Source organism: Bradyrhizobium sp. HKCCYLRH3059 (genome assembly GCF_051168035.1).
Classification (GTDB): Bacteria; Pseudomonadota; Alphaproteobacteria; order Rhizobiales; family Xanthobacteraceae; genus Bradyrhizobium.
The window spans coordinates 619,603-665,906 of record NZ_JBNPUF010000003.1 but is presented as its reverse complement, the minus strand read 5'-3'; the positions used below and the strand labels follow the sequence as shown (position 1 = coordinate 665,906).

The 46,304-nt window shown below is 66.5% G+C and carries 41 protein-coding genes (1 of these 41 running past the window's edge); 12 read left to right on the top strand and 29 right to left on the bottom strand.

The genetic code is table 11. The features are described from left to right. The first annotated feature begins 538 nt into the window (after nt 1-538). Nucleotides 539-1,018 (top strand): VOC family protein, encoded by a 480-nt coding sequence (locus tag ACQR13_RS13825; RefSeq protein ID WP_315750348.1) that lies wholly within the window; start codon nt 539-541, stop codon nt 1,016-1,018. A gap of 39 nt (nt 1,019-1,057) precedes the next feature. Here the strand turns inward: ACQR13_RS13825 and ACQR13_RS13820 are convergent, their stop codons facing one another. After that, nucleotides 1,058-1,777 (bottom strand): class I SAM-dependent methyltransferase, encoded by a 720-nt coding sequence (locus ACQR13_RS13820; protein WP_315718225.1) that lies wholly within the window; start codon nt 1,775-1,777, stop codon nt 1,058-1,060. A 267-nt stretch (nt 1,778-2,044) separates the two neighbouring features. On the opposite strand from ACQR13_RS13820, the gene ACQR13_RS13815 reads away from it, so the two are divergent. The 4 genes from ACQR13_RS13815 (at nt 2,045) to ACQR13_RS13800 (ending at nt 4,263) form a co-directional block, all read left to right on the top strand. Then, nucleotides 2,045-2,353: a hypothetical protein gene (locus ACQR13_RS13815; RefSeq protein ID WP_315718257.1), complete on the top strand. Its 309-nt coding sequence runs from the start codon at nt 2,045-2,047 to the stop codon at nt 2,351-2,353. Between the two features lie 269 nt (nt 2,354-2,622). Next, nucleotides 2,623-3,021, top strand: coding sequence for a hypothetical protein (locus ACQR13_RS13810; protein WP_315750347.1), 399 nt, complete (start codon nt 2,623-2,625; stop codon nt 3,019-3,021). 73 nt (nt 3,022-3,094) lie between these two features. Beyond that, nucleotides 3,095-3,901: a sensor histidine kinase gene (locus tag ACQR13_RS13805; protein WP_315718223.1), complete on the top strand. Its 807-nt coding sequence runs from the start codon at nt 3,095-3,097 to the stop codon at nt 3,899-3,901. Further along, on the top strand, nt 3,892-4,263 hold the full coding sequence (locus tag ACQR13_RS13800) for a signal transduction histidine kinase (RefSeq protein ID WP_316201139.1): 372 nt from the start codon (nt 3,892-3,894) through the stop codon (nt 4,261-4,263). Before ACQR13_RS13805 ends, ACQR13_RS13800 begins: the two co-directional genes overlap by 10 nt. Before the next feature lie 19 nt (nt 4,264-4,282). Here ACQR13_RS13800 and ACQR13_RS13795 read toward each other — a convergent pair whose 3' ends face one another. Next, the gene (locus tag ACQR13_RS13795; RefSeq protein ID WP_316201140.1) at nt 4,283-5,203 is read right to left on the bottom strand and encodes a LysR family transcriptional regulator; all 921 of its coding nucleotides are present in this window, start codon (nt 5,201-5,203) and stop codon (nt 4,283-4,285) included. A gap of 134 nt (nt 5,204-5,337) precedes the next feature. Between ACQR13_RS13795 and ACQR13_RS13790 the strand changes: the two genes are divergently transcribed. Further along, nucleotides 5,338-6,618, top strand: a complete 1,281-nt coding sequence (locus tag ACQR13_RS13790; RefSeq protein WP_316201141.1) for a gallate dioxygenase — start codon at nt 5,338-5,340, stop codon at nt 6,616-6,618. Between the two features lie 42 nt (nt 6,619-6,660). Here the strand turns inward: ACQR13_RS13790 and ACQR13_RS13785 are convergent, their stop codons facing one another. Beyond that, entirely contained in the window at nt 6,661-7,818 is a 1,158-nt protein-coding gene (locus ACQR13_RS13785; protein ID WP_434841251.1) for a PcfJ domain-containing protein, read from the bottom strand. 582 nt (nt 7,819-8,400) lie between these two features. Between ACQR13_RS13785 and ACQR13_RS13780 the strand changes: the two genes are divergently transcribed. After that, complete coding sequence (locus ACQR13_RS13780; RefSeq protein ID WP_316201143.1) at nt 8,401-10,143, top strand: hypothetical protein; 1,743 nt, start codon at nt 8,401-8,403, stop codon at nt 10,141-10,143. Between the two features lie 223 nt (nt 10,144-10,366). Here ACQR13_RS13780 and ACQR13_RS13775 read toward each other — a convergent pair whose 3' ends face one another. Beyond that, a complete protein-coding gene (locus ACQR13_RS13775) occupies nt 10,367-11,983 on the bottom strand; it encodes a flavin monoamine oxidase family protein (RefSeq protein ID WP_316201144.1) in 1,617 nt (538 codons plus the stop codon). Between the two features lie 136 nt (nt 11,984-12,119). Here ACQR13_RS13775 and ACQR13_RS13770 point away from each other — a divergent pair, with 136 nt between their 5' ends. The 3 genes from ACQR13_RS13770 to ACQR13_RS13760 all read left to right on the top strand — a co-directional run bounded on the left by ACQR13_RS13770 (nt 12,120) and on the right by ACQR13_RS13760 (nt 15,387). Next, nucleotides 12,120-12,524, top strand: coding sequence for a nuclear transport factor 2 family protein (locus ACQR13_RS13770; protein WP_315718215.1), 405 nt, complete (start codon nt 12,120-12,122; stop codon nt 12,522-12,524). Between the two features lie 276 nt (nt 12,525-12,800). Continuing rightward, nucleotides 12,801-13,319, top strand: coding sequence for a hypothetical protein (locus ACQR13_RS13765; RefSeq protein ID WP_316201584.1), 519 nt, complete (start codon nt 12,801-12,803; stop codon nt 13,317-13,319). Between the two features lie 448 nt (nt 13,320-13,767). Next, entirely contained in the window at nt 13,768-15,387 is a 1,620-nt protein-coding gene (locus ACQR13_RS13760) for a rhodanese-like domain-containing protein (RefSeq protein WP_316201145.1), read from the top strand. A 185-nt stretch (nt 15,388-15,572) separates the two neighbouring features. Here ACQR13_RS13760 and mmsB read toward each other — a convergent pair whose 3' ends face one another. The 21 genes from mmsB to ACQR13_RS13655 form a co-directional block, all read right to left on the bottom strand. After that, nucleotides 15,573-16,763: a multiple monosaccharide ABC transporter permease gene (mmsB, locus tag ACQR13_RS13755; protein ID WP_316167685.1), complete on the bottom strand. Its 1,191-nt coding sequence runs from the start codon at nt 16,761-16,763 to the stop codon at nt 15,573-15,575. 21 nt (nt 16,764-16,784) lie between these two features. Continuing rightward, nucleotides 16,785-18,335, bottom strand: a complete 1,551-nt coding sequence (mmsA, locus tag ACQR13_RS13750) for a multiple monosaccharide ABC transporter ATP-binding protein (RefSeq protein WP_315750337.1) — start codon at nt 18,333-18,335, stop codon at nt 16,785-16,787. Between the two features lie 82 nt (nt 18,336-18,417). Further along, nucleotides 18,418-19,488, bottom strand: coding sequence for a multiple monosaccharide ABC transporter substrate-binding protein (gene chvE, locus ACQR13_RS13745; RefSeq protein WP_315750336.1), 1,071 nt, complete (start codon nt 19,486-19,488; stop codon nt 18,418-18,420). Nucleotides 19,489-19,597: 109 nt separating this feature from the next. Next, entirely contained in the window at nt 19,598-20,479 is an 882-nt protein-coding gene (locus tag ACQR13_RS13740) for an SMP-30/gluconolactonase/LRE family protein (protein ID WP_434862910.1), read from the bottom strand. Further along, nucleotides 20,479-21,558 (bottom strand): aldose epimerase family protein, encoded by a 1,080-nt coding sequence (locus ACQR13_RS13735; protein ID WP_316167680.1) that lies wholly within the window; start codon nt 21,556-21,558, stop codon nt 20,479-20,481. The genes ACQR13_RS13740 and ACQR13_RS13735 overlap by 1 nt, the downstream gene beginning before the upstream one ends. Before the next feature lie 4 nt (nt 21,559-21,562). After that, nucleotides 21,563-22,489: a Gfo/Idh/MocA family protein gene (locus ACQR13_RS13730; RefSeq protein ID WP_434862904.1), complete on the bottom strand. Its 927-nt coding sequence runs from the start codon at nt 22,487-22,489 to the stop codon at nt 21,563-21,565. 2 nt (nt 22,490-22,491) lie between these two features. Further along, nucleotides 22,492-23,421 (bottom strand): dihydrodipicolinate synthase family protein, encoded by a 930-nt coding sequence (locus ACQR13_RS13725; protein ID WP_315718204.1) that lies wholly within the window; start codon nt 23,419-23,421, stop codon nt 22,492-22,494. A 9-nt stretch (nt 23,422-23,430) separates the two neighbouring features. Then, nucleotides 23,431-25,167, bottom strand: coding sequence for an IlvD/Edd family dehydratase (locus ACQR13_RS13720; RefSeq protein WP_315718202.1), 1,737 nt, complete (start codon nt 25,165-25,167; stop codon nt 23,431-23,433). After that, nucleotides 25,164-25,907 (bottom strand): FadR/GntR family transcriptional regulator, encoded by a 744-nt coding sequence (locus tag ACQR13_RS13715; protein ID WP_315718201.1) that lies wholly within the window; start codon nt 25,905-25,907, stop codon nt 25,164-25,166. The genes ACQR13_RS13720 and ACQR13_RS13715 overlap by 4 nt, the downstream gene beginning before the upstream one ends. After that, nucleotides 25,904-26,899 (bottom strand): galactofuranose ABC transporter, permease protein YjfF, encoded by a 996-nt coding sequence (gene yjfF, locus ACQR13_RS13710; protein ID WP_315718200.1) that lies wholly within the window; start codon nt 26,897-26,899, stop codon nt 25,904-25,906. Before yjfF ends, ACQR13_RS13715 begins: the two co-directional genes overlap by 4 nt. Beyond that, entirely contained in the window at nt 26,896-27,888 is a 993-nt protein-coding gene (locus ACQR13_RS13705) for an ABC transporter permease (RefSeq protein ID WP_315718199.1), read from the bottom strand. The genes yjfF and ACQR13_RS13705 overlap by 4 nt, the downstream gene beginning before the upstream one ends. Further along, nucleotides 27,885-29,435 carry a sugar ABC transporter ATP-binding protein gene (locus ACQR13_RS13700; protein WP_316175846.1) on the bottom strand — a complete coding sequence of 517 codons (1,551 nt, stop codon included), beginning with the start codon at nt 29,433-29,435 and terminating at the stop codon, nt 27,885-27,887. Before ACQR13_RS13700 ends, ACQR13_RS13705 begins: the two co-directional genes overlap by 4 nt. 109 nt (nt 29,436-29,544) lie before the next feature. Further along, nucleotides 29,545-30,510 (bottom strand): galactofuranose ABC transporter, galactofuranose-binding protein YtfQ, encoded by a 966-nt coding sequence (gene ytfQ / locus ACQR13_RS13695; protein WP_315718196.1) that lies wholly within the window; start codon nt 30,508-30,510, stop codon nt 29,545-29,547. Between the two features lie 240 nt (nt 30,511-30,750). Further along, entirely contained in the window at nt 30,751-31,395 is a 645-nt protein-coding gene (gene eda / locus ACQR13_RS13690) for a bifunctional 4-hydroxy-2-oxoglutarate aldolase/2-dehydro-3-deoxy-phosphogluconate aldolase (RefSeq protein WP_315827044.1), read from the bottom strand. Further along, a complete protein-coding gene (locus tag ACQR13_RS13685; RefSeq protein ID WP_409977992.1) occupies nt 31,392-32,288 on the bottom strand; it encodes a sugar kinase in 897 nt (298 codons plus the stop codon). The genes eda and ACQR13_RS13685 overlap by 4 nt, the downstream gene beginning before the upstream one ends. A 47-nt stretch (nt 32,289-32,335) precedes the next feature. After that, complete coding sequence (locus ACQR13_RS13680; RefSeq protein WP_316226324.1) at nt 32,336-33,367, bottom strand: L-idonate 5-dehydrogenase; 1,032 nt, start codon at nt 33,365-33,367, stop codon at nt 32,336-32,338. A gap of 33 nt (nt 33,368-33,400) precedes the next feature. Further along, nucleotides 33,401-34,168: a glucose 1-dehydrogenase gene (locus tag ACQR13_RS13675; protein ID WP_315750327.1), complete on the bottom strand. Its 768-nt coding sequence runs from the start codon at nt 34,166-34,168 to the stop codon at nt 33,401-33,403. 83 nt (nt 34,169-34,251) lie between these two features. Next, the gene (uxuA, locus tag ACQR13_RS13670; protein WP_434862903.1) at nt 34,252-35,448 is read right to left on the bottom strand and encodes a mannonate dehydratase; all 1,197 of its coding nucleotides are present in this window, start codon (nt 35,446-35,448) and stop codon (nt 34,252-34,254) included. Between the two features lie 33 nt (nt 35,449-35,481). Further along, nucleotides 35,482-36,207 (bottom strand): GntR family transcriptional regulator, encoded by a 726-nt coding sequence (locus ACQR13_RS13665; protein WP_315718189.1) that lies wholly within the window; start codon nt 36,205-36,207, stop codon nt 35,482-35,484. An 18-nt stretch (nt 36,208-36,225) separates the two neighbouring features. Beyond that, nucleotides 36,226-38,088 (bottom strand): TRAP transporter large permease, encoded by a 1,863-nt coding sequence (locus ACQR13_RS13660; RefSeq protein ID WP_434862902.1) that lies wholly within the window; start codon nt 38,086-38,088, stop codon nt 36,226-36,228. A gap of 72 nt (nt 38,089-38,160) precedes the next feature. Next, nucleotides 38,161-39,177, bottom strand: a complete 1,017-nt coding sequence (locus ACQR13_RS13655) for a TRAP transporter substrate-binding protein (RefSeq protein ID WP_434862901.1) — start codon at nt 39,175-39,177, stop codon at nt 38,161-38,163. 174 nt (nt 39,178-39,351) lie between these two features. Between ACQR13_RS13655 and ACQR13_RS13650 the strand changes: the two genes are divergently transcribed. Together ACQR13_RS13650 and ACQR13_RS13645 are read left to right on the top strand one after the other, a co-directional pair. After that, nucleotides 39,352-40,362: a Zn-dependent oxidoreductase gene (locus ACQR13_RS13650; RefSeq protein ID WP_434862900.1), complete on the top strand. Its 1,011-nt coding sequence runs from the start codon at nt 39,352-39,354 to the stop codon at nt 40,360-40,362. 14 nt (nt 40,363-40,376) lie between these two features. Further along, nucleotides 40,377-41,858, top strand: a complete 1,482-nt coding sequence (locus ACQR13_RS13645; protein WP_434862899.1) for a mannitol dehydrogenase family protein — start codon at nt 40,377-40,379, stop codon at nt 41,856-41,858. A gap of 43 nt (nt 41,859-41,901) precedes the next feature. Here the strand turns inward: ACQR13_RS13645 and ACQR13_RS13640 are convergent, their stop codons facing one another. The 4 genes from ACQR13_RS13640 to ACQR13_RS13625 form a co-directional block, all read right to left on the bottom strand. Continuing rightward, nucleotides 41,902-43,317, bottom strand: coding sequence for an FAD-binding oxidoreductase (locus ACQR13_RS13640; protein WP_434862898.1), 1,416 nt, complete (start codon nt 43,315-43,317; stop codon nt 41,902-41,904). A 120-nt stretch (nt 43,318-43,437) separates the two neighbouring features. After that, entirely contained in the window at nt 43,438-45,099 is a 1,662-nt protein-coding gene (nikE, locus tag ACQR13_RS13635) for an ABC transporter ATP-binding protein (RefSeq protein WP_315750320.1), read from the bottom strand. Nucleotides 45,100-45,145: 46 nt separating this feature from the next. After that, on the bottom strand, nt 45,146-46,006 hold the full coding sequence (locus tag ACQR13_RS13630; protein ID WP_315750319.1) for an ABC transporter permease: 861 nt from the start codon (nt 46,004-46,006) through the stop codon (nt 45,146-45,148). A 2-nt stretch (nt 46,007-46,008) separates the two neighbouring features. Further along, a protein-coding gene (locus tag ACQR13_RS13625) for an ABC transporter permease (protein WP_315750318.1) crosses the window boundary here: on the bottom strand, nt 46,009-46,304 show its final stretch. The gene runs 736 nt beyond the window's last position; only the last 296 of its 1,032 coding nucleotides appear in the window; the start codon falls outside the window, past its right edge; it ends in the stop codon at nt 46,009-46,011.

Here is a 46,304-nt window from a genome sequence, read left to right as displayed (position 1 = left end):
TTTTGCGACAACGCGCCTTTGGCGCGTTGCGCAGACCTCAGCGTCGAGAGGCCAGGACCACACGACTTCGCCGTCCGTAACGCCCGCGCTCGTCAGGCGCAGCCGTCACGTCCATCGCAGCCCGCCTCCACGTTCGTGACGACGCGTACGTCCCTCTGCTCGAGGCGGGATGGGTGGAGATAAACATGATTTCTGAAAAACAGCAAGTGAAATCTTTTCGCCTCGGGACCAAGGTGTCCGACAGACGACCTCACCGGCATCCTTGTCGCCGCGTATCGGCACACCGGACCGCGCCGCCGCGCTCAGCAACTACGCCGCATCGACCTCACTGATGCGGCAACGTGAAACTCCCCCCTAAACGGTGATGGACCACCCGCGAAAAAACTTGATGGAATCTCCGATCGAGGTGTCGGATTGCGACGTTCCGGACCGTCCTTGGATCAGCCAGATCGAGATCGGCTGGCTCGAGCATGTCCAAAACGGCCGCCCATCAGGCGATGAAGCGCGGCCTGTACTCTGAACGCAAGGGAGCCCTGCAATGGCACAGCACAAAAACACGATCTGCCTGTGGTTCGACAAGGACGCCGAGGCGGCCGCGCGGTTCTATGCCGAGGTGTTTCCCGACAGTCACGTGGCCTCCGTGCACCGCGCGCCGGGCGACTATCCGTCCGGCAAGGCCGGCGACGTGCTGACGGTGCAATTCACGGTGTGTGGCATCCCCTGTCTCGGCCTCAATGGCGGACCTGCGTTCACCCACAACGAATCCTTCTCGTTCCAGATCGCCACCGACGATCAAGCGGAGACGGACCGCTATTGGAGTGCCATTGTCGGCAATGGCGGCCAGGAAAGCCAATGCGGCTGGTGCAAGGACAAATGGGGCATCTCCTGGCAGATCACGCCGCGCGCGCTCACCGACGCGATGGCAGCCGGCGGAGCCGAGGCCAAGCGCGTGTTTGCCGCGATGATGACGATGAAGAAGATCGACGTCGCCGCCATCGAGGCAGCGCGGCGGGGATGACCCTCGCCAGCCGGAGCGCAGCATCGCCGCGCTCCGGCGTCACGGGCGCAGGCACCGCAGATGCAGGAATAGCGGCACGCGCAGCCAGCGCCGGCTGCTGTCGCGGGTGATAATCGCTTCGGGAATGGACGGCTCGCGCAGCGCCTCGATCAGGAATCCCTCCGCTTCCAGCGCTTCGAAATAGCTCTGCAGCGGGCGATGCGCGCTGTGGAAGGTCATGCTGAGCCCGTCGCGCTCGATTGCGTCGCTGAAGGTGTAGGAGTCCAGATAGCTGCCCTGGATGACGAAGGGCGCATCCGATGCCAGGCTCGCGAACCGCCCGGCCGAGTTGAGCGGGTGGACGATCGCCATGCAGAAGCGGCCGCCGCGCCTGAGAACCCGCGCAAGCTCGCGCACCGCGGCCGGCATCGCGTCAACGTCCTGCAGCGACATGAAGGCGATCGCGAGATCCGCGCATGCATCGGCCAGCGGCAGCGCGGCCGCGTCCGCACGCACGACGCCGATCGTGGGATCGGCCGCCCGGGCCGCGGCGATCAACGACGGCGATGCATCGACGCCGACCACTCTGTGCCCTTCGGAGGCGAGATGTCGCGACAGCCTGCCCTCGCCGCAGCCGATGTCGAGCGTGAGCGCACCGGGCGGCGGCAGCAAGCGGCTGAATTGCTCGCGATGGTGGCGCCAGAAGCTGTCGTGACCCGGCGCTCTCGCCCAGGCGAGCCACCGGCCGGCCTCTGCTTCCCACTGCTCGCGCAAATTCATCGCGGCCTCCTCGCCCGACCCTGCGGATTCAAGAGCCGCGCTTCTTAAACTGCTTCCTCGCCCAAGTCATCAGCGGCGCGGGTCGTTACCTGACGGGCATGCCCGTCCGTGTGCCGCTCGAGACCAACAGCGTCCTGTCCGATGTCGCCACAGCGCCGCACAGGCAGCCGTTCGACGCCAAAACAAATGCCACCGCCGGGGAACCATGGGATGGCCAGCAGATTGGTTCCATGACGCAATCCCCGCACCCGGAGTCATGTCATGACCATGAAGATTCTTACGATCACGCTCGCAGCCGCCGCGAGCACATTGATGGCCGCAGCCGCCTCCGCTGCCCCGCTCACGGCCGGAATATCGATCCTCCCGGAGAGCAGCATCCAGCAGGTTCGCATGGTCTGCAACGAGAACGGCCGCTGCTGGCGCCAAGGCCGCGAACGCCGTGTCATCATCCGCGAAGACCGCGGCGCCTACGGCTATGGCCGGCACGAGCGGCGTGGCTATGAAGGACGTGACTATGAAGATCGTGGCGGCATCGGCATCCACGCGCCCGGCGTGAGCGTCGGAATCGGCCGATAACACGTCCGACGTCTGACTCATGCCAAGGCATCGTGATCAGGACTGCACATGATCTACAAATGAGCCAAGCGTCCGACGTTCGCATGTCGATGCAACGATGCTACGAACGTCGGATGAGCCGCAGGGCCAGACTCGCTCTCGCTTCAGGCGATGGCGGCGACCGGATCCTCACGGCAAATAATTTCGGCTGGACCTCGCTATTGCGCGCGCACACACCATATGTTGATGATCACCGCGCGTCCCCCGGCTGCCATCGGTGACTGAGAGCCATGCGCTCCCGCCGCGACCAGAAGGCGGACAGCATGTCGAAAACTTCGAACACCTCTTCGAACACCACCACGTCCAGTGCGCGCGTGGTTGGTGCGACCGCTCCTGGCGCCGCCATTCTTTGGGCTGCCGATCGTCGCCGCGATTCTGATCCGGTGGCCGCCGTTCGCAGCGGGGCGCTTGCGCCAGGTCACCCCGACAAGCCGTCCGAGCCGGCCAAGCGAGAGCGGTCATCGCTGCACGCGACGCTCGCCACCAGGGCGGAGAATGCGCTGGAGACGGCGGGCCTGATGCAGCAAGGCGGCGAGCGCGCTGCCGCGATCAGGAAGGCGACCATCCTCGCAAACGCCGCCGAGATACTCGGGCATTTCAACGGAAGTGTCCGTTCGCGAACGAAGTGACGCTGGGGCGGCCTGCTCCTGCGTACCATCGTGCCCGCCGAGGGCGGCATCCGGTGCAAGGACATGTCAGCCAATGCTCGAGATCAACCTCACCACAGAGCCTCCTCACGGCACGGTCGTGGATCCCGACTTTCTGCTGACGGAAATCATCGGGCTGAAGCGCCTGCTCGCCGAGGCCGAGAGCAATGCCAAGACCCGGTCCGAGCAGGCCGAAATCGAGGCGAGAGAACGCGAGACGGCGAGCAGGCTGCAAAAGCTCATTCTCGAGGAGCTGCACCATCGCATCAAGAATACGCTCGCGACGGTCACCGCCATCGTCTCCCAGAGCCTCCGCAACGTGCCGGCGACCAAGGATGCACAGCATGCCATCTCCGGGCGGCTCCTGGCCCTCGGACGGGCACACGATCTCCTCCTGCAAGCGAAATTGTCCAGCGGCGATCTCCGCACGGTGATTCGTACGTCCGTCCAGGCCTTCGACACGCCCGACGACTCACGCTTTGCGATCACCGGACCCGACGTGCTGGTGACGCCGGATGCCGTCATCGCCCTCGCGATGACGCTCAACGAGCTATGCACGAACGCCCTGAAGTTCGGCGCGCTGTCCGTGCCGGAAGGACGCGTCGATCTGCTTTGGACCGTCGACCAACGCCGGGTCCGCTTCGCCTGGACCGAAAGACACGGCCCGGTCGTTCAACAGCCCGCCAGCCGAAGCTTCGGAACCCGGCTGATCGAAACGCTCGGCGTGCAGCTCGGCGGCGAGGTTCAGTTGACCTATGCGCCGTCAGGGCTCTCCTACACGTTCGATGCGCCGATCGCCGTTCTCGACTCTCCCGTGAGACCGCCGATGCACGCAACAGAAAGGGATCTCCGATGTCGCTGAGCCAATTTCGCGTCGATGAGCAGCCGCATACGATGGACGGATTGCGCCTGCTCGCCCAAGATGGCGCCGTCGGCGTCGAGGCCTTCGTCAGCCGCAAGGTGATGGACATCTGGGCCGAGTCGATCGAGCACACGGGCAGCCGGCAGAGCCTGTTTCGTGTCCAATACAATGCGCTGGGACAATTGAACCTTGCTGCGATCGAGCGGATCGTGAGCAGGAAATATCGGCGCGGCGCCGCATCCAACCGGCAGCATCCCTTCATCGAGGTGCTGTTCTCGGATATCGCCGACAGCGGTGAAACGCTCAATTTGAGCGAACTGGTGCGAGAGCCATTGCCGCCGTCATTCCATCGGCTTGCGTGAGACAGACGGACGGCGCACCTCAGGTCTGACCGATCAGGGTGTGCGCGGACGCGGCACAGATCTCCTCGAGGAAGTCGAGGAAGACGCGGGCGCGCGAGGAGATCAGCTTGCGGCTCGGAAAGATCGCGGTCAGCTGGGCGGCGCGAGTGTCGAACACGACCCCCCTGCCGATCTCGACCAGCCGGCCCTCGCCGAGCAACTCGACGCAATAGTGCTCCGGCAGAAAGGAAATGCCGGCGCCGTGGGCGACGGCGCGGCGCACCGCCAGCGGATTGTTGATGCGGGCGACATGCGCACCGACGTCGAAGCGGACGAGATGGCCGTGCTGCTTGATCATCAGGGTGCGATCGCCATAGCGCCGCTCGCAGATCATGAGATGGCGCTCCAGCGCGCGGACGTCCTCGCCGATGTCGTGCGCGGCGAGATAGGCGGGGCTGGTCACCCAGATCAGGCGGCCGCCGATCAGCACTTTCTGCGCCAGCTCGGAATTCTCCTGCACGCCGACCACGACCGCGATGTCGAAGCGGTCGGCCAGCATGTCGATCGCGCGCGTGGTCGCCTCGACATCGAGCTCGATGCGCGGATAGCGGCGGTGGAATTCGGCGAGCTGCGGCGCCAGGATCTCCTCGCAGAACGCCGGCGGCAGCGCCACCGACAGCCGGCCGCTGGGCACGCCGACCAGCCCGGTCATGACCGCGTCGGCTTCCGAGACCTGATCCAGGATCTTCTGACATTGCTGGAAGAACAGCTCGCCCTCGCGGGTCACCCGGACGCGCCGCGAGTTGCGGTCGAACAGCCGGATGCCGAGATCCTGCTCGAGCCGGGCGACCGATTTGCTGACCGAGGATTTCGGCATGCCCAGCGACCGCGAGGCGCCGGTTATGCCGCCGGTCGCCACCACCGCATGGAACACAGGAATGTCCTCGATCCGCCATTTCATCCGAGAGCCGCTCGTTCATCGAGAGAAACGATCCGTGCACGTTAGCATGATTGTCTAGCAGGGGAAACTTCGTATGGTCCGTCCCGGCGCGGCCGGGGGTGACAGTCAGCGGCGGCCCATTCGCGGAGGGACACATGGCCCGGATCATCGGCGGCATCGGCGCATCGCACTCGCCCACCATCGGCTTCGCACGCGACACCAACAAGCAGAACGACCCGGCCTGGAAGCCGATCTTCGACGGCTTCGCGGTCGTGCGCGACTGGGTGAAGCAGAAGGACATCGATGTCCTGTTCATGATCTACAATGATCACATCACCTCGTTCTTCTTCGATCACTACTCCGCCTTCGCGCTCGGCATTGACGACCGCTATGTCGCCGCCGACGAAGGCGGCGGACCGCGCGACGTGCCGCCGGCGAAGGGCCACCTCGGCCTGTCGCAGCACATCGCGATGGCGATGATGGCGGACGAGTTCGACATGTCGTTCTTCCAGGGCAAGCCGGTCGATCACGGCCTGCTGTCGCCGCTGTCGATGATGGGCGATGCCAGCGGCCCGTGGCCGGGCATGGTGGTGCCGCTGCAGGTCGGCGTGCTGCAGCTGCCGATTCCCAATGCGAAGCGGATGTGGAAGCTCGGCAAGACCCTGCGCAAGGCGATCGAGAGCTATCCGGAAGACCTGAAAGTGGCGATCTTCGCCACCGGCGGGCTGTCGCACCAGGTTCACGGCGAGCGCGCCGGCTTTCTCAACGAGGACTGGGACAACGAATTCCTCGATCTGCTGGAAAAGGACCCGGAGCGGCTCACTGCGATGCGGATCGCCGACTATGCAATCAAGGGCGGCATGGAAGGCGCCGAGGTGATCATGTGGCTGATCATGCGCGGCGCGCTGTCCGAGAACGTGAAGCTCGTGCACAGGCAGACCTACGCACCGTCGGTGACCAACATCGCTACCCTCGTGTTCGAGGATCTCGGCGGCGCGCCCGACCCACGGGAGGTCGCGGCCTATCGCGCGCATATCGGACATGAGCTCGCGGGCGCCGAGACGCTGGCTGGTACCTATCCGTTCACCCATGGCCGCAGCCAGGCCAATTTCCGCATCAACGACTTCCTGCACCGGCTCGTCATCCCCGCGCATCGCGCGAGATTCGTTGCGGAATTCGACGCGCTGGCGGACGAGCACGGTCTCACGGACGAGGAGCGCGACCTGATCCGCAACCGCCGCTGGATCGAGATGATCAGGCGGGGGGTCAGCTTCTTCGTGCTGGAGAAGATGGCGGCGGTGATCGGCGTCTCCAACCCGGAGGTCTACGCAGCCTTCCGCGGCGAGACGCTGGAAGCCTTTTTGAAGACCCGCAAGGTCCCGATGCGCTACTCCGTCGCCGGCGGCGCCAAGGCGGCCGCGATCGACGGACATTGATACCGACGTACGAGCTGCGTCGCCCGGCAGGGGCGACGCAGCTCATGTCTGCGGCAGCTCGATCCCGCGCGCCTTGGCCCAGCGCTCCAGGACCTTGCGCTCGTCCGCGTTAGCGACGCGGTTGGCGAAGCCGCGGATCTGAACCGCGCGGTGCCGCGGGTTGAGCTCGATCGTCAGCAGCCGCTGCGTCTTGCCGGCGTGACGATAGCGCAGCGACCAGATCGAGGCGTGGCCGGCAATGCACTTGTCCGCGTAGCTCGCGACACAGTGATGCATCGCCCTGGACTCCGCGACGAGATCCTCGGCGGTCCGCAACTGCATGATGACATACGCGTCGCGCGTGGCCGAGCCCTTCGACGGGCTCCATGACCAGTCCGTCAGCGCGGCCCCCGGCCAATGCGCTGGCTCCGCGGTCCGTGCCGCCATGCGGCCACGGGCGATCTCGGCCCGCCGGCGCGCCGCCTCGATGCGCGCGATCACCGCGAGATCACGATGCCATGCGTTCATCAGCCGGCGCAGCGCGGCCAGCGAGCGGCCCTTGAGGCTGAACTGGCGCTCGCGCCGGCGACGATGCGCGATGTAGTCGCAGAGATCGTCGATCTCCTCGCCCGTCGTCGGATGTGCGCAGAAGAACTGCGCCGCCTCGCGCCAGAACGCGATCTCGCCGCGCGGCGTCCGCGCAATCCTGGACCGGGCAATCCGCAACACGATCGCCGGATCGCTCGTGTAGGACCGCGCGATCGCCTGCCATATCGCCTCGTCGAAGCCGACCTGCCCGAGCGGATGGAGAAATGCGTGAACCTCCTTGCGCGACAGCCAAGCCGAGGCGCCTGCCTTGTACAGCGAGCCGCCGCCGGCGACCGCGATGTACCAGCGCTTGCGCAGGATCGTCTCGTCGCGGCCGAGCCCGCCGTCATCGATCCAGATCAGCTCCAGGTGCTGGGCCAGCGAATAGCGGCCAAACAGATGACGCGCAGCCGCCAGCCGCAGCCGCGCGGCGTCGCGCGTCTTCAACTGGGGCTTCCAGCCTTCTGGATCGCGAATGATGTCAGCCTCGAAGCCGCGCCGCGCCTCGCGGATCGCATTGTGCAGATCCGGCGGCGAACGCGTCGGCCGCACCGCGCGGCGCAGCGTCAGCTGATAGGCTTCAACCCGCGCGCGCTCGGCCTCCCGCCGGCGCGCCATCAATGACTGTGCCATGGTCGTTCAACATGATGGAGTGACTGTCAGCCGAACGCACTGCGGGCGTCGGCACGGATCGTGTCGCGCACAGTGGACTTGACATGGCTGATGGCCTCTCGCGTTGAACGCTTTGAGTATTGAAACGGGCGACGCTCATACATCCGAACTGCAGATATTGCAAGCCGTCGCGCGCCACTCTTCAGCGCAGGCATGTCACGAGGCATCAGCGGCGGGGCACGCCAACGCTATATTCTTTCAGCCGCGCATCATCACGAAGCGCGGCGCTGTTAGTTGCAAATGATTCTATTCACCGACGAGCAGGATGCAGCGCCCAATCAGGCATGCGGCAGAACGTCGCACGCGCCCAACGAATATTTCTCCTCCGCCAGACAGAAACAAACAGACTGGAAAGCCGGCCCGCTGCCCGTTCGATGACGACTTTGCAGCGGCCGACGGCCCGATTGTGTAACTACAAAGCTCCTCACGTCACGACATGCACCATCCCGACGACCTGCATCGAAGCGATACAGGCGAACGCAGATGCATTGCCGACCAGGATTGTCATGCCGCGACAGCAGTAAAGTGTGAGGAGACGATCGAATGGCCACCAACTTCAATGCGACTGCGCTCGCCAACGGCACGTCCAACCTGCTCACGCGAGCGAGTGCGCTCAATCTGTCGACCGATCTGGTTCAAGCCGGCGTCGTCTTCGACGACGCCGTTCGCATCTCGCTCGGCCTCTATTCCGGCAGTCAAGGCAGCGGCAATTCGAACACCTTCCTGTCGAACTACACCACTGACATCCATGCGGTGCAGAACGATATCGCGGCCATCCTGGCCAACCCGAACGACGTGACGATCGGTGGCGAAACGTTTGCGCTGAACTCCACAGACATCGCCGCGCTGACCAACGTCCAGACCCAGCTCGGCACGCTGCTGACCGCGGCCGCGCAGACCACGAATGCGACGACATTGTCGGCGGCGTCGCAGACCATCCACGCGTTGCAGACCGAGATCCTGTCGGAGATCAACAACGACGCGCATCTGTCGGCGGCACTCAACAACGTCACCTTCACCGCCAATACCGGCGCGACCGACGTTGCGTTCCAGAACCTGCCGGCAGGCGCAGACGATCCGACCACGCTCGCGGCCGCGACGGCGGGCACCAGCCTGAAGGTGGTCGGCGAGGTCTTCAATGCCGCAGTGAGCGTCATCTCCGGCGGCATCAACGCGACCAATCTGACCCAAGTGACCAACGACCTGACGGCGGTGCAATCGGGCCTCACGGCCATCCTCGCCAACGCGACCCTGCTCGCGCACATCGAAGCCGGAGAAACCACCAACGCGGCAGCCGCCACGACGCTTCACCTCCAGACGGTGCTGAATCAGGTCACACTGCAGCTCGAGAAATACGATGCCGCCGCCGCGACCGGAAACACCACCGCGCTGCGGGGCACGGCGGACAATCTGCTCGACATCATCGACATCGTCCAGAACGACGCCGCTTTGAACGTCGCGGCCGGCGGTAACGGCAATCCGGGCCACACCGGCGGCTTCGCCGAGGATCCGGGCGGCCTCACCGGCACGGTCACGCGGTTCCAAGACAATCAGGCGCAAACCAATTTCTGGGCCACCTTCGTCGCCGAGGCGAACACGATCAACGCGCAACTGATGGCGATCGTGAACGGCAGCGGTACGGCCAGCCAGGCGCTGATCACGCAGATCGAGAACTACAACAATTTCGGTGCCAGCTTCGATGCCGCCCAGGGCGCCGTGTTCCAGGGCCGTTTCGACAACGAGCTCAACAATGGCACGCTGCAGGCGGACTCCGCCACCGCCATCAAGGGACTGCAGGGCATCCTGAACGGGGATACCGGCGCGGCGCTCACTTCGGACCTCGCGATGCTGACGGCTGCCGGTGAGGGCTTCGTCGCCGACGCGAACGACGTCAGCGGCAACAACATCGCGATCGGCGGCGCGACCTATGTCGGATCGGCAACGACGGTCTCCAAGGCGACATCGGTCGCCGGCCTCGCCCAGGGGACGACGAAGGTCACGGCCACGCCGAACATCGCAAACGGCACCGGCGGTACCAGCACGTCCACGGCCGCGACATCGAGCGGCGGAACCACGACCAAGGCCGGGACGACGACCGCGACCAACGCCACCGGCAATACGACATCGACGACCACCAAGACGACCACTCAAGGCTCTTCGCACCATCACCACAACAACACGACGGCCGCCGCCCACAACTCGACCTCCACCCACACCACGGCAGCGGCGCATTCTTCGACCGTCGTCGATCATCACCACCACGCACTGCACCACATCTGGGGCTGATATAGCCGACGGCGCGCGCCGGACATCGGTCACCGCTCCACGGTAGCTGTCGCGCAGGAGGTCGAGCTCGGCGCCCGCGAGCTGCGCGAGGTTGACCTCGACCTTGTCGCCGAAGCGCAACTGCTCCATGAGCGGAGCGAGGTGCGGAAAGGCCGCCGCCATCGTCTCGATGGTGGGGCGTTCGATCTGCAGCCTCATGGCTCGCACCTCGATGCCGTCCGACTCACGACGACACTCTCGTCGGCGGGCGCATCGCCGCTTCCGCCTTGGCCAGCAGCAGACGGTTCGCGGCGAGCGAGAACTCCTGCCAGGCGGCGGCGATGTCGCGCAGGATCGTCTGCAGATAATCCTTCGACGGCTTGTGCTCGAACGGAAAGTTCGACAGCGCGCAGGAGGTGCGGTTGAACGCGACGGCGTCGTCGAGCAGCGACTGCATGACGTCGCGAAACGGCTTCTGGATCTCGGGCATCAGGGCGGAGCGACCGCGTTCGACGGCGACGTCGCGCATGTCGAAGGTCAGTGCGTCCAGCACCTGCAGCGCCGCAGCGAACACCTGCTCGGTGGCCCCGAGAAGAGCGAGCTGGGTCAGCTGCTCGCGCTGCTGCGCGGCGAGGCCGCGGTTGAGCCGCTGCCGATAATCGTCGAACGCGGCATCGCGCTGCGCGGCGACCCAGGCGCCGAACCAGGCGAGACTCGCTGCGTTGCCCGACAGCCCGTCGCCGATCGCCGCGGCCGGGCGCGGCCCGGCGGTCTCGCTGATCACCCGGGCCATCGCGCGCTCGATGCGCCTGGCGGCGTTCAGGGCACCTTCGAGATAGCCGGCCGCGTGGCTTGCGGTTTCGGCGCCACCGAGATGCAACCGCCCGTCCCATAGCGCCCGCCGCAGCATCGGATTGGCGATCTCGCTGTGCTCGCCGCGCGGCGTGGTGCGATCCAGTGCGCTGCAGGTGAAGCGCTCGGCCGCCCAGTCCTGATAGTGCTGCTCACCGCCTTCCAGCGCGGAGCCGAACAGTTGCACCATCTGGCTGTCCATCAGCAACGGCAGCCCGACGCTGAAGGTCGCGCGCAGATCGGGCGGGAACGCGAGGAAGCCGCCGAGCGCAGCGCGGTCGCCGCCGGCATCGCAGGCATCGAAGATCTCGCCGATCACGGCCTGCTCGTGGCTGACGAATGCATTGCCGGACCGGCCCTGGTCGCGCCAATGCGCCTGGTCGTAGGCGATCACGACCTTGGCCTGCGCAGCCATCCAGGTCTCGGCGCCACGCATCGCCTCGAAGGTCGCGTCGTCCAACGCGGGAAAGAAGCCGACGTGGTCGATCAGCAGCCGCGGCGGCAGCGCGAGCACGGCGCGCCTGGCCTCGATCGCGACCGATTCCGTTGCTGTGGCGAAGATCAGCCGCACATGCGTGCCGCAATCGACGATACGCATCAGCTCATGGCCGAGATGGATGAAGGGCTGCGGCAGATCGCGCGCCAGCGCCTCGATCAATTTCGTCATGCCGCCGGAGAGCCGACGCGCGCCCTGGTGGACCGGCGGCCCGCTGATCTGCTCGGCCGGCTTGTCCGCCTCTTCCAGATGAAGGACCGTGCCGTCATCGTGCTGGGCAAAGTCGGACAGGCCGAGCTCCGCGACCAGGCTGGCCAGCAGCGGCTGGGTGTCCGGCCAGAACCAGGTCGGGCCGAGGTCAAGCGCAAGCCCCGCCTTGCTCCTGGCCGACAGCACCCGTCCGCCCAGGCGATGTCGGGCTTCGAACAAAGCGAACGTGCTGCCGCGCTGCTGCAGGCTGCGCGCAAGTGCCATTCCGCACAATCCACCTCCGACAATGGCCGTTTCGAGCATGGCAGGACCTCGGCTGATGCGTTGCGATCGCGTCTCGACCGCGTCCTGCAAAAAGCTTGCAAGTTTTCGCAGGCGCGCGGATGTGCGTTTCCAAACATTGCTTGATTTTCGCACCGGCTTGGCTCACGCCATCACGATGAGCGATGACCGCGAGATCCTGGCCGCCAATGCGGCCTTCTATGCCGCCTTCACGGACGGTGATTTCGCGGCGCTCGTCGCCCTCTGGGCCGATCGCGACGGCATCTCCTGCATTCATCCCGGCTGGCCGGCGATCGTCGGCCGCGCCGCCGTGATCGGCAGCTGGCGCGACATCCTCGCCAACCCGGGTCGGCCGAACATCGTCTGCGCGGATCCGCACGCGATCGTCGACGGCGATCATGGTCACGTGCTCTGCATCGAGCTGGTGGACGGCGCGGCGCTCGCCGCGGCCAATCACTTCGCGCGCATCGACGGCGCCTGGCGGATGATCCACCACCAATCCAGCCCGATCGCGCAGCTCGCGACACCGGAAGACGACGCCGACGGCCATCGCCTCCACTGACCGCCGCATCTGGCACGAAACTTGATGTGTCCTCCCTGACCGGCAGCAATGTCGGGGATTGTTGATTTTCGTCGCGTCGGATTTGGACCGGATGTCCGTCTCCACGCAAGGCGATCTGCGCAGGCTGCGACCAGCAACGTGCAGATGCCGACGGGAGACAGGGATGGCACGCGCTCTGACCGCCTATCTGAAACGCAGCGATGTGCCGACGCGCACAGCGTTGCAGCAGGCCATCGACCTCGCGCTCGGACAGGCGAAGGGAGTACTGGTATGAACATAACGGCTCCGCTGCAGCCGACGGCGATCCATGCCGTTCCCGCCGAGCTCTGCGACTGCGGCTTCCGTCTGCTGATGATCAGGCAGTTCAACGTCGGCGCCGTGCCGCCGGCCTTCGCCATCATCGATCAGCGCGTCATGCGCATGCCGCAGCGGCTCGGCCGCCATGGCGTGTCGTTTGCCGCCACGTTCCTGCCCGAGGTGATGTCATGGCTGATCAATCATCTCGGCCGGCCATCGCTGCATGATGAGACCGGCCGCTCCTACCGCAATCCGCGCTGGCCTGTCGTGTGCTGGCATGACCAGGAACGCTACTGGCCGAGCGGCGCCGTCACGGTCGAGTGGTTCGCCGAGGTTGCCTTCCAGGATCACGCCTCTTGGATGGCGTTCCGTACCCATTGGCATGACGACCTGATGGGCCGGAATGGCGACGTTGACGCACCCGGTGGAGAAACCGATGCGTGCGAGCGGGACGCGGCGGGAAAGGAATTTGCCGACGACGCGTTGCAGCGAGCATGATTTGCCAAAGTCGCGCGACAGCATGACCGGACCTTGTCCGCGCAATTCTGCCGCGTGATAGTCGAGTGGCCACAGCAGCTGCGGAGGATCTCATGCGCTACGTCTCGTGGTTTGGAGGCTGGCTCGGCACCTTCCGTTCCGAGCGCATGGCGGAGCAGAGGACGACCGGACGAAACGCGGCCGTTCTTCCGCGGCGGTCCGCCGGGCTCTCGAGCGAGGATTTGTTCTACATCGCCATGCTTGGGCCGCACGTCTGACCGGCGCTGCCGCCGAGCGCAATCGGGGGCGGCGGGCTGGACAAACGGTCGTCCTGCCGCCACACAAGGGCGATTCCATGCGCCCCGGCCCCGGGCCGCGCACCGTGATTGTGGGTCCATGCCGCAGGTCTGCTCCACGGACGCATGAACGATGCCGGGGACCGCGGCGGACCTCACCTGCGGACTCCCGAATGACATCGCCGACGCCCTCTCACCTGCCCCGAAATGCATCCGATCAGCCGCGCCAGACGACCCCGACCGAGCTGCGGCGGCGCTGGCGTGCCGGCGAGGAGGTGGCGCTGCTCGATGTCCGCGAGGAGGGCCCCTACTCGCTGTCGCACCCGTTCTTCGCGGTGTCGCTGCCACTGTCGCAGATCGAGCTGCGCATCCTCGATCTCGTGCCGCGTCTGAATGTACCCGTCGTCGTTTATGATGACGGCGAAGGCTATGCCGCCCGCGCGGTGCCGCGCATTCATGCACTGGGCTACACCGACGTCGCGATGCTCGCTGGCGGGCTGTCGGGCTATGCGCGCCATGGCGAGGTGTTCCGGGACGTCAACGTGCCGAGCAAGGCGTTCGGCGAATTGGTCGAGGCCATCCGGCACACGCCGTCTCTGTCGGCCGACGAAGCCAAGGCGCTGATCGAGCGCGAGTCGAATCTGGTCGTGCTCGACGCCCGCCGCTTCGAGGAATATCGCACCATGAGCATCCCGCGCGGGGTCAGTGTCCCCGGCGGCGAGCTGGCGTTTCGGGCGCGCGAGCTCGCGCCGTCGCCCGACACCACGATCATCGTCAACTGCGCCGGACGCACGCGCTCGATCATCGGCACGCAGTCGTTGATCAATGCCGGGCTGCCGAACAAGATCTATGCGTTGCGCAACGGCACCATCGGCTGGACCCTTGCCGGCCATCAGGTCGAACGCGGCAGGACCGCGCGCATGCTGGAGCGGCCAGAGGCGAGCTACGCGACCGCGCTGGCGGATGCCAAGGCCTGGTCCGAGCGCGTCGGGGTCGGCGTGCTCGATGCCGTGACCTTCGCGCGCTATCAGGCCGAGGCTGGGACGCGCACGCTGTATTGCCTCGACGTTCGCACGCCCGAGGACTACGCCGCCGGCCATCCGGCTGGCTTCGCGTCGGCGCCGGGCGGCCAGCTGGTGCAGGCGACCGACGAGTGGGTCGGCGTGCGCGGCGCCCGCCTGGTGCTGTTCGACGATGACGGCGTGCGCGCGCGCATGACGGCGTCATGGCTGAAGCAGATGGGCTGGGACGTGGCGGTCGTGGGACCGGATGTCGTTGGAACGACCGAAACCGAAATCCGCGCCGCACGCCGACCGCCGCTGCCGCAGCTTGGCGACGCGGCGATCAGCGCCGAGCAACTCGCGGCCGATGCGGCGGCGTGGACCATCGTCGATCTCACGCGCAGTCCGAGCTACAAGGCCGGACACATTCCGGGCGCACACTTCGTGCTGGCGTCGCGCTTTTCATCGGATCTCGTCAAGCTGCCAGGCGACGGTCCGATCGTGCTGACAAGTGACGACGGCGCCGAGGCGGCCTTTGCGCTTGCGGATGCACGTGCCGCAACGACGCGTGAGCTCCGCGCGCTCACCGGCGGTACGCGCGCCTGGACGGCTGCCGGCCATGTGCTGGAGAGCGATCGGTCCTCATGGATCTCGCCTGCCGACGACGTCTACAAGCGTCCCTATGAGGGCACCGACAACGCCGCCGAAGCGATGCAGGCCTATATCGACTGGGAGCTGCAGCTCGTCGCCCAGCTCGCCAACGACAGCGTGTCGAATTTCCACGTGGTATAGGTCGGCGACGGACTCGACCTCGTCATTCCGGGGCGCCCGCAAGGCGAGCCCGGAATCCATTTCACTGGGGAGCGTGAGGACAGATGGATTCCGGGCTCGCGCGACGCGCGCCCCGGAATGACGGGGGCGGATGCCGAAGAGCCCCGGCTAAGACGCCCTGTCAGAGAATGTGCGGCGTATAGCGCTCAGCGGCGCTGGTTGTAGACGTCGATGCAGACGGCACCGAGCAGCACCAGGCCCTTGATGACCTGCTGATAGTCGATGCCGATGCCGAGGATGGACATGCCGTTGTTCATCACGCCCATGATCATGGCGCCGATGACAGCGCCGCCGACCCGTCCGACGCCGCCATAGGCCGAGGCGCCGCCGATGAAGCACGCCGCGATGACGTCGAGCTCGAAGCCGAGGCCGGCCTTCGGCGTCGCGGTGTTGAGCCGGGCGGCGAAGATCAGGCCGGCCAGCGCGGCCAGCACGCCCATGTTGACGAAGGTCATGAACACCAGCCGCTCGGTCTTGATACCCGACAGCTTGGCCGCCTTGGCGTTGCCGCCGACCGCATAGATCTGCCGGCCGATCACCGTGCGGCGCGTCATGAAGCCGTACAGCGCGATCAGCGCGGTCATGATGACCAGCACGTTGGGCAGGCCGCGATGCGAGGCGATCAGATAGGTGAAATACATCAATGCGCCGGCCAGCACGACGTTCTTGGCGGCGAAGAAGCCGAACGGCTCGACCTCGATGCCGTGCTCCACTTCGCGCGCGCGGCCCTTGACGCTGGCATAGACCAGAATGAGCGTCAGCACCGCGCCGATCGCGAGCGACGTGGGATAAAGGTGCGCCGCGCTCGGCATGAACTCAGGGATGAAGCCGGACGACAGCTTCTGGAACGTGCCCGGGAACGGCCCGACCGACTGCCCCTGCAGCAGCGCCAGCGCCAGACCCTTGAACACGAGCATGCCGGCCAAGGTGACGATGAAGGAGGGAATGCCGAAATAGGCCACCCAATAGCCCTGCGCGGCGCCGATCGCGGCGCCGACGATCAGGCAGGCGATGATCGCGAGCGGGAAGTCGATGTGATAGCGCACCATCAGCACGGCGGCGACCGCGCCGACGAAGCCCGCAACCGAGCCGACCGACAAATCGATGTGCCCGGTCACGATCACCAGCAGCATGCCCAGCGCCATGATGACGATATAGCTGTTCTGCAGCACCAGGTTGGTGAGGTTGAGCGGCTGCAGCAGGGTGCCGTCGGTCATGAACTGGAAGAACAGCATGATCACGAACAGCGACAGCAGCATGCCGTAGCTGCGCAGATTGTTCTTCAGGAAGCCGCTATGCGACTTCTCTTCCGGGAGCGAAACCGTCTTGTCGGTCATTGCTGGCGTCCTCCCGACCGCTTACGCGGCCGTCTCCTGGTTCTTGATGGTTTCGTTACGCATGATGGCGCGCATGATCTTTTCCTGCGTCGCCTCCGGCCCGGCGAACTCGCCGACGAAGGCGCCGTCATTCATCACGCAGATGCGGTCACAGATTCCGAGCAGCTCCGGCATCTCCGATGAGATCACGACAACACCCCGGCCGGCATCGGCGAGCTCCTGGATGATACAGTAAATCTCATACTTTGCGCCAACGTCGATGCCCCGCGTCGGCTCGTCAAGGATCAAGACCTTGGGATCGGTCATCAGCCATTTCGACAGCACGACCTTCTGCTGGTTGCCGCCGGAGAGCTGGCCGGCCTCCTGATAGACGTCGGAGCAGCGGATGCGCATCCGGCCGCGGTAGCCGGACGCCGCCTTGAGCTCGGCGATGTCGTCGATCACGCCGTTCGGCGCGACCTGGGATAGGCTCGCCAGGGTGATGTTCTTGCGCACGTCGTCGGCCAGGATCAGGCCGAGCTGCTTGCGGTCCTCGGTGACATAGGCGAGGCCGGCATCGATGGCCGCCGGTACGCTGTTGAGATTGACGTCGTGGCCTTCGAGGCGGGCGCGGCCCGTGATGTTGACGCCCCACGAGCGGCCGAACAGGCTCATGGCGAATTCGGTGCGTCCCGCGCCCATCAGGCCGGCGATGCCGACGATCTCGCCGCGGCGCACCTGGAAGTTGACGTTCTTGATCACTTGGCGGTCGGAATGCTGCGGGTGGTAGACCGACCAGTTCTCGACCGTGAACACGGGCTCGCCGATCTTGGGCTGCCGCTCGGGGAAGCGGTGCGCCATGTCGCGATTGACCATGCTCTTGATGATGCGGTCCTCCAGGACCGGCTCGGCGCGGCAGTCGATGCTGTCGACGCTGCGGCCGTCGCGGAGCACCGTGATGCGATCGGCGACGCGGGCGACCTCGTTCAGCTTGTGCGTGATCAGGATCGAGGAGATGCCCTGCTCGCGGAAGGTGACGAGGCGGTCGAGCAGCGCCTGGCTGTCGGCCTCGTTCAGGCTCGCGGTCGGCTCGTCGAGAATCAAGAGCTTGACGCGCTTGGACAGCGCCTTGGCGATCTCGACCAATTGCTGCTTGCCGACGCCGAGATCGGTGATCAGCGTATCCGGCGATTCCTTCAGGCCGACCTGGGCCAGCAGTTGCTGGGTGCGCCGGTAGACCTCGTCGCGATCGATGACGCCGAAGCGTTGCGGCGCATGCGACAGGAAGATGTTCTCGGCGATCGACATCAGCGGGATCAGCGCGAGCTCCTGGTGGATGATGATGATGCCGAGCGCCTCGGAATCGTTGATGTCGCGGAAGCGCCGCTCCTCGCCCTCGAAGATGATCTGGCCCTCATAGCGGCCATAGGGATAGACGCCGCTCAGCACCTTCATCAAGGTCGACTTGCCGGCGCCATTCTCGCCGACCAGGGCGTGGATCTCGCCCGCCTCGACCGTGAAGCTGACGTCGCGGAGCGCCTGCACGCCCACGAAGCTCTTGCTGACGCCGCGCATCTCGAGGATTGCCGTCATCGCCCTGTTTCCCGCAACACTTGAGCCGCCCTAAACGAGAGTAGCCGGCGAGCGCATGGCCGCGCTCGCCGGCCGGTTGAGATCACTCGACCTGCGACTTCTTGTAATAGCCGCTGCCGATCAGAACCTTCTCCCAGTTGCTCTTGTCGACGACGACCGGCTTGAGCAGATAGGCCGGGACGACCTTGACGCCGTTGTTGTAGGTCTTGGTGTCGTTGACCTGCACCTGCTTGCCGCTCAGCGCAGCATCGACCATGTCGGCGGTCACCTTGGCGAGGTCGCGGGTGTCCTTGAAGATGGTCGAGTACTGATCGCCGCGCAGGATCGCCTTGACGGACGGCACTTCGGCGTCCTGGCCGGAGATGACCGGCATCGGCTGGTTGCCGCTGCCATAGCCGACGCCCTTCAAGGAGGAGATGATGCCGATCGAGAGGCCGTCATAGGGCGACAGCACCGCGTCGACACGCTTGTTGCCGTAATAGGCGCTGAGCAGGTTGTCCATGCGGGCCTGGGCGGTGGCGCCGTCCCAGCGCAGGGTCGCGACCTTGTCCATGCCCTTCTGACCGGACGCCACCACGAGCTTGCCGGAGTCGAGATAGGGCTGCAGCACCGACATCGCGCCGTTGTAGAAGAAGTAGGCGTTGTTGTCGTCCGGAGAGCCGCCGAACAGCTCGATGTTGAACGGGCCCTTGCCGTCCTTCAGGCCGAGCTTGTCGACGATCGACTGCGCCTGCAGCACACCGACCTGAAAATTGTCGAAGGTCGCGTAGTAGTCGACATTCGGCGTGTCGCGGATCAGGCGGTCATAGGCGATCACGGTGACGCCCTTCTCCTTGGCCTGCTTCAGCGCGTCGGACAGCGTGGTGCCGTCGATCGCCGCGATGACCAGCACCTTGGCGCCCTTGGTGACCATGTTCTCGACCTGCGAGAGCTGGTTCGGGATGTCGTCCTCGGCATATTGCAGGTCGGTGTTGTAGCCGCGCTCCTTCAGCACCTTGACCATGTTGTTGCCGTCGTCGATCCAGCGCGCCGACGACTTGGTCGGCATCGCGATGCCGATCGTCGGCTTGCTCTGGGCCATTGCAGCGCCGGACAGGGCCACGGCGCCGAGGCCGGCCAGCGCGGCGGCCATGATGGTCTTGAAATTCAGCATGCTTCACTCCCTCTAAGATTTTCAGATTTGAACTAGGAATACGCGATTGCGTATCTTGATACCAGATGGCTGTTAGGCTGAACGACGCTCGACTCGATTGTTCCTCCTCTCAGATCGACAGCTTGACGTCAGGCTCGGCGCGACCGTGAGCGCCGACCTCGAGAAGGAAAGTCTGGCCATGGCCGGGGTCGGCCGCCTTGGCCGCCGCGTCCATGTCCTGCCAGGCCGACGTGACCAGCAGGCGCGACAGACCGGGGCCGACGAACGCCGGGCAGCTCGCCTGGCTGGCCGGAACCGCGATGCTGCGGAGATGCTCGCCCTGCGGGCTGTAGACATCGACGCAACCGCCGCCCCAGCGTGCGTTCCAGATGCGCCCCTCGGCATCGACGACGGCGCCATCCAGCCCCCCGACGCCGGCATGGCGCAGCAGGACCTCCGGCTCACCGCGCGGCAGGCCCGTCTCCGGGTCGAGTGCGACACGATAGAGGACGTTCTCGTCGGTGTCGGCGAAATAGCCGATCGTGCCATCCGGCGAGAAGCAGATCGCGTTGGGAATGGTGACGTTGGGGAACAGGCGGATGATCTCGCCGCGATGCAGCGCGTAGATCGAGCCCAGGCCGCATTCGGCGTTGCGGCCCATGGTGCCGATCCAGAACGTGCCGGAGGGATGAACCCGGGAGTCGTTCGACCGCGTCGCCGGATTGTCGGCTTCGAGCGGCAGATACAGGGATAGCGCACGGTCGGCGATGCTGCGGATGTAGAGCCCGTCCTCGGCCACGATCAACTGCCTGTTGGCATCGATACGGCCGAGCGCGCTCGCCATCCTGCCGAGGCCGTGGCGGCGGAGTTCACCGCTGCCGATCTTGGCCTCGAACAGCAGGCCTTCACGAATGTCGAACCACCAGGCGGTGTCGGTGTGGGGATCGTAGGTCGGCCCCTCGCCGAGATGGCAGCGCTCGTCGCAGAGGATCGTGGTCGGCACCTGCTCCATCATGCGGACGCTCCCGCGGTCGAGAAGCGATACACCGTCTCGTGCTTGTAGACGTCGTCGGGCGCAAGACGCGCGCTGGGAAAATCCGGGCGGTTCGGACTGTCCGGCCAGACCTGCGGCTCCAGGCAGAGCGCGTCGGATTGACGATAGACACGCCCCTTGCCGGTCACGGTCCCGTCAAGATAGTTGCCGGAATAGACCTGCAGGCCGGGCTGATCGGTCAGCAACTCCATGACGCGCCCCGAGCGCGGGGACGCCAGCCGGGCGGCCAAGCGCACCCCCGCCTGCTGTCGAAGGCAGAAATTATGATCGTAGCCGCGACCGCATTTGATCTGCGGGTCGTCAGCGCGGATGCGGGCACCGACCGCATGCGGCTCGCGGAAATCGAACGGCGTGCCGGCGACGGCGTGCGGCGGCCCTTCCAGCGGGATCGCGGTTTCGTCGATCGCGAGATAATGGTCGGCTTCGACGGTCAGACGATGATCAAGGATGTCGCTGCCGGCGGCCAGGCCATCGAGATTGAAGAAGCTGTGGTTGGTCAGGTTGACCACCGTCGTCCGGGTGGTCCGGGCGCTGAAGCTGACAGCCAACTCCATCGGCCCGGTCAACTGATAGGTGACACGAACGTCGAGCCGCCCCGGATAATTGGCCTCGCCGTCGGGACTGACATAGAGCATCGTGACCGAGGGCTGGGCGCCGTCTTCGGTCGCGACGATCTGCCAGAGCTTGCGGTCGAAGCCGTCGGGACCGCCATGCAATGCATGTGCACCATTGTTGGCGTCGAGGCGCAGATCCTGACCGTCGAGCGAAAAGCGCGCCTTGGCGATGCGGTTGGCGTAGCGCCCGACCGTCGCACCGAAGAACTTTCGGAGCTTGACGTAGCTCAGCAAGTCGTCATGACCGAGCACCACGTCATCGACAAGCCCCTGCGCATCCGGCACCAGCAGCGTCTGCAGCGCCGCGCCGTAGGTGATGATCCGCGCCTCGAAACCGTGAGCGCCACGCAAGGTGACGCGCTCGACCTCGCGGCCGTCCGGCAGGCTGCCAAACACATCCCTGGTGATCCGCGCTTCTGCCATCGCTCTAGTCCTCGAACGGCTCGACGAATTGCCGGCGGCCGAGCAGGAACGCATCGGCCACCAGCCGCAGCGGCGCAAGATCGACGTCACCAGCGCCGGTCTTCGTCAGCTCGACGAAGCGACGATAGAGGCCGGGATATTCGCGTTCCTTCTCGTCGACCATCGGCTGATCGTCCGCGGTCATCCGCGCGCCGCCGAGCGACAGCTTCAACTGCCCGGCGTCGGTCTCGATCCGGATGTCCCAGCTCTGCGGCCCGGTCTGGCGGAAGTCGAACTCGGCCGCGATCGGCAGGTCGCTGGCTGTCGACAGTGACAGGTTGGCCGCGATCGGCGCCTGGCGGTTGGACGGAAACGACAGTTCGGCCTCGGTCAGGAACACCGGCTCGGGCAGGATGCGGGTCAGGATCGACAGCGCGTTGATCCCCGGATCGAACACGCCGAGCCCGCCCGGCTCCCAGATCCAGGCCTGTCCGGGATGCCAGACGCGCACGTCCTCCTTCCAGTCGATCCGCACGCTGCGGATCTGACGCGACGACAGCCACGCGCGCGCCGGCTCGACGGCCGGCGCATAGCGCGAATGCCAGGTCGCGAACAGCGTGCGCTGCTTGGTAGCCGCGAGCGCGATCAATGGATCGAGCTCGCTGACCGCCGCACCCGGCGGCTTTTCCAGCATCACGTGCTTGCCGGCCTCGAGCGCGGCCTGCGCCTGCGCGCGGCGCACCTGCGGCGGCGTGCATAGCGAGACGGCGTCGATCTCCGGCCCGTCGCGCAGCAGCTCCTCGATGGTGCCGAAATGCGGCAGGCCTGGCAGAGAGGCGTTGCGGCTCGCCACCGCCGTCAGGGTCACGCCCTCGGTGGCGGCGATCGCCGGCACGTGCTGATCCCTGGCGATCTTACCGAAGCCGACGATGGCGACACGAAGCTCACTCATCTCTAGCGTCCCCAGCGCAGCACGACTGGGTCGAGCCGGCGCGCAATCTCGATCAGTCCCTTCTGGGTCGCCGGATGAATTGGCGGCTGCGGCGCTCGCAGCGTGTCGTGGCGGATCACGCCGCCCGCCTTCATCAGGATCTTGCAGGTGGCAAGCCCGCACTGCCGGTTCTCGTAGTTGATCAGCGGCAGCCAGCGCTCATAGGCCGCCGCCGCGGCCTCGCGGTCGCCCGCGAAATACGGATCGATGATCTTGCGAATGCCATCGGGATAGCCGCCGCCGGTCATCGCGCCGGTGGCGCCCGCGTCGAGATCGGCCATCAGGGTGATTGCCTCCTCGCCGTCCCACGGACCTTCGATCGCCGGGCCGCCTGCCTCGATCAGCGCGCGCAACTTGTCGGCCGCACGCGGCACTTCGATCTTGAAATAAGCGAGGTTCTCGATCTCCTTGGCCATGCGCGCCAAGAACGGCACCGATAGCGGCGTGCCGGCGACCGGTGCGTCCTGCACCATGATCGGGATCGAGATCGCGTCGGAGACGCCGCGATAGAATTCATAGATCGAGGTGTCCGGCACGCGGAAGGTCGCGCCGTGATAGGGCGGCATCACCATGACCATGGCAGCGCCCTTCTCCTGCGCCCGGCGCGAACGCTCGGCGCAGACAAAGGTCGAGAAATGCGTCGTGGTGACGATGATCGGCACGCGGCCGGCAACATGCTCCAGCACCGTGGTCATCACCAGATCGCGCTCGTCATCGGTCAGCACGAACTGCTCGGAGAAATTGGCGAGGATGCAGATGCCGTGCGAGCCGGCATCGATCATGAAGTCGATCGCTCGCTTCTGGCCTTCGAGGTCGAGACGGCCGTCGGCGTCGAACACGGTCGGCGCAACCGGGAAGACTCCCTTGTAGAGCTTTTTGGCGGAAGCGGTCATGGGCCCCTCTCAGTGATTGTCGCGCGGCACGGGCGAGCCGGTGCGGCCGACGAGGAAATCGAAATCGACGCCGCGATCGGCCTGCAGCACGTGATCGATGTAGAGCTTCTGATAGCCGCGGGCCGCATGCGGCTTCGGCGGCGTCCAGGCGGCGCGGCGTGCGGCCAGTTCCTCGTCGCTGACATGCAGATGCAGCCGGCGCGCGGCGACGTCGAGCGTGATCATGTCGCCGTTCTTCACCAGCGCCAGCGGTCCGCCGACGGTAGCCTCCGGCGCGACATGCAGCACCACCGTGCCGTAGGCCGTGCCGGACATGCGCGCATCGGAGATGCGGATCATGTCGCGCACGCCCTGACGCAGCACTTTCGCAGGCAGCGGCATGTTGCCGACCTCGGCCATGCCCGGATAGCCCTTCGGCCCGCAGTTCTTCAGCACCATGATGCAGGACGCATCGATGTCGAGATTGTCGTCGTCGACCGCGTCATGCATCTCCTCGACGCTCTCGAACACGACCGCGCGTCCCGTATGGTTCATCAGTTCCGGCGAGGCCGCCGACGGCTTGATGACAGCGCCGTTGGGGGCGAGATTGCCGGTGAGAATGGCGATGCCGGCTTCCGTCTTGAACGGGGTCTCGAACGGTGTGATGACCTCGGCGTTCCAGTTCGGAGCCTCGGCGACATTGTCCCACAACGTCTTGCCGTTGACGGTGCGCGCGTCCTTGTGCAGCAGGCCGCGCTCGCCGAGCGCACGCAGCACCGCCGGCAGGCCGCCGGCGTAATAGAAGTCCTCCATCAGGAAGCGGCCCGACGGCATCAGGTCGACCAGGCAATGCACGTCGCGGCAGAGCCGATCGAAATCATCGAGCGTCAGCTCGACGCCGACACGGCCGGCGATCGCGAGCAGATGCACGACGGCATTGGTCGAGCCGCCGATCGCGGCCAGCGTGCGGATCGCGTTCTCGAACGCCTGGCGCGTCAGGATATCCGACGGCTTGAGATCCTCGCCGACCATCTGGACGATGCGCCGTCCGGCCATGCGGGCCAGCAGGTTGCGCCGCGCATCCGCAGCCGGAATCGCCGCATTTTCCGGCAAGCCGATGCCGAGCGCCTCGACCATCGAGGCCATCGTCGAGGCCGTGCCCATGGTCATGCAGCTGCCGGCGGAGCGGTTCATGCCGGCCTCGGCCTCGTGGAATTCCTTCAGCGTGATCTCGCCGGCACGCAGCTGCTCGCTCATCGAGATGATGTTGGTACCGGAGCCGATGATCTGGCCACGATAGACGCCGCGCAGTTGTGGGCCGCCTGAAACACCGATCGCAGGCAGGTTGGCCGAGGCGGCGCCCATCAAGAGCGCCGGCGTGGTCTTGTCGCAGCCCATCAGCAGCACGACGCCGTCGAGCGGGTGGGCACGGATCGCCTCCTCGACATCCATCGAAGCGAGGTTACGGAACAGCATCGCGGTCGGGCGCATCGTCACCTCGCCGAGCGAGGAGACCGGAAACTCCAGCGGATAGCCGCCGGCATCGAGCACGCCCTGGCGGACATGCTCGGCGATGACGCGGAAATGCGCGTTGCAGGGTGTCAGCTCCGACCAGGTGTTGCAGATGCCGATGACCGGACGGCCCTCGAAGCGATCCTGCGGCGTGCCGCTGTTCTTGAGGAACGAGCGATAATAGAAGCCCATCTTGTCCTGGCGGCCGAACCACGCCTGGCTCCGCAGCGTCTTCTTCTCGTTGTCGTTGCTCATTCCCGGTCCGTTCGTGCAGCCGACTGGGCATGGCGCCGCCGGCCGTTGTAGATGACTTCGATCATGGCCTCGGAGGCGCCGTCGGCGTCTCCATCGGCGATCGCGTCGATAATGCGCTGGTGCCAGACCAGCACGGTGTCGCGATCGGCGGTCTCGATCGGGGCGCTCAGGACGAACGAGGCGCGCAACGCGGCCTCGATGACAGCGCCGATCGAGCGCATGAAGGGATTGCCCGAGGCGTTGGCGACCGCGATGTGCAGCGCAAGGTCAGCCTCGGCGAAAGCAACCGATGTCGATGGCTCGCGCTCCATCTGCGCCATCGCCTTGCGCATCGCCGCGACGTCGTCATCCGTACGGCGTTCCGCCGCGAGCGCCGCGGCGCGCGGCTCGATCGCCAACCGGATCTCGGCGAGGTCGGCGAGGAAGCGCTTGTCGATGCCCGCGTCGAGGTGCCACGCGAGCACGTCGGGATCGAACATGTTCCAGTCCGAGCGTCCGCGCACCACGGTGCCGACGCGGGCCTTGGTCGACAGCAGACCTTTTGCAACGAGGGTCTTCACGCTCTCGCGCAGCACCGGCCGTGAGACGCCGAAGGTCGCGGTCAGTTCGGCATCACCCGGCAGCCGCGCCCCCTCGGCCAGTCGGCCGGAGATGATGTCGATGCCGATGCTGCGGGCGACCTCGGCATGGTTGGAATGCGCGCGCCGGGTCGGAATCGAGACGATGTGCGACGTCGTCATGTCGGCGCCCCCATCGGCTTGGCCCCTGCGGGTTTGACGGATGAGCGGCGCGCGAGCGCCATCAGACCTTGTTGCAACGCAATGAAGACGAACAACAGAACCCCCGTGGCGATCTTGGTCCACCAGCTCGACAGCGTGCCGTCGAAGTTGATGTAGGTCTGGATCATGCCCTGGATCAGGACGCCAAGGAAGGTGCCGATGACCGAGCCTTGTCCGCCCGTCAACAAGGTTCCGCCGATCACCACGGCCGCGATTGTATCGAGCTCGACGCCAACGGCCGAGAGCGAGTAGCCGGCCGCGGTGTAGAACGAGAAGACGATGCCGGCGAGGCCCGCAAGCACGCTCGACAGCATATAAATGCGGATCGTCATCGGCCCGACCGGAATGCCCATCAGGGCTGTCGCCACACGGCTGCCGCCGAGCGCGTAGACGTTGGCGCCAAACCGGGTCAAATGCAGCAGCAACGCGCAGAGCACCAGGATCACGAGCATCGCCATCGCGATCGCGGTGAGCCGTCCGCCGCCTGGCAGCCGGATCGCAAAGTCGGAGACGGCACTGTAGATCGGAGCGGTGATCGGAATCGACTCGGTCGACAGCAGGAAGCTGACGCCGCGCGCCAGGAACATGCCCGCGAGCGTCACGATGAAGGGCGGCAGCTCAAATACGTGAATGACCGCCCCCATCGCGGCGCCGAACAGCGCGCACAGCACGAGCACCATTGCGAACGCGGCAAACGGCGGAATGCCCCAGCGCTCGACCGCCAGAGCCACGAACACCGTCGTGAAGCCGATCACCGAGCCGACCGACAGATCGATGCCGCCGGAGATGATGACGAAGGTCATGCCGGCCGCGACGATGCCGAGGAAGGCGTTGTCGGTGAGCAGATTGGCGACGACGCGGGTCGAGGCGATGTTCGGGAACTGCAGCGCGCACAACGCGAAGCCGGCGACCAGCACGAACGCCGTGATCGCAACCGAGGTCGAGGCCTTCATGGCTTGGTCCTCCGCCAGCGCGCGGTGAAGCGCGAGAGATCGCCGAGCCGCGGCGATTGCGCCAGCAGCACGGCAAGTACGACGACGGCCTTGACCAGCAGATTGAGCTCCGGCGGATAGCCCGACAGCAGGATGCCGGTGTTCATGGCCTGGATGATAAGCGCGCCGGCCACCGCCAGCACCAGGCTGAAGCGGCCGCCAAACAGCGAGGTGCCGCCGATCACGACGGCGAGGATCGCATCGAGCTCGAGCCACAGCCCGGCATTGTTGGCATCCGCCCCCATGATGTCGGCGGCCGCAATGACGCCCGCGAGCGCGGCGCACAGTCCGCACCAGACATAGACCGACAGGATCATGGCGCGGGTGCCGACGCCCGACAGCTCGCTGGCGCGCGCGTTGCCGCCGGTCGCCTCGATCAAGAGCCCGAGCGCGGTGCCGCGCACGACCGCCCCCGTCACCAGCAGCATGCCGATCGCGATCACGACCGGCGTCGGCAGGCCGAGCACGGCGCCGTTGCCCATCCAGACCAGATCGGGCGACGTGAACGTGACGATGCGCCCCTCGGTGATGAGCTGCGCGATGCCGCGTCCTGCGACCATCAGGATGAGCGTTGCGACGATCGGCTGGATACGCAAGAAGGCAACGAGGATGCCGTTCCAGAGCCCGCACACCAGACCGACAGCGAGCGCGGAGCCGATGACCACCGGCAGCGAATGCGTATCGGCGAGGCTCGCCGCGGTGGCGCCCGCGATCGCCATCACGGCACCGACCGAAAGGTCGATGCCTCCGGTCGCGATGACGAGCACCATGCCCAGCGACAGCAGCGCCACCGGCGTGCCGCGGTTCAGGACGTCGATGACGCTGCCGAACAGCCGGCCGTCCTGCAGATGGAGATTGAAGAACTGCGGCGACACCGCGCGATCGATGATCAGGATCAAGATCAGTGCGAGCGCTTGTGCCAGGCCACGGCGGGGAATGCGAAGCGTCATGATGCGGCCTCGCGCACGGACTCGGTATCCGCAGCGATCGCCGCAAGAATGCTGGAGACCTCGACGGCGTCGCCCTTCAGCTCCTCGACATGGGCGCGGTCGCGCAGCACGATGACGCGGTTCGAATAGGTCACGATCTCGTCGAGCTCGGAGGAGATCACAAGCAGCGCCAGCCCCTGCTCGCACAGCTCGCGCACCAGCCGGATGATCTCGGCATGGGCCCCGACGTCGATGCCGCGCGTCGGCTCGTCCAGAACGAGGAGCTTCGGCGACGTGGCGAGCCAGCGCGCCAGCAGCGCCTTCTGCTGGTTGCCGCCCGACAGCAGCCCGATCGGACGTTCCGGATCCGGCGGCCGGATGTCGAGCATGCGGATGTAACGCATCGCGATCTCGTCCTGCTCGCGCCGCGACAGTGGCCGGTGCAGGCCGCGCCGCGCCTGTAGCGCCAGCACGATGTTCTCGCGCACGGTGAGGTCGGCAACGATGCCCTCCGTCTTGCGCTCTTCCGGACAATAGCCGAAGCCGAGCCCGGCGGCATCGCGCGGCGAATTCAGCCGGACGGTCTCACCGTTGACGGTGGCCGCGCCGCTGTCGGCGCGCTCGGCGCCGAACACGAGCCGTGCCGTTTCGGTGCGTCCGGAGCCGAGCAGGCCGGCGAGCCCGACCACCTCGCCGCGGCGCAGCTCGAGATCGAACGGCGCAAGGTAGCCCTGCTTGCCATAGCCCTTGAAACTGATGCAGACCTCGCGCGCCTTGTCCGGCTGGCTCGCTGCGCGTTCGTGGGTGGTCTCGGCCAGCTCCCGCCCGAGCATCATGCGGATCAGGTCGAGCCGCGGCAGATCGGCAATCTCGCGCGTGCCGATCAGCCGGCCGTTGCGCAGCACCGTGACGCGGTCGCAGATCTCATAGACCTGATCGAGGAAGTGGCTGACGAAGATGATGCCGATGCCATCAGCCGCGAGCTTTCGCATCACCTTGAACAGGATCTCGACCTCGTGGCGGTCGAGGCTCGCCGTGGGCTCGTCGAGAATGAGGACGCGCGCCGACAGATCGACGGCGCGCGCGATCGCCGTGATATGCTGGACCGCGACCGAGTAGCTCGAAAGCGGTGCGCCGACGTCGATGTCCAGCCCATAATCCAGCAGCAGCGCATGCGCGCGCCGCCGCATCTCGGCCTCGCGCACGACGCCGAACCGCGTCGGCTGCCGGCCGAGATACAGATTTTGCGCCACCGAGAGGTTCGGCAGCAGATTGACTTCCTGATAGACGGTGGCGATGCCGGCATCGACCGCGTCCTTGGCCGAGCGCGGCGCGATCTCCCGATCGGCCAGCCGCACGGTGCCGGCGTCCCGCGCGAAAACGCCGGTGACGACCTTGATCAGCGTCGACTTGCCGGCGCCATTCTCGCCGAGCAGCGCGTGGATCTCGCCCTCACCCAGCATGAAGTCGACATCCTGCAGCGCCTTGAGCGCACCGAAGCTCTTGGTGAGGCCGCGGATCTCCAGAAGAGACGGACGCATCGCCGGCGGAGCTGAAGGATCAGACATGACGAACTACTTGGGCAAGACCGGAAAGTCGACGCCCGCACGCGATGCGGGCGCCACGATTGATTTCCGTCGTCCCGGCAACAGCCAGGACGACGGCGAGATCTTCGGCTCAGTAGCCGAGCCCCTTCTTGCTGTCGTAGACCTTCTGCGGATCGTCAGTCGCGGTGTAGAGCTTCGATTCCGTCTGGATCCACTTCGGCGGAACGGTGCCCTTCTCCTTGAAAGCCACGATTGCGTCGAACGCCGGGCCCGCCATGTTCGGCGTCAGCTCGACGGTGGCGTTGGCTTCGCCGGCGGCGATCGCCTTGAAGATGTCCGGCACCGCGTCGATCGAGACGGTCAGGATGTCCTTGCCCGGCTTGAGCCCGGCTTCCTTCATCGCCTGGATGGCGCCGACCATCATGTCGTCGTTGTGGGCATAGACCGCGCAGATCGACTTGCCGCCGTTCTCGGCCTTGATGAAGCTTTCCATCACTTCCTTGCCCTTGGCACGGGTGAAGTCGCCGGTCTGGCTGCGAACGACCTTCAGGTTGGCGTTCTTGGCGACGACGGCGTCAAAGCCCTTCTTGCGGTTGGTGGCGACACTGGCGCCGACCGTGCCCTGCAGCTCGACGACGTTGCAGGCCTTGCCGCCGACCGTCTTGGCGAGCCATTCGCCTGCCACCTCGCCCTCATGCACGCTGTCGGAGGTGACGGCGGTCAGATAGAGATCCTTGCCGGAGGGATCGATGTCGCGGTCGAGCAGCACGACCGGGATCTTGGCTTCCTTGGCTTCCTTCAGCACCGCGTCCCAGCCGGAGGCCACGACCGGCGCGAGGAAGATCGCGTCCACGCCCTGGGCGATGAAGGAGCGGATCGCCTTGATCTGGTTCTCCTGCTTCTGCTGGGCGTCGGCGATCTTCAGGTTGATCTTGCGCTTGGCGGCTTCAGATTTCGAGACCGAGGTCTCGGCGGCGCGCCAACCGGACTCCGATCCGATCTGCGAGAAGCCGACGGTCAGCTCCGCGGCGCCAGCGGACGTGGCGAGCAACAACGCGGCCGTTGCCGAGGCCGCAAAGAGGGCTTTCAGGGTCATCAGACGTTCTCTCCCAAAAAGGTACTGTTTTTTGATGCGCCGCCGCGAACAGCGGTGCCGACGCACCTATTCACCCGCCTCGACGGCCGGTGACGTCCGTTATTCCACGGAACATTTGGGATGACTAGTCATATTATTTGACTGTAATACTTTTTGAGAATGACAGGCGCCGACGGAGGCCCACGCTGCCGAAGATGAGCGTCGGACACAAACAAAATTTTAAGTTGTGGACAGGCCAGATCAGCGCAGCTTCGTCGCGTCGCGGGCGCGCTGCTCGATCGCAGCCCAGGCCCCGGCCCTGATGTCGGCCGCGGGGGCGACCCAGGAGCCGCCGATCGCAACGACCTTCTTATGCGCCAGCCATTGCGCAGCGTTGCCGGCATTGATGCCGCCCGTCGGGCAGAACCGTACGTTGGGGAACGGCCCGGCCAGCGCATCCAGCGCGGCGAGCCCACCGGCCGGCACCGCAGGAAAGAACTTCACCAGCTCATAGCCGCGCGTCACGCAGGCGATGAGATCAGAGGCGGTCTGAATGCCCGGAGCGAACGGCATTTCGCCCGCATTCGCGGCATCGAGCAGGCCGATCGACAGGCCCGGACTGATCGCGAAGGCTGCACCGAGCCCGGCGGCGCGCTCGTAGTCCGCCGGCGTCAGCACCGTGCCGATGCCGACAACGGCGTCCGGCACCTCATCGATGATCGCGCGTGCGGCATCGAGCCCCGCCTGCGTCCGCAAGGTGATCTCGATGACGCGGAGACCGCCGCTAACGAGCGCGCGCGCAAGCGGCACGGCATGCGCGGCGTCCTCGATCGTGATCACCGGAATCACCGGCGCCAGAGCGAACACCGCATCGAGCTTCGTGCGCTTGTCCAAATTGTTCATCATGCCTCGCTCATCGTCAGAATGTCCCGCGGCATCGCGGTGGCCGGGATCACGGCTCCCGGCGCCATGATCACGGCGCCGGCAAGCCGGTGGCCGGCCAACGCCGCCTTGCGGGGCGGCGCGCCCTTGATGCGCGCGGCGAGATAACCCGCATTGAAGGAATCGCCGGCCGCCGTGGTGTCGATCGGCTTGAGCACCGCAGGCGGCGCGATGTCGACCAGCACACCATCGGCATGGATCAGGCAGCCGCGTGCGCCGCGCTTGACGACGACCTCGCCGACCCCGGCTTCCTTGAAGCGGCGCAGGCTGACGGAGGCGTCGGCATCGCCGAACAGCATCTGCTCATCCTCGAGCGTCGGCAGCGCAACGTCGACCAGCGGCAGGATCGCGCGGAACGCGCGCTGCGCCACCTCGCGGCTGGCCCAGCCGCGCGGCCGGTAGTTGCCGTCGAAGACCACACGCGCGCCGCGCTTGCGCGCCACCGTCAAGAGCTCACGCAGCTTGGCCTTGCCGGTCTCGCCATAGAGCGAGAGGCTGATGCCGGAGAGATAGATCCAGTCGAAGCGGGAGAGCCTGTCGAGCATGTCGCGGTCGGCGCGATCGAACAGCTCGCGCGCCGGCGCGCGGTCGCGCCAATAGAGGAAGCTGCGCTCGCCCCGGGCATCGCGCTCGATCATGTACAGGCCGGGCACGCGGCCCTCGACCTGCAGCACCTCCGAGGTGTCGATGCCCTCGGCCTGCCAGGCCGCCAGCATCATGGCGCTCAAGGGATCATCGCCGAGCGCCGTGACGTAGGAGGTGGGCACGCCGAGCCGGGCCAGATAGAGCGCCGTGTTGAGCGTGTCGCCGCCGAAGCCGCGCCGGAACAGCGAGCCGTCCTCCTGCGCAAACTCCACCATGCACTCTCCGATGCAGGCGACTTTCATCGGCGTCAATCCATCCATCAAAACGTCAAATGAACCTTCATCGACCGGCTTCGATCGCTGGCGAGCTCGAAGGCGGCGACCGCCTGCTCGAATGGCAGCGCAGCCGAGATCAGCGGCTTGACGTCCAGCAGCCCCTCGCCCATCAGCCGCAGCGCCAGCTCGAATTCGCGGTCGAACCGGAACGTGCCGCGCAATTGCAGCTCCTTCGTGACCAGCGTGTTGACCGGCAAGGTCATCTCGCCGCCGAGCCCAAGCTGGACGATGACGCCGCCGGGCCTCATGACGTCGAGCGCCGCCCGCAGGGCGGCCTGGTTGCCGGAGGCCTCGAACAACACGTCGAACGTGCCCTTCCCGCTCCGCCACGGATCGAGCGCCGACGGCTCCGCCCCGACATTGAACGCATGGCTGGCGCCGAGCGTGCGCGCCATCGCAAGCGGCGCGTCGGCGACGTCGGTCGCCACGATCTCGGCTGCGCCGCCGTAACGCGCGACCAGGATCGACAGCGCTCCGATCGGGCCGCAGCCGGTCACCAGCACGCGCTTGCCGAGCAGCGAACCGGCCTGGTGCGCGGCATGCAGGCAGACCGACAGCGGCTCGGCCATCGCGGCCTCTCCCAGCGACAACGACGGCGCGATCGGCACCGCCTGTGAGGCATCCACGGTGACGAACTCGCGGAAGCCGCCCTGCACGTGGGGATCGCGCATCGCGCTGCCCATGAAGCGCATGTCCAGGCACTGGTTGCGCCGCCCCTCGCGGCAATAGGCGCATTTGCCGCACGGCAGGCTCGGATTGACGGCGACGCGCGTGCCCTCGGCGAGGCCGGTCACGCCGGCACCGACCGCGGCGACGTGGCCTGCGATCTCATGACCCAGCGCCATCGGCTGCTTGATGCGGACCGTGCCGAAGCCGCCATGATGGTAGTAATGCAGATCCGAGCCGCAGATGCCGCCGGCCTCGATCTTGACCCGGACCTCGCCGGGTCCCGGCGCCGGATCGGGAAAGCTGTCGATGCGCAGATCTTTCGGCGCGTGAATGACGACCGCACGCATGGCCGGCCTCCCTGTCTCGTGTCTTCCGCGATCCTACATCGCCGCCAGCATGCCGCCATCGACATAGATGGTCTGGCCGTTGACATAGGTCGACGCGTCGGAGGCCAGGAAGATCGCGGTGCCGACCAGTTCGTCGGGACGACCCCAGCGCTTCGCCGGGACGCGCGACATCAGCCAGTTGTTGAAGTCGGGGTTGCTCATCAGCGCCTGGTTCATATCGGTCAGCATGTAGCCGGGACCGATCGCATTGGCCTGGATGCCGTGCGCGGCCCATTCGACGGCCATCGCGCGGGTCAGGTTGCGGATGCCGCCCTTGGCCGTGGTGTAGGGCCCGATCGTCGGCCTTGCCAGCTCGCTGCCGAGCGAGCCGATGTTGATGATCTTGCCGCTGTTGCGCGGAATCATCCGCTTGGCGGCCTCGCGCCCGATCACGAACGCGCTGGTGAGGTTGGTCTCGATGACGCGGCGCCACTCGTCGGTGGTGAACTCGACCAGCGGCTTGCGGTGCTGGATGCCGGCATTGTTGACGAGGATGTCGATCGCGATCCCCTGGTCATCGAAACGCGCGAAGGCGCTGACCACGGCCTGCTCATCGGTCACGTCGAACGGGCAGGCCTCGGCCTGATGGCCCGCGGCGCGGAATTCTTCCGCCGCCGCCAGCGTGCGCGCCGGGTCGGTGCCGTTGATGACCAGCCGCGCCCCGGCCTTGGCAAAGCCTTCGGCAATAGCGCGGCCGAGGCCGCGGGAGGAGCCGGTCACCAGCGCGGTCTTGCCGGAGAGATCGAAGAGCGAGGTCGACATCTGTTCAACTCGTGGACGACGTTCCGGCTGGCATCCTCGTTGACGGACAGCGCGCTGACAAGCGCGTTATCCGGCCCTGCCGATCAAACCGGGAGACGGTTAATGGCCGCGACGGCGGTCATCACCCCGCGGATCTCGGCGAGGCCCTTGAGCCGGCCAACCAGCGGATAGCCGGGATGCGTGCCGCGGCCGATGTCGTCGACCAGCTCATGACCGTGATCGGGGCGGAACGGGATCCGCCAGTCCGGATCGCCCTCGGCCTTGCGGCGCGCCTGCTCCTTGAGCAGCGTCGTCACGATCGCAACCATGTCGACATCGCCGCGCAGATGCTCGGCCTCCATGAACGAGCCGTCGAGCATCTTGGTGACGTTGCGCAGATGGACGAAGCGGATGTGCGGGGCGAACCGCTCGGCAAGCCGCGGCACGTTGTTGTGGCCGCCGGCGCCGAGCGCGCCGGTGCAGAACGTGATGCCATTGGCCTTCGACGGGGCGGCCTCGACGATGAACTGCAGATCCTCGGCTGACGACACCACGCGCGGCAGGCCGAACAGGTCGCGCGGCGGATCGTCGGGATGGACGCACAGGCTGACACCGCACTCCTCCGCCACCGGCACCACCTCGCGCAGGAAGCGCGCGTAGTTGGCACGCAGCTCGGCATGGCCGATGCCGCGATATTTCTCCAGCATGCGGCGCAGGCCGGGCACGTCATAGCGGTCATAGGCGCCGGGCAACCCGGCCATGATGGTCGCGAGCAGCCGGTCCTTGTCGGCTTCGGAGGCCTGCGCCACCCAGGCCCTGGCGCGGTCGAGCACGTCGGAGGAGAATTCCGCCTCGGCGCCGGGCCGCTGCAGGATGTAGCAGTCGAACGCCGCCAGGCGATCCATGTCGAAGCGGAGCGCGGTGGCGCCGCCCGGCAGGCGGAAGGCGAGCTCGGTGCGGGTCCAGTCCAGCACCGCCATGAAATTGTAGCAGACGGTGGTGACGCCGCAGGCGGCGAGGTTGCGCAGCGACTGGCGGTAGTTGTCGAACAAGGACGTCAGATCGCCCTCGCCCAGCTTGATGGCCTCGGAGACCGGCAGGCTCTCGACCACGCTCCAGCGCAGCCGCAGCGATGAATCGCCTTCGATCAACCCGATGCGCCTGATGATCTCATCGGTGCTCCACACCACGCCGTAGGGAATGTGATGCAGCGCCGTCACGATGCCGGTCGCGCCGGTCTGGCGAACCTGCGGCACGGTGATGGGATCATCGGGTCCGAACCAGCGCCACGTCTGTTCCATGTCGTCACCTTCCAGAATGAATCAAGCGCGCGATCAGCGCCGCCGCCGTGCCCGCGTGCGCGGTTCGGCCTGCGACATCTCCTCCTGCCGGGCAAAGATGCCGTCAGCGCGGCGAAACACCTCGCGCAGATGCCGGCGCATCGCCGCGACCGCCTGGGCCTCGTTGCAGGCGGCCAGCCCGTCCAGGATCTCCTGATGCTGCGCGATCAGGAGCGGAATATGGCCGGCGTCCTCGATCAAGGTCAGATGGCGAACGCGGTCGAAATGGATCTTGGTCTGACGGATCACCTGCCAGACATGGGGATGCCGGCTGGTGCGGGCGATCGTCTGATGGAACGCCTCGTCATGGACGTAGAACTCCGCCGGCGTCGCCGCCGCCTTCTGCTTGTCGATCAGCTCGGTCAGCTCGCGCAGCGCCGTCGCATCGATGTAGCGGACGGCCTCGGCAACCAGCGCGCATTCGAGATGCTCGCGGATGAACTGCGCCTCGCCGAACGCCTCGCGCGACACCGGCGCCACCACGCTGCCGCTTTGCGGATAGATGCGCACGAGGTCGACATCGGCGAGCTTGATCAGCGCCTCGCGCACCGGCGTGCGGCTGACGCCGAGCCGCTCGCACAGATCGAGCTCGGCCATCGGCGTGCCCGGCGGCAGCGCGCCGGAGACGATGTCCTCGAGCAGCCGCTCGTAGACCTGGTCGGCGAGCCGCCGGCCGGCCTTGCCGTCCAGTCGTGTCAGCGGTGTCAGATCGTCATCCATGACGGCAGTCTACCCGATTCACAGGAAGCCTATCGAGATCCACGGCAGGAACACGATCAAGAGCAGCGCAACGACGAGTGCGGCGAGATGCGGCCAGACGTGGCGGATGACCTCGTCCGGCGAGGCGCGGCCGATGGCGCAGGCGAGATAGAAGCCGACGCCGAAAGGCGGCGTGAACAGGCCGAGCCCCATCGCGAACACCGCGATGATGGCGTAGTGCACCTCGTGCACGCCCATCATGCGCGCGATCGGGAACAGCAGCGGCCCGAACAGCACCACCGCCGGCACGCCCTCGAGCACGCTGCCGAGCACGACGAAGGCGAGCGCCGAAATCAGCAGGAAGCCCCAGCGGCCGCCGGGCGCGGCCACCATGAGGTCGACGAGCTGCTGCGAGAAGCCGGACTGGGTCAGCGCCCAGGCCATGCCGGTCGCAGCCCCCACCACCAGCAGGATAGCGCCGGACAGCGAGGCCGTATCGACCAGGATGGGATACACCCGCTTCCAGTCGAACTGGCGATAGACGAAGATACCGACCAGCACGGTGTAGATGACGCCGATCGCCGCGACCTCGGTCGCGGTGGCGACGCCCTCGACCACAGCCGAGCGGATCACGATCGGCAGACCGAGACCGGGAATAGAGATCGCAAACAGCCGCAGCCGCGTCTTGGCATCGAAACGCTGCGCGCCGCTCATGTCCTCCTTGCGCGTCTGCAGGAAGACGACGACGGAGAGTGCGATCAGGCCGACCACCGCCGGCAGCAGCCCGCCGGTGAACAGCGCCGCGATCGACACGCCCGTCACCGATCCGACCGTGATCAGCACGATCGAGGGCGGGATCGTTTCCGACATAACGGCCGAGGCCGACAGCAGCGACACCAGGTCGCCTTCCGAGCTGCCGCGCTGCTTCATCTCGGGAAACAGCGCCGGCGCAACCGCTGCCATGTCGGCCGCCTTGGCGCCGGAGATGCCGGAGACCAGGTACATCGCGCCGAGCAGCACATATTGCAGGCCACCGCGCAGATGGCCGATGAGCGAAACCAGGAACAGGATCATCGCCCGCGCCAGCCCGGCGATCTCGATCAGCGCACCCAGCAGCACGAACATCGGCACCGCCAGCAGCACCATGTGCGACATGCCCTCGCTGACCCGGCCGGGAACGATCAGGACCGGCACGGTCGTGCTGAAATGTAGATAGGCCACGGTGGCGAGCAGGAAGGTGAAGGCGATCGGCGTGCCGATCAACATGGCGCTGGCGACGAGCACAAAGAAGAAGATGAACAGATTGTAGTTGCCGAGATCCTCCAGCACAGGTGCGGCCGCATAGAGCGCCCCCGCACCGGCGAGCACCAGGGCCAGAGCGCCGACGACCTGCATGAGGCTCGCCTGCTGGATCAGCCGGTCGACCGCGGTGAGCAGCATCAGCAGCACGCCGACCAGCATCGCGGCCTCGCGATAGCCTTCGCTGATCTCGAGCACGGGCATCTGGCTGATCAGGTGGCTTTCGAGGTGGTGCCAGGACGGCATCACCAGCACGACCAGCACGGTGCAGACCAGCATCAGGCCGAGCGCGTCGGTGCGCGCCCGCCACGCCGGCGACAGATTGCGGACGAAGGCGGTGAGCCGCATGTGCTCGGCGCGTCGCAATGCGACGACGGCGCCGAGCATCGCCAGCCACACGAACAGCACGGTGGCGAGTTCGTCGGACCAGATCAGCGGAGCATTGAACACGTAGCGCGCGGCCGTGGCCGCACCGAGCAGGACCAATTCGGCGACCACGATCGCGGCGGCCAGCGCCTCGACGGCGCGGCCTAGCAGATGATCGAAACGCGCAAAGGCGCCATGCGACGGCACCGAGGTCGTCGCGGTCAGGTCAACGGCCATTCCACCCTCCCCGCAAGATCCTGCTGATGTCCGCGCATGCGGACATGCATCAGGGATGCAACGGCAGCTCGCTCAGAGCTGGCCGACCGATTTCTCCAGCAGGTCCCACGCCTCGGCGCCGAACTTGGTCTTCCACTCGGTGTAGAAGCCGGCGGTGCGCAGCGCGTCGCGGAACGGCTTGGTGTCGACCTTGTTGAAGGTCACGCCGGCCGCCTGCATGTCCGCCTGCGCCTTCTCGTTGAAGCCCTGGATGTCCTGGCGCTCCTTGACGGCGGCCTCCGACAGCGCCGCGGTGATGGCGTCGCGGACGTCGGCAGGCATGACATTCCAGCGCGCTGCATTGGCGAAGATGTAGTGGCCGTCCCAGATATGGCCTGATAGCGCGATGTACTTCTGCACCTCGTAGAGCTTGGCGCTCTGGATCAGCGCCAGCGGATTCTCCTGGCCGTCGACGATGCGGGTCTGCAGGGCCGCATAGAGCTCGCCGAAATTGATCGGCGTCGGCGCCGCGCCGAGCGTCTTGAACAGCGTCACCCACAACGGATTGCCGGGCACGCGGATCTTGAAGCCCTTGAGATCGTCGGGCGAGGCGATCGGCTTGGCGCCGGAGGTGATGTTGCGATAGCCATTGTCGAGGCATTTCGGGAGCACGTGCAGGCCGACCTTGGCGAACTCGCCGCGCACATGGTTGCCGAGATCGCCGTCCATCGCCGACCACACCTGGTCGTAACTCTCGAACGCGAACGCCACCGCATTGATCCCGCCGATCGGCACCACCGTCTGGTTCACACCTGACGTCGACATGAAGTCGAGCGCGCCGCTGCGCACCTGCGAGAACATGTCGGGCTCGCTGCCGAGCTGGCTGTTCGGATAGACCTGCAGGTCGACTAGGCCATTGGTCTGCTTCTTGATGAGCTCGGACGCCTCGATGATGCGGACGACGCCGGGATGGGTGGCGGGAAACGCCGTGCCGTAACGCAGGCGATACTTCGCGGATTGGGCGTGGGCCGGTCCAAACGCCAGGGCTGAGGCCCCCGCGAGCGCGGTGCCGACGAAGCTTCGACGGGACATGGATGTGGCTGAAGACATTGGCAAACCTCCCCTGCCGGCCCGCTGTGGGGCCTTTTGTATGTCATTCCTGTAACCGAAGCCTATAAGGGATACCAAAATAGGTTTCAATAGATAACTTGTATCCAAGTTATGAGGTTGCTATACGACGCCGGCTCGCGATCGAGATGAGCACTGAAGGGGATGGAGGGACGCGTGAAGAGCCTCGTGGTGGAGCGGCCCGGCCGCCTGTCGATCGAAACGCGCCCTGTCCCTGAGCCCGCCGCGGGCGAGCTCCGCATCAAGGTCGAGCGGGCCGGCATCTGCGGCTCCGACATCCATATCCTGCACGGCAGCAACCCGTTCGCGCGCTATCCGCGCGTGATCGGCCATGAATTCTTTGGCCGCATCGACAAGCTCGGCGACGGCGTCGACGCCAAGCTTGGCGCCCGCGCGGTGGTCGACCCCGTCGTCGCCTGCGGCCATTGCTATCCCTGCTCGGTCGGCCGCCCCAATGTCTGCGCTGAACTCGCCGTGCTCGGCGTCCACCGCGACGGCGGCTTTTCGGAATATGCCTGCGTACCGGCCGCAAACGCGCATCTGCTGCCGGACAGCGTCGACGACGACAAGGCGCCGCTGGTCGAGCCGTTCTCGATCGCCGCCAACATCAGCGACCACACCCGCGTGTTCGCCTCTGACGTGGCGCTGGTCTATGGCGCGGGCCCGATCGGCCTGACCGTGATCCAGGTGCTCAAGCACGTCTACGGCGTGAAGCAGCTGATCGTCACCGATCGCATCGATGCCCGGCTCGAAGCGGCGCGGCACAACGGCGCCGACCGCGTCATCAACACCGCCAGCACCGCCCTGCCCGAGGCCCTCGCCGCGGCCGATGTGACGCCGACCTTGATCATCGATGCCGCCTGCCATCCCGCCATTCTCGCCGAGGCCATCGAGATCGCCTCGCCTGCGGCACGCATCGGTCTGCTCGGCTTCTCGGCCGAGCCGTCGACCATCGTGCAGCAGAAGGTGACCGCCAAGGAGCTCGCGATCCACGCTTCCAGGCTCAACAGCGGCAAGTTCGCCAAGGTCGTCGACTGGTTCGCGCGCGGCACGCTGCATCCCGAGCGTCTGATCACCCACCGCTTCGGGCTCGACGCCTACGCCGCCGCATTCGAGACGTTCGAGCACAACCAGACCGAATGCTGCAAAGTGCAGCTGATCTTCTGACGAGCCGATACGCCATGGACCGCCTCGGCCCCTCAACGCTCCACCGCCTGCCCGCCGGCATCCTCAGGCCGGACTACGATCGCACGGCGGTCGCGACCGGCATCGTCCATCTCGGCCTCGGCGCCTTCCATCGCGGCCACCAGGCGGTCTACACGGATGCGCTGCTCAAGGACGATCCGCGCTGGGGCATCCTCGGCGTCTCCCTGCGCTCGCCCGACACGCGCGACGCGCTCGCGCCGCAAGGCGGGCTCTACAGCGTGACCGCGAGCGACGGCGCCGGCCAGCAGCGGCGCGTCATCGGCGCGCTCACCGGCCTTGCGGTCGCGCCGGAGGATCCGGCCGGCCTGCTCGCACGCCTCGCCGATCCCACCGTGCGCATCGTTTCCACCACGGTGACTGAGAAGGGCTACAACCACGATCCGGCGACCGGCACGCTGCGCGCCGATGATCCCGACATCCGTCACGACAGCGGTCACCTGACGCATCCTCGCAGCACGCTCGGATTCATCGTCGGCGGCCTGCGGCTGCGGCGGCAGCAGGGCCTGCCGCCCTACACGGTGCTGGCCTGCGACAATCTTCCGGCCAATGGCCATACCCTGCGCGGCCTCGTCATCGCCTTCGCCGAGCTGGTTGACCGCGACCTCGCCCGCTGGATCGCCGACGAGGTCCGCTTCCCCTCGACCATGGTCGATCGCATCGTGCCGGCCACCACCGACGCCGACCGCGCTGATGTCAGCACCGCGCTCGGCCTCGACGAGGCATGGCCCGTCGTCACCGAGCCGTTCAGCCAATGGGTCATCGAGGATGATTTCGGCGGCGATCGCCCGGCGTGGGACATCAGCGGCGCGCAGTTCGTCCGCGACGTCGCGCCGTTCGAGCTGATGAAGCTGCGGCTGCTCAACGGCGCGCACTCGACGATCGCCTATCTCGGCTATCTCATGGGCTGCGAGACGGTGGCCGCGGCCATGGCCGAGCCCGACCTCGCCGGCCTCGTCGAGGATATGATGTGCGACGAGGTCACGCCGACTCTGCCCGCGCTCGGCGGCTTCGACGTGACAGCCTATCGCGCCGCACTGCTGCAACGCTTCCGCAATCCGGCGCTGAAGCATCTGACAGCGCAGATCGCGATGGACGGCTCGCAGAAGCTGCCGCAGCGCCTGCTCGGCACCATCAGCGACCGGCTCGCCCGCGGCCAGCCGATCACCCGCCTCGCGCTCGCCGTCGCCGGGTGGATGCGCTACGTCAGCGGCACCGACGAACACCGCCAGCCGATCGCGCTGCGCGACCCGCTGGCGGCCAGACTGCGGGCCCTGGCGGATGACGCCGGCCCGGTTGCAGGCCGGCTTGCGCCTGCATTGTTCTCGGTCACATCGGTGTTCGGCACCGAGCTGCCGAACAATCCTCGCTTCACGCGCGCAGTTGAGACAGCACTCGACGGTCTCTTCCTGAAGGGAACCCGTGCAACTGTCGCGCAGACCCGACAGAACCCAGGCTGACGTCACACCGGTCCTGGCTGGACGAACGCGACGTCAGCACCGACTACACGTTCGGCAGCAGCTTGCCCGGGTTCATCAGACCATGCGGATCGAGCGCGCGCTTGAGCTGACGCATCAGTTCGAGCTCGAGCGGTGGCTTGCACAGCGGCATCTCCGCGGTGCGGAGCTGGCCGATGCCATGCTCGGCGCTGATCGAGCCGCGGCGGCGGGTGATCTCGTCGTGGACGAGGCGAGTGATCCGCGGACCGTGCCCGTCAAACTCGTCCTCGCTGATGTCGAGCGGCCGCATCAGATTGTAATGCAGGTTGCCGTCGCCGAGATGGCCGAACACCATGGGACGGATGCCGGGCAGCGCAGCGCCGACCGCCGCATCCATGACACCGACGAAATCGGCGATCTCGGCCACGGGCACCGCGACGTCGTGCTTCAGCGCCTTGCCTTCGCGCACCAGCGCCTCGGACACGCTCTCGCGTACGCGCCAGAACGCCTTGGCCTGGATGCCGTCCTGGGCCACGACGGCGTCGGAGGCAAGTCCTTCCGCCATCGCCTGAGCTAGCGCGGTTTCGAGACGCGCCGTCAGCGCGGGCTCGTCGCTGATGTCGCTGAGCTCGATCAGCACCGCTGCGTCGGGCAGCGCCGTGAACGGCAGCCGCGCATCCGGGATCTGGCACAGGATCATGTCGAGCGTCGCCGAGGTCAGGAATTCGAATGCAGTGAGGCGATCGCCGCAATGGGCGCGTGACAGCCGCAGCAGCTCCAGCGCGGCGGCCGCATCGGCGAGCGCGACGAAGGCCGTGGCGCGCGCGGTCGGCTGCGGAAACAGTTTCAGCACCGCGCCAGTGATGATGCCGAGCGTGCCTTCCGAGCCGATGAAGAGATCGCGCAGCGCATAGCCGGTGTTGTCCTTGCGCAAGGCGCGCAGGCCGTCCCAGATGCGGCCATCCGGCAGCACCACTTCGAGGCCGAGCGTGAGCTCGCGCATCACGCCATAGCGCAGCACGGCGACGCCGCCGGCGTTGGCCGCGAGATTGCCGCCGACGGTGCAGCTCCCCTCGGACCCGAGGCTGAGTGGAAACAGCAGGCCGGCCGCGCCGGCGGCCTCCTGCACCTTCGCCAGCACGACGCCGGCATCGACCACCATGGTCTGGCCGATGGGATCGAGCGCGCGGATGCGGTTCATCCGCGCCAGCGACAGCACGATCGCCCCGCCGCTCGCATCCGGTGTCGCGCCGCCGGACAGGCTCGTGTGGCCGCCCTGCGGCACCACGGCGACGCGGGCCTCGGCGCAGGCCGCCATGACCGCGGAGACCTCTGCCGTCGACGCAGGACGCACGACGGCGATGGCAGCGCCACGATACTTGCCCAGCCAGTCGCGCAGATATGGCGCCTGATCTTCGGCTGCGACGAGAACATGCGCTGCGCCGACGGCGCTCTGCAGCCTTTCGATCAGCTCCGTCATGACGCGCGATCCAACCCTTTGATGACCTGAGATGGCGATGCGCACAAACTAACAGCTCCGCCGATCGCGGCCCCAATACCAAGTTGTCCGCCGTCCATAATCGATTGTTATGGACGAGGATCAGGCCGGTGCCAGCGCCATCGGCGGGTCGATATGCGGGACAGCGTCGACCAGCTCGCGCGTGTAGTCGGTCTGCGGATTGGCGAACAGCGCCCGGCTCTCGCCCTGCTCGATGATGAGGCCTGTGCGCAGCACGATGGTACGGTCGCACATCATGCGCACGACATTGAGATCGTGGCTGACGAACAGGAAGGCGAGGTTGTCCTCGCGCCGAAGCCGGTTCAGGAGCTGCAGCACCACGGCCTGAACGGAGACGTCGAGCGCCGCGGTCGGCTCGTCCAGCACCAGCAGCCGCGGCTTGCAGGCAATTGCGCGGGCAATGCCGACGCGCGCCTTCTGCCCGCCAGAGAGCTGATGCGGAAAGCGCGACAGCAGCTCGCGCGGCAGGCCGACACGCTCGGCGCATTCCTCGACGCGCTGGCGCAGCTTGTCACCGCTGCGCATGTTCATCAGCCGCAGCAGCGGATGGGCGATGCAGTCGAACGCCGTGTAGCGCGGATTGAGGCTGTCGTTCGGATCCTGGAAGACGATCTGGATGTCCCTGCGCAGCTCGGAACGGTGGAAGTCGCGCGCCGGGATCTGGCCGATGGACTGGCCGTCGAACAGGATCTCGCCGGCGCTGGCATCGATCAGCCGGCAGATCATGCGCGACGTCGTGCTCTTGCCGGAGCCGCTCTCGCCGACCAGGCCGACGCTCTCGCCGCCGCGCATGGTCATCGAGAAGTCCGCGACGCCCACGGTGCCGTCGTCGAAACGCTTGCTGACAGTCCTGACGTCGAGCAGCAGCGGCGTGCCGTGCGGCGGAGGCGGCAGCTCGCTTATCTCGACCAACGGAAGCCTCTCGCCATCGGGCACCAGATCCTCGATGCGCGAGGTCGCCGTCGGCGACGCCGCGACCAGCCGTTTGGTGTAGGGGTGCTGCGGCCGATGGAACAGCGTGAGCGGCTCGGCCTCCTCGACCAGCCTGCCCTGCTCCATCACCGCGACGCGCGCGCAGTAGCGCGCGGCCAGCCCGAGATCATGCGTGATCAGGATCGTCGCCATGCCGCGGTCGCCGGCGATATGAGCGAGCAGGTCCATCACCACCTTCTGCGTGGTGACGTCGAGGCCGGTGGTCGGCTCGTCCGCGATCAGCAGCTGCGGGCTGCAGGAGATCGCGATCGCGATCATCACCCGTTGGCACATGCCGCCGGAGAGCTCATGCGGATAGGCGCTCATGCGCCGCTTGGGATCGCGGATCTGCACGGCCTTCAAGAGTTGCAGCGCCTCGGCCTGCGCCTCCTGCCGCGACAGCCGTCTATGCGCAAGGATCGCATCCGCAATCTGCTGGCCGACGGTGCGGATGGGATTGAGCGCCGCGCGCGGGTTCTGGAAGATCATCGCCATCGCAGCACCATGCAGGCTGCGCAGATCGGCGCCGCCGGCGCGGGTGATGTCCTGGCCCTTGAAGCGGATCCGACCGTCGGTGATGCGGCCGGCCTTGTCGAGCAGGTGGGTGATGGCAAAGCCGGTCACCGATTTGCCGGAGCCGCTCTCGCCGACGAGGCCAAGCATCTCACCCGGTGCCAGCGAAAGAGACACGCCGCGCACGGCCTCGACGATGCCACGGCGGGTGGAGAAGGAGACCTTGAGGTTCTCGACCTCGAGCAGCGGTGCGCTCACGTTCTCATCCTCGGATGCGCCACGCTGATCATCTTCAATTCGCCCGTCATGTGCGCATCCGGGGATCGAGGATATCGCGCAGGCCGTCGCCGAGCAGATTGAAGCACAGCACCGCGCTCATCAGCGCAAGTCCGGGAAACGCCACCAGCCACCAGCGCCCGGTGGAGATGAAGCGCGCGCCCTCGGCGACCATGATGCCCCATTCCGGCGTCGGCGGCTTGACGCCGAGGCCGATGAAGGAGAGGCCCGCGGCATTGAGGATCGCCCAGCCGAGATTGAGCGACATCTGCACCGCCATCGCCGGCAGCACGTTCGGCAACAGGAAGCGCAGCACGACCGCGACATGGCTCTCGCCGCAGGCCCGCGCGGCCTCGACCCAGCCGAGATTGCGGCGGATGTTCACTTCGGCGCGGGCGAAGCGGATGTAGAACGGCAGATTGATGATCGCGGTCGCGATCACGATGTTCTCGACGCGGTTGCCGAGCGCGGCGACCATCGCCATCGCCAGCACGAACAGCGGGAACGCCATCAGGACGTCGATGAAGCGGCCGACCGCCTTGTCGAGCCGGCCGCCGGCATAGCCGCAGAGTGCACCGATCACCGAGCCGAGCGCGAAGGACACAGCAACCGCCGTCACCGCGATCGTGAGGTCGAGCCGGCTCGCGACGATCAGGCGGCTGAGCACATCGCGACCGAGCTGGTCGGTGCCGAACCAGTGCGCCGCGCTCGGCGGCTGCAGCGCCTGCGGTACGTCGGAGACGACCGGATCATAGGGCGCGAGCCACGGCGCAAAGATCGCGATCAGAGCCAGCAGCAGCGCACCGCCAGCCGCGACGGCGGTGACCGGATTGCCGCGCAGCACGAAGGCAGTGTGGCGCAGGGTCGACGAGGCCTCGATCGTGCTCATGCTCACGCCACCGTCGCCCTGGGATCGGCGATGCCATAGAGTACATCGACCAGCAGATTGACGATCACGAAGATCGTCGCCATCAGCAGCACGAAGCCCTGCACCGGCGCGTAGTCGGAGACCAGCAGCGCATCGAGCGCGTAGGAGGCGACGCCGGGCCAGGAGAACACCTTCTCCACCAGCACATTGGCGCCGAGCATGGTCGAGAACACGATCCCGGCGATGGTGATGACCGGCAGGATCGCGTTCCTCAGCGCATAGGTCACGACGATGCGCCACCACGACAGCCCGACCGAGC

Coding starts and splice junctions, on each gene's coding strand:
- ACQR13_RS13825 (WP_315750348.1), top strand. CDS start 539: ATGGCACAGCACAAAAACACGATCTGCCTGTGGTTCGACAAGGACGCC.
- ACQR13_RS13820 (WP_315718225.1), bottom strand. CDS start 1,777: ATGAATTTGCGCGAGCAGTGGGAAGCAGAGGCCGGCCGGTGGCTCGCC.
- ACQR13_RS13815 (WP_315718257.1), top strand. CDS start 2,045: ATGAAGATTCTTACGATCACGCTCGCAGCCGCCGCGAGCACATTGATG.
- ACQR13_RS13810 (WP_315750347.1), top strand. CDS start 2,623: ATGCGCTCCCGCCGCGACCAGAAGGCGGACAGCATGTCGAAAACTTCG.
- ACQR13_RS13805 (WP_315718223.1), top strand. CDS start 3,095: ATGCTCGAGATCAACCTCACCACAGAGCCTCCTCACGGCACGGTCGTG.
- ACQR13_RS13800 (WP_316201139.1), top strand. CDS start 3,892: ATGTCGCTGAGCCAATTTCGCGTCGATGAGCAGCCGCATACGATGGAC.
- ACQR13_RS13795 (WP_316201140.1), bottom strand. CDS start 5,203: ATGAAATGGCGGATCGAGGACATTCCTGTGTTCCATGCGGTGGTGGCG.
- ACQR13_RS13790 (WP_316201141.1), top strand. CDS start 5,338: ATGGCCCGGATCATCGGCGGCATCGGCGCATCGCACTCGCCCACCATC.
- ACQR13_RS13785 (WP_434841251.1), bottom strand. CDS start 7,818: ATGGCACAGTCATTGATGGCGCGCCGGCGGGAGGCCGAGCGCGCGCGG.
- ACQR13_RS13780 (WP_316201143.1), top strand. CDS start 8,401: ATGGCCACCAACTTCAATGCGACTGCGCTCGCCAACGGCACGTCCAAC.
- ACQR13_RS13775 (WP_316201144.1), bottom strand. CDS start 11,983: ATGCTCGAAACGGCCATTGTCGGAGGTGGATTGTGCGGAATGGCACTT.
- ACQR13_RS13770 (WP_315718215.1), top strand. CDS start 12,120: ATGAGCGATGACCGCGAGATCCTGGCCGCCAATGCGGCCTTCTATGCC.
- ACQR13_RS13760 (WP_316201145.1), top strand. CDS start 13,768: ATGACATCGCCGACGCCCTCTCACCTGCCCCGAAATGCATCCGATCAG.
- mmsB (WP_316167685.1), bottom strand. CDS start 16,763: ATGACCGACAAGACGGTTTCGCTCCCGGAAGAGAAGTCGCATAGCGGC.
- mmsA (WP_315750337.1), bottom strand. CDS start 18,335: ATGACGGCAATCCTCGAGATGCGCGGCGTCAGCAAGAGCTTCGTGGGC.
- chvE (WP_315750336.1), bottom strand. CDS start 19,488: ATGCTGAATTTCAAGACCATCATGGCCGCCGCGCTGGCCGGCCTCGGC.
- ACQR13_RS13740 (WP_434862910.1), bottom strand. CDS start 20,479: ATGGAGCAGGTGCCGACCACGATCCTCTGCGACGAGCGCTGCCATCTC.
- ACQR13_RS13735 (WP_316167680.1), bottom strand. CDS start 21,558: ATGGCAGAAGCGCGGATCACCAGGGATGTGTTTGGCAGCCTGCCGGAC.
- ACQR13_RS13730 (WP_434862904.1), bottom strand. CDS start 22,489: ATGAGTGAGCTTCGTGTCGCCATCGTCGGCTTCGGTAAGATCGCCAGG.
- ACQR13_RS13725 (WP_315718204.1), bottom strand. CDS start 23,421: ATGACCGCTTCCGCCAAAAAGCTCTACAAGGGAGTCTTCCCGGTTGCG.
- ACQR13_RS13720 (WP_315718202.1), bottom strand. CDS start 25,167: ATGAGCAACGACAACGAGAAGAAGACGCTGCGGAGCCAGGCGTGGTTC.
- ACQR13_RS13715 (WP_315718201.1), bottom strand. CDS start 25,907: ATGACGACGTCGCACATCGTCTCGATTCCGACCCGGCGCGCGCATTCC.
- yjfF (WP_315718200.1), bottom strand. CDS start 26,899: ATGAAGGCCTCGACCTCGGTTGCGATCACGGCGTTCGTGCTGGTCGCC.
- ACQR13_RS13705 (WP_315718199.1), bottom strand. CDS start 27,888: ATGACGCTTCGCATTCCCCGCCGTGGCCTGGCACAAGCGCTCGCACTG.
- ACQR13_RS13700 (WP_316175846.1), bottom strand. CDS start 29,435: ATGTCTGATCCTTCAGCTCCGCCGGCGATGCGTCCGTCTCTTCTGGAG.
- ytfQ (WP_315718196.1), bottom strand. CDS start 30,510: ATGACCCTGAAAGCCCTCTTTGCGGCCTCGGCAACGGCCGCGTTGTTG.
- eda (WP_315827044.1), bottom strand. CDS start 31,395: ATGATGAACAATTTGGACAAGCGCACGAAGCTCGATGCGGTGTTCGCT.
- ACQR13_RS13680 (WP_316226324.1), bottom strand. CDS start 33,367: ATGCGTGCGGTCGTCATTCACGCGCCGAAAGATCTGCGCATCGACAGC.
- ACQR13_RS13675 (WP_315750327.1), bottom strand. CDS start 34,168: ATGTCGACCTCGCTCTTCGATCTCTCCGGCAAGACCGCGCTGGTGACC.
- uxuA (WP_434862903.1), bottom strand. CDS start 35,448: ATGGAACAGACGTGGCGCTGGTTCGGACCCGATGATCCCATCACCGTG.
- ACQR13_RS13665 (WP_315718189.1), bottom strand. CDS start 36,207: ATGGATGACGATCTGACACCGCTGACACGACTGGACGGCAAGGCCGGC.
- ACQR13_RS13660 (WP_434862902.1), bottom strand. CDS start 38,088: ATGGCCGTTGACCTGACCGCGACGACCTCGGTGCCGTCGCATGGCGCC.
- ACQR13_RS13655 (WP_434862901.1), bottom strand. CDS start 39,177: ATGTCTTCAGCCACATCCATGTCCCGTCGAAGCTTCGTCGGCACCGCG.
- ACQR13_RS13645 (WP_434862899.1), top strand. CDS start 40,377: ATGGACCGCCTCGGCCCCTCAACGCTCCACCGCCTGCCCGCCGGCATC.
- ACQR13_RS13640 (WP_434862898.1), bottom strand. CDS start 43,317: ATGACGGAGCTGATCGAAAGGCTGCAGAGCGCCGTCGGCGCAGCGCAT.
- ACQR13_RS13630 (WP_315750319.1), bottom strand. CDS start 46,006: ATGAGCACGATCGAGGCCTCGTCGACCCTGCGCCACACTGCCTTCGTG.